Raw genomic sequence first — 57,671 nt, 5'->3', positions numbered from 1 at the left:
CCGCCTCCAGGAACTTCGCACTCGGCGCCCGCCGCCCCCGCTCCACCGAGGACACCTGCTCCTCGCTGTACCCGATGGCCACCCCCAACTCGGCCTGCGTGAGCCCCTTGCGCTCACGGCACGCCTTGAGAATCTTGCCCACCGTCCGCAGTACCGCCGCCGACTCCTCGTCATCAGCGCCGTACGGCTCCATCCCGTCACCGCTCTGCTGTGACCCCTGCCCCGTCACGCTCACTCCCGGACACCTCCACATGCGGCCCGTACCCAACTCGCCGTCGGCGCCCCGCGTAACGCCACACGGCCCGGACAGAGCCGGACGGCACCCGGACAGTGACGCTGCGTACCGACGTCGTTACTGGTCAGCGTAGAGTCGGCCGACCACGCTGAGTGACATGAACGCCGATATTGCCCCCACGACGGCACCGCACCCCGAGCCCACCCAACCCACCACCCCCACCCGCCACTTCACCATCCGCCTCTCCGCCACCCCGAGAGGCGCCCGCCTCGCCCGTCACCTGGCAGCCGAGCAACTCCACACCTGGGGCTGGCCGTACGACACCGAGGCCAACCACATCGCCACCCTCCTCGTCTCGGAACTCGCCACGAACGCCGCCCTGCACGGCCGCGTCAGAGGGCCGAGACTTCCGCCTCCGCCTCACCCTCTACCCCGAGGACGCCACGCTCCGTATCGAACTCACCGACGCACGCCCTGCCCACCGTCCGCCCGCCCCCGGCACTCTCCCGTCGCCTTCTCCGGACCAGGACTCCGGCCGAGGCCTCCTCCTCGTCGAAGCCCTGTCCACGCATTGGGGAACGACCTCTGGAGACCCGTATACGAAGACCGTCTGGTGCGAAGTCGCCCTGGAGTGACTGTCAGTGGCGTCTGCAAGCCTGATGGTCATGACGCGCACCGTATTCGAGAACCTCACGTTCTTCTGGGCCTACTGGACCCTCTTCGAGACGGCGATGATCGCCCTGCTGTGGCTGACCCGCTCCCGTGTGCTGGGCGATCGGCTCTACCGGATTCCGGTTGTGCGACGGATCGGGCGCGGCGCCTGTGAGCGTCGCGTAGAGGCGCTGTTGGCTGAGCTGGAGCGGAGAGAGGTGCCGGCGGAAGCATGGCCAGGGAAGGACGCACTCGTCGCGCGGTGGCACCGTATCGTCATCGGCCGGTGCGTCTCCGTACTCCTCCAGGCCGTGCCCCTGCTGATCGTCGTGCTCCCCTTCTGGTGGGCGACATCGTGGGCTCGTACGTCTGCCACGCCGTTCTGGATGTTCGCCGCCATCACCGGCTTCGGCGTCGTCTCCATCGCGCTCATGGCCGCCGACGAACGGGCCGCCGTGGTCTCCGACGCGGCCGGGGCCCTCACGGTGGAAGCCGTCCGCTTCCTGGAGACGCTGCTCATCACGGATGACCGCCGCCCACAGGACTCGGCGCTCGACACCCACGGGAAAGCGTTCGGCCGCCTGTGCCAAGCCCTGCGCGCCCAGGCGCGGCATACCACCCGCCGTATGCCGCCTGCCGCCCGCACGCGTGTGCGTGAGACCGCGGAGCGACTGATCGCGGCCCTCGCCGAAGCCAACCAGCGCTACCTCTTCGGCGAGGGCCCGGATCGCGACACCGCCGTACGCGACCTGTCCCGGCTGGCTGCCGGCGCCCTTCGCCACAGCTGCCTTCCGCGCGCACAGCGCGACAGCCTGGTGGTCATCGACGCCGCGCTCCTCGCCGACGCACCGGAACCGGACGCGGCGGCCACCGCGGCCGAGCCACTCCGGAGCCGCCTGCTGGCGGGCGCGGGCAAGGTAGCGGTGGCTGTGGGCCTGCTCGCCGGGGCGGTTCTCTTTCCCGGTGGGGGAGTGGGCTCGGTTCTGCTGTTGCTCGCGGGCCTGGCGGTCTTTCCGTCGCTCAGGGAGGCCCTCTACCGAGCCAGGGACTTCTCCGCCTTCGTCGGCGGCTCCGAGTTCCCGGTCGCGGACACGGAGCCGAACCGCTCGGCGCCCGCCTCGCCCACGCCTTGCCCGCACTGCGCCGAGCACTCATCCGTCACCGCGGGATCACGGCCGGTAGGGTGAGAGACGACCAGGACCGAGCGATGACCGGGCACGACACGAGGGCGAGGGCGACGAGACGACATGGCCGGGCTGGAGGACAGCAGCCAGGGGCGTACACGGGACCGGCGGTCGGTGTACGAGCGGTACCAAGAGCGGCAGGGGGAGCAGAGCGTCATCGGTCTGGACGACCTCTTCCCTGTGGAGATCGGCTCCGACGGTCAGCCGACCGACGTTGAGCGCGAGGACACCGACGAGGGTGTCGACCAGATCACCTCGCCCTTCGACCCCGAGCACATCGACATCGAGACCCGTACGACCACGGTTGACCTGCTGCTCTCCCGGCTCCGTAACGAGATGATCGACCTCGCTCCCGACTTCCAACGCCGGGCAGGCATCTGGACGGACGAGAAGCAGAGCCGCCTGATCGAGTCGCTGCTCCTGCGCATCCCCATTCCGTCCTTCTACGCGGCCGAGCAGAAGGACGGTAGCTGGGCCATCGTGGACGGCATCCAGAGGCTGACGTCGATCGCGCGCTTCCTGGATGCCGGCACGGTCAAGGCTCCGCCGCTGAAGCTGAAGGGGCTGGAGTACCTCCGCAACTTCGCGGGGGCGGGCTTCGGCGATCTCTCCGGCAAGCTCCAGATCCGGCTGAGGGAGACCGAGGTCGTCGTCCATGTCATCCGGCGTGGCACTCCCGAGCCGGTCATGTTCAACGTCTTCGCCCGCATCAACACCGGGGGCGAGCCGCTGACCCGGCAGGAGATCCGGCACGCACTGATCCCGGGGCGGGCGAGGACCTTCCTCACCGAGCTGGCCGAGTCTCAGGAGTTCCGCGACGCCACCGGCGGCAGCGTGGTCGGGGACCGGATGGCCGACCGCGAGATGGCCCTGCGGTTCCTGGCCTTCCGGCTGACCCCTCCGGACGGGTACCGCACCGGTGACTTCGACTCGTTCCTGGCCGAGGCGATGCACCGCATCAATCGCTTCGACGCCACGGACGAGGAGCGTCTTCGGTACGAGTTCCGCAGCGCCATGCTCGCGGCTCAGGCGGCCTTCCACGGCCACGCCTTCCGCAAGTACCGCTCTGGCCAGCAGCGCAAGTCGCCCATCAACAAAGCCCTGTTCGAGACGATCGCGGTGAACCTGGCCGCCCTCGACCCGGACCAGCGCTACGGGCTCGCGCAACTGGACGTCCTGGAAGCCTTCGCGGACCTCATGGAGGACGCGGAGTTCGAGCGGTCCATCTCGGTGGCCACCGGCGACCCCAAGAAGGTACGGAAACGCTTCGAGGCCGTACAGGAACTCTTCGAAGACCTCCTCGAACCCGGAGACACGCGCCCGTGATCACCCGCCTCACCCTGGTCAACTTCAAGGCGTTCCGCCGCCTCGAACTCCCGCTGGGTCCGCTGACCCTCCTCACCGGCCTGAACTCGTCCGGCAAGAGCAGCGTTCTGCAGGCCCTCGCACTGCTCCGTCAGTCGAACGACAACGGAAGGCAGGGACTGCTGCTCAACGGTGAGCTGGTGGAACTGGGCAGTGCGCGAGACGTCCTGCACGACGACTTCGGCCCCGCGGTCGACCTCCTGGGTACCAGCGCTCCCCGGGTCGGGTTCGTGGTCGAGGCAGGCGAGCAGTTCCAGTTCGCCGGCTCCTACGACCCGGAGGAGCCCGACGAGGACGTAATGGAGCTGATGTTGGCACCGGCGGAAGACCGGCCGTTCCTCGCCGCTCCGTTCCAGTACCTGCACGCCGACCGCATCACGCCCGCCGTCACCTATCCACGCTCCCGTCAGATCGCCATCGACCGCGGATTCCTCGGCGTACGCGGCGAACACACCGTCAACTACCTTCGCCACTATGGCGAGAGAGAGGTTCCTGACGGTCCGCTACGCCACCCCGACGCCTCCTCACCTCAGCTCCGCGACCAGACAGTCGCCTGGATGCAGGAGCTCTGCCCCGGCCTCAACCTCCAGGCCGACGCCGTCGAGGGCACCGACTTCGTCCGCCTCTCCTACGGCTTCGGCGGCACCGCCGGTATCAACGCCACGCGCCGCCGCCGTCCCACCAACGTCGGCTTCGGACTCACATACGCTCTGCCGATCGTGGTCGCCTGTCTCACCGCCACCCCCGACAGCTTGATCCTCCTGGAGAACCCGGAGGCCCACCTGCACCCCAAGGGCCAGAGCAGGATGGCGGCCCTGATCTCCGCCGCTGCCGCCACCGGGGCCCAGATGGTCGTCGAGACCCACAGCGACCACGTCCTGAACGGTGTGCGCATCGCCGTCAAACAGGGCGCCCTTCAGCCGGAGGATGCCGTCGTCCACTTCTTCCGCGGCAACGGTTCAGACACCGAGGTCATCAGCCCCACCATCGACAAGGACGGCATGCTCGCCCAGTGGCCCCAGGGGTTCTTCGACGAGTGGGAGAACTCGCTCGACCAGCTGCTGGACTGACGACGCACCGACGGGGAGGGGGAAAGGGCATGCCGTTGCTGTTCCTGAACGAGAAGTCGTGGGCCACGACCTGTGACCACACACGCGCCGACGCGGCCATGGTCGACTTCGTCGACGTGGTGCGCGCCGTCGCCAAGGAGGACCCGGCCGAGACCTCGCTGGTCAGTGAGGACGGCCTCACATCGCTGGAGATCGCCAAGGACTATCCGATCGGCAAATGGATAGGCGCCGGCCCGAAGAACCACGCCCGCTGGCTGCGGCTACGGGCTCTCCAGAACAGATCCCCGGTCAGCAGCGTCTACTCGACCCCGGATGCCGACGGCCATCTCGATTACCGTCACGACGGCGAGAAGGCCCGGGGACTGGGCGCCGCACACTTCATGGACGGCATCGCCGTCAGCCTTCCGGTGGCGCCCGAGTGGGAGACGTCCTCGGTCAGCCTCGACCGCAGCGAACTCGTCGAACTCGACGACGGTTTACTGGAGTTCGAGCACGAGACGGTCGACGTCCGGCACGTCTCCGCCCTGCCGCACGTCGACGAATACCGGGCTTGGATCCGCGAGTCGAGCCTGGCCAGAGCGGCCACCGGCCGTCAGATCTGGGAGCGCAGGGCCGACCTCTACCCGCACCTCCAGTTCCTGCCCCGTACCGAAGGCCACCTCACCGACCTGGACCCTCGCTGGGTCGTGCCCGCACGGGGCTGCCTGGAACGGCTGGAGGCGGCGGTGGCCCTCTGGGACCCGGCGACGCGGCACGAACCGGAGTGGCAGACCAAGGTCACTCCGGAGAGCCAGACGCGCCGAGAGGTATGCCGCTTCAGCGACCTCGACCGCGAGCGGCGCCTCTTCGAACTGCACGCTCGTTTCACCCCGGGCATGGGCCGCATCTACTTCCGCCTGGTCCCGGAGGAGGGGGCGATCCGGCTTGCGCACATCGGCAGCAAGATCCGCCCGGACCTCTGACCCGTCAGAACAGCGTCCCCTGCCCTTCCGGTATCTGCGGCTTCTTGACTCGGGGCGTCGGTCGAGGGGCCTTTTCGACCGGTGCGGATGCGGGCGGAGGCGCCTCCTGTACAGGCGGCTTGCGCTTGCGCCCCCGCTTTCCCCGAGGCGCCGGCACCCCACCCGCCAGTACCTCCTTCAGCCGGTCACGGGCCCGGGTCTCCAGCTGCCGGATCCGCTCGCGCGTGACGCCGTACTCCTCGCCGATCTCCTCCAGCGTCTGACGCTCGCCGCCCACCAGCCCACAGCGCCGCCGCATCACATCGGCCTCGCGCTCGCTGAGACAGGCCCGGGTCAGCAGCTCCTCCACCCGCTCCCGGGAGTACTTCGGAGCGAGCACCTCCTCCGGAGTGGGCGCCAGATGCAGCGTCGCCACCAGTTCGCCAAGATGCGTCCCGTCACCGATCTCGCGGTCCAAGGAGTCCGTGGGCCGGCTGATCCGGCGTACCGCGTCGACCTCGGCCACGGTGAGGTTGGCCGCCACGGCCACCGCGCCGGTGGTGAGGGACTGCCCCTGGGAGGCGAGCCGTGCCTCGACCATCGCGACCTTGCGCACCTTCTCGTGCAGGTGAATCGGGATGCGGATCAGCCGGCTCTCGTTGCCGAGCGCCCGCTCCAGTGCCTGCCGGGCCCACCAGGTCGCGTACGTCGAGAACTTGAACCCCTTGCTCGGGTCGAACAGACAGGCCGCGTGCATCACTCCGGTTACGCCGTGCTGCACCAGGTCCTCGTAGTCGAGGCCCTGGCCCCCCAGCCGCTGGGTCAGCTTGTGCACCAACCGGACGTTGTGCATGACCAGCGTCTCGTAGGCGCGGCGGCGGACGTCGGTGACAGGGAGGGCCGCAAGCTCGGTCTCCTCCGGTTTGTGGTCCATGTGCTCCGGCCCGCCCTTGAGCAGGACACTCAGCCCGACCTCCTCTTCCGCAGTCAGCAGCGTCTTCCACGCGGTGTGCCGGAACCGGTCCTCGTTCATCCGGGCCCGCGCGGCGGCCATCGCGGCGTCCAGGTCCGTGAGTACCTCCCCCTTGCCGCCGAGTTCGTCCGCCTGCGGCTCTTCGGCGGTCTCGGCTTCGTCCGGAGCCTCCTCGGCCTCCGCCCGGCGGGGAGTCGGGATCGCGCCGATCACCACTCCCTCTCCTCGTAGGGCCGTCGTCAGCAACTCCCGTTCCGCGGCGTCCAGTCCGCACAACGACACCAGTCCGGCGAACGCCGGCGCCGGGACCATACCCGCCGCGACGTACTTGCGTGCGAGCCCCAACACCCGGACGACGCGCACGCTTGCCTGGGTGAGCGCGGCGGCCCGCTCCACGATCAACCCCTGCTGGGCCAGAGCCGCTTCCAGCCTTTTCAGGCCCTCTGAATCCAACCCCAGGGGAGCTGTCATTGCTCTGAACTCGTCCTCCGCCACCCGGCCGCCGCGTGCGCGGCCGTGCAGGTCGGCCAGCAATGTCGTCATCGCGCCGCGCAGTTCACGCACCCTGTTCCCCCGGGTGCCCGGTGCGTCCGCCGTCATGAGGAGACTGTGGCACAGGCCACTGACAATCGGTCCCGTGATGCAGGAACGCTGTGTCCATCACCTGTGGCTGGATGTGAGCGATTTGGCGATCCGGTGGGCGCCATCCGGCATATGCCGGATACGATCTTGCGGACCGGTACGTTCGGTCATCAGGGGGCGGCATGGGGTACACGGGGGCCATGGGGCCCAGGGAAGAACTCGTTGCGTTCGTACGCACTCAGCTCGTCGGGCCCGCCCAGGGCGAGCACGAGACGGTGACCACCCCGCCCGACCGGCTGTACCTGATGGGCACCCTGTATCCCCAGGACGCAGACCTGCACCGGCAGTTGACGCTCTCTGCCGAGGTACTCGACGCACCGGGCGCGGAGGAACAGCGGGAGGACACCGCCCAACGGGACGACCCCGTGCCGGAAGCGAACTCCTGGCTTCCCTCATCGCTCGGACTGACCCTGTTCACCACGGCCGCAGAACTCCGCGTCTCGGTCGACGGCGCCCGCTATCTCACCGAGCGCGACGAGCAGGGTCGGCGTCGCTGGCAGCGCATCCCGCTGCCCGCCGAGCCGCGCTCCTTCAAGCCGGGGGAGCCGGGCGCCCTCGTCTTCGGCGGGCGCGGTGAGGTCCGGGTGACCTGGCGGACGTTCGGACACGGACGACTGGTCACGGTGGCCCTCGTCAACACGGCCCGCGCGCCCCGCCAGTCCCTCAGCGCCGCCGAGCGCGAACGGCAGTGGGACAGCATGCTGTTCCAGGTGGGGCTCGGCGTCGAGCCCGTCGACGGGGAGGTTCTTCCGTACCCCGGTGTCCGGCTCGCCAGCCGCGACGAGGAGGAGCAGGAACTTCGCCTTCAGTACCGGCATGTCGAGACCTACGCGGTCGGCCATGGCTGCGCCGTGCGGGAGGAGCGCACGGGCGACGGGCGCGTGACTCGTGTTCACGCCGAGGTGATGCCGCAGACCGAGGTACCCACGGTGCGGGCGGCGGGGCCGAGGGCGCCCGTGCTGCTGCTGGAGCGGCTCGCCGACGAGACCCTCCCCGTCGGTCAACTGCGGCGAGAACTGGACGAGTTCGTGCGCGGCTACCGCGACTGGTGCGACAGCCAGTGGGCCACGGACGTACCCTCCTCGGCCCGGCCCGCCGCCCGCCGCATCCTGGAGCGGATCAGCACCGCCGTACAGCGCATGGAAAGCGGCGTACAGGCCCTGTGCGCCGACGAGAACGAGGACCTGCGGCGGGCCTTCCGTACCGCGAACGCCGCCATGGCGCTCCAGATGCGGCACAGCGAACCCGACCAGGCCGGACAACGGCACGCCCGCGGTGCCGCCGTACAGCTGGACCCGGCGCCTGACCCGGGAGCCTCCTGGCGGCCCTTCCAGCTCGCCTTCTTCCTCATGGCGGTGGAAGGCGCGGCCGACCCGTCCCATCCCGACCGGGAGACGGTCGACCTGATCTGGTTCCCGACCGGTGGCGGCAAGACGGAGGCGTATCTGCTGCTCGCCGCCGTCGTGATGGTCCTGCGCAGGCTCCGGCCGCGCGGCACCCCGGGCGGCGGGACCGCCGTACTGAGCCGGTACACGCTGTCGCTGCTGACCACACAGCAGTTCCAGCGTGCCGCGACCACCGTGTGCGCCCTGGAACGCCTCAGGCGGGCCGATCCGGTGGCGCTCGGGCGCGAGCCCTTCTCCATCGGGCTGTGGGTCGGCGAGGCGACGACCCCGAACTCGTACCAGTCGGCCGTGGAAGCCTTCGACGAGGTGCGTGCCGCCGCCACCCCGGACGACCGCTTCATCCTCGACCGCTGCCCCTGGTGCGGCACCCGCATCGTGCCCGAACGCAAGTCCCCGGACCGCTCCGACTACGGCATCGACGCGCGCGCCTCGTCCTTCCGCTTCTTCTGCCCCCGCGACGACTGCGCTTTCCACGACGAACTCCCCGTCGCTGTCGTCGACGCCCACCTCTACGACAAGCCCCCGACGTTCGTCCTCGGTACGGTCGACAAGTTCGCCCGGCTCGCCTGGGAACGGGACGCCGGACGGCTCTTCGGCCGCGGCGGCGCCCTGCCGCCCGACCTCGTCATCCAGGACGAGCTGCACCTGCTCACCGGCCCCCTCGGTACCACGGTCGGCCTGTACGAGGCGGCCATCCTGCAACTGTGCTCGCCCGCCCAGCAGAGCCCGAAGATCGTCGCCTCCACGGCGACCATCCGCCGCTCCGGTGAACAGGTCCGCAGACTGTACGGGCGGCCCGTACAGCTCTTCCCGCCCGCCGGCCTGGACGCACGCTCCTCCTACTTCGCCGAGCCCGACACCGAACGGCCCGGCCGCCTGTACGTCGGGGTCATGGCACAGGGACACACGGCCGGTCGCGCCACCGTCGCCACCGCCGCCACCCTCCTCCAGGGGCCGTTGCAGCTGCCCGAGGAGCACCGCGACGACTACTGGACCCTCGTCGCCTACCACCACAGCCTCCGCGAGCTGGGCCGCACCGTCACCGCCGCGGCCGACGACATCCCCGCGCAGCTCGGCGGTATCGGCCCGGTCGCCGAACGACGGGTGCTCACCGAGGGGCAGGTGCAGGAACTCACCAGCAGCCTGGACCGCAGCGAACAACCCCTTGTGCTCGACCGGTTGGAGAAGCCCTGGCACGACCCGGCGGCGATTTCCCTGCTGCCCTGCACCAACATGCTGTCCGTGGGCGTGGACGTGAAGCGCCTCGCCCTGATGCTGATGCTCGGCCAGCCCAAGGCAACCGCCGAGTACATCCAGGCCACCAGCCGGGTGGGACGGCACGGGGTGCCCGGACTCGTCGTGACCTTCCTCAACGCCACCAAGCCGCGCGACCGTTCGCACTACGAGACCTTCGGCACGTACCACGCCGCCCTGTACCGGCACGTCGAGCCGACCACCGTCACGCCCTGGTCCGTGCCCTCCCGCAGACGTGCCCTGCACGCGGCCCTCGTGGTACTCGTCCGGCACGGCCTCGGGCTCAGCGCCGAGGACGCGGCCGGTGACGTCCTCGACCGGGTCGCCGACGTCAGCACCCAGGCCGAACGGCTCGTGGAGTGGGTCTGGCGCAGCGACCCGGAGGCTGCGCCCGGGGTCCGCGACGACCTCTTCCGGCTGTTCCAGAACTGGCAGGAGGCGGCGCGGGAGGCGCAGAGCGACGGCAAGCGCCTGCACTACCGCACCCAGGGCAAGGGCCAGCACAACCTGCTGCGCGACTTCGACCGCGGCGGGGGCCTGTGGGAGACCCCGCACTCCATGCGCAACGTCGACCGGGAATGTCAGGTCGTGGTGAAGGGAGCCGACGTATGAGCCGCCGCCGGGTGCGCCAGGCGCAGACCGTGGTGCCGTTCGGTACCGGCGCCGTTCTCGACGTCCAGGGCGAGTCCTTCGTCGCCGCAGGCATCGGCGACTGGCCCCGAGCCCATCAGCCCGTGTCCTCGCCCCGGCTCGCCGCGCGTCTCGGCGTCAGCGGATTCCGGGCGGCGCCGCCCGCCCCGCACGACGCCTGGGACATCCCGGACGCCGCCGGGCCGCCGTACATCCGCTTCCCCGCCTGGCTGTTCTGTCCGGCGTGCCGACGGATGACGCACTGGAGGGTGGCGGACGAACGGCCGGGGCAGCCGCCGCGCTGCCGCAGCTGTTCGCCACAGCGGCAGCTCACCCCGATGCGGTTCGTCCAGATCTGCCCGTCCGGCCATCTCGGTGACGTCGACTGGTGGTACTGGGCGCACTCCGAGCTCACCCCGGAGCAGCGGGAGTCCTGCCCCGACCGGGACCACCTGCGGTTCCGTTTCGAAGAACGGGCGACCGGCCTGGAGGCCCTGTCGGTGGCGTGCACGGCCGACGGTTGCCGTGCCGCGTCCCGGGACCTGCTCGACGTCCTCGGGGCCAAGCGGATGCGGTGCACGGGCCGTAACCCGTGGCAGCGGCGGAGCGAAGCGGCTAAGGACTGCCCGGGGCCCGTACAGATCGTCCAGCGCACCGCCGGAAACCTGTACTACCCCGTCGTCCACTCGGCTCTCGACATCCCCGAAAGTGGTGAGACCGCCACCGACGGGGACATCGCCGAACGGGTACGCCTTCACGACATGTGGCTCGCCCTGTGCAAGGCGCCCGACGGCCCGCGCGCCCCACTCATCCGGTCGATGATCACCGAGGACACGGGAGCCGACGACGCCCTTCTCGACGCCCTGCTCGCGGAGGAGACGGGCGTCCCGGCCGACGGGCCCGGCGAGCGCCCCCACCAGGTGGTGTACCCGGACCTGAGCAGCGACGAATGGGCCGCCTTCATCGCTCCCGCGCCGGAACCCACCCGGGACTTCGTCATCCGGGACGCCGGGCTCGGGCTGGAGGACGAGACCGAGGCGCCCTGGGTGGATTTGCGGGACAAGGTCGCGCGCGTGGTCGTGGCCGACCGGCTCCGTGAGGTGCGCGCCATCCAGGGCTTCAGCCGGGTCACCCCGACCGCCAGGTTCGTCCCGGTGGACACCGGTCGGCGGGCCCGTTGGCTGCCCGCCGTCGAAGTGTTCGGCGAGGGAGTCTTCCTCGCCCTGGACGAGCGCCGACTGACCGATTGGGAGCGTGACAGCGAGGTACGCAACCGGGTGCGCGGGATGCGGGACGACCTCGACAGGGCCTTCCAGAAGGACCGGCTCGAAGCCCTCACCGGGCCCGAACTGCTGCCCCGGTTCGTGCTGTTGCACACCCTCGCCCACCTGCTCGTCCGACAGCTCTCCTTCGAGTCCGGGTACTCCACCGCCTCCCTGCGCGAGCGCGTGTACGCCCGGTCCGGCGGCGGCACACAGGCGGGCGTTCTCGTCTACACCGCCGCAGGGGATGCCGAGGGCACCCTCGGCGGCCTTGTCCGCCAGGGCGAGCCGCCCCGGCTCGCCGAGACCCTGCTGCGGCTGACCGAGGCCGCCGCCTGGTGCTCGGCCGACCCGCTGTGCGCGGAGCACACCGGACAGGGCTACGCGAACCTCAACCGCGCTGCGTGCCACGCCTGTTGTCTGCTGCCCGAGACCAGCTGCGAGACCGGCAACGCGCTGCTCGACCGTGTGCTGCTCGTCGGCGGGGCGGGCGTACCCGGCTACTTCGAGGACGTCATCACGGCGGCCCGGGAGCTCGCCGTCCGGGAGATCGAGGACGACGACCGGTGACGCTGACGTACCTGGACCTCAGTGAGGAACAGCAGGACCTGCTGCGCGACCTGCCGTTCGAGGGGCACCACCTCGTCACCGGGCCGCCGGGCTCCGGCAAGAGCGTGCTCGCCGCCCAGCGCGCCGGCCTGCTGGCCCTCACCGGCGTACGGGTCCACTTGCTGACCCGGTCCAATCTGCTGCGCCAGACACTGGCGGTCCACGGCGACGTCGAGATCTCCACCGTGCACGCGTGGATCCAGGCGTGGCACCGGGCCCGTACCGGCGAAGGAGCCCCGTCGGCGGCCGAGGACTGGTTCGCCTGGTCCGAACTGTTCGCCCTTGCCGCGGTGGAGGAGCCGGCCGAGCCGTTCGCCGTCGTCGTGGACGAAGGCCAGGACCTGCCCCGTTCCTTCTACCGGCTGTGTCATCTGCTCGGTGTTCCCGTCACCGTCTTCGCCGACGAGTGCCAGCGCATCACCGACACCCAGTCCACCCTCGACGAGATCAGTACGGCGTTGCGGGACTGTGCCCGCCACGAGCTTACGACCGGGCACCGCACGACTCGGCCCGTCGCGGCCCTCGCCGCCCGCTTCCACACCGGAGCCACTCCGCCGCCTCTGCCGTCCCGAACCGGACCTGTTCCCCGGTTGTGGCGGTACGCCGACCAGCGCGCCTTGGTGGCCCAGCTCGTCGCCCACGCCGAACGGCATCCGCAGCGCACCATCTGCGTGGTGCTGCGCACGACACGGCAGCAACTCGCCCTGCACGAACACCTGGAGCGCGCCGCGCCCCGGCTGCGCTCCCAGGTGTACGTCGGTGCCGCCGCCGAGGGCCGTCACCGCACGCTCGACCTGGGGCGGCCCGGCATCCGTGTCATCAGCCGGGCCAGCGCCAAGGGCCTGGAGTTCGACAGCGTATTCGTTCCCGACATCCATACCGACAGCAGCGACCCGGGAGCGGCCGCGCTGCGGATGACGTACTACGTGCTTCTCACCCGCGCGCGGGAAGAGGTCCACCTCGGGTACGAGGGTGACAGGGAACCCCCGCCGGTCGCGGGCATCCCGGCCGACCTGCTGGTTCGCGCCGTATGAGATGTCGTAGCCGTGTAGGAGACTTCGTACCAGCCGTCGCTGAAGGACAAGGAGCCACCGGGTGCGCCCCACTCTCGCCGCCGAACAGGTCGGGGACAGCCTCACGCAGTACCTGACCACCACGTTCGCCCTCGCGGACGAGGGTGAACGGCGTGCGCTGGAGGACTTCCTGCGGGACGAGCAGGGCGGCATCTTCCGCGGTCCGTACCTGCGGATCCGCACGCCCTTCAAACCGGCCGGAAACGCCTGGAAGTCGGCGCTGGAATGGGTGCCCGACGGCTTCGAGCCCTACCGGCACCAGGCGCGGGCCTGGCAGCGGTTGTCCACGCTGCGCGGCCCGGCCCGGCCGACCCTGATCACCACCGGCACCGGATCGGGCAAGACCGAGTCCTTCCTGGTGCCCGTGCTCGACCACTGCCGCCGTGCGCGGGCGGCCGGTCAGGATGGGGTCAAGGCGATTCTGCTGTACCCGATGAACGCGCTCGCCACCGACCAGGCGCAACGCCTCAACGAGCAGCTCAAGGACCCGCGCCTGGCCCAGGTGTCAGCCGCCCTCTACATCGGCGACGAGCCCGCCACCGGCTACGCGCGAGTACAGACGGACCGGGCGCGCATCCGCGGTGGGCGGCCCGACATCATCATCACCAACTACAAGATGCTGGACCTGCTACTCCAGCGCGCCGAAGACATCCCGCTGTGGCAGGACCAAGCCCTCGCCCACGTCGTGGTCGACGAGTTCCACACCTACGACGGCGCCCAGGGCACGGACGTCGCCATGCTGATGCGACGGCTCGGTGCCGCCACCGGCAAGGCACGGCCCGGCCGCCCGCTCGGCGACGTGTGCCCCGTCGCCACCTCGGCGACCCTCGGCGAGAGCGCTCCCGTTGTGACGGGGGCCCTGCACCTCCCGGCGGCGGAGGGCGGCGGCACCATCCTCGACGTGGCGGCCCAGGTCTTCGGCACACCGTTCGGCCCGGACTCGGTGGTCGGCGAGGACCGCATGACCGTCCAGCAGTTCGCCGGGAAGTCGGACTTCACCCTGCCCTTCCCGGCCCCGCAGGACGTCATCACCCTCGGCGACCCCCTGCGCGATTCCGACGCCATGGACCGTCTCGTGGACGCCTTCACCCGGCGGCCCGACGAGCACCGCGACCGCCCGCCGACCCCGGTCGAGCTCGGCGAGATCCTGCGCACCCACCGGCTCACCGCGGCCGTCCTCGAAATCCTCGACGGACGGCCCAAGACCCGCACCGAGATCATGGACGCGCTGCCGCGCTACGCCTACCACTGGGGCATGGCCGTCCAGCAGCAGCCCGAGGAAGCCGCGCAGGCCCTGTCCCGGTTCATCGCCCTCATGTCCGTCGCGCAGGGCCCGGACAGCACGGCGGAACGGCCACGACCGCTGCTGACGGTGGAGGTCCACCAGTGGGTGCGGTCGGTCTCACGCGTGCTGCGCGGCATCGGTCCCAGGCCGGAGTTCCGCTGGGACGAGGACCGGCCCCGAGAGGAAGCCGCGGCGTCCACTGGCACGGGCGAGGGCCCCGTGGCCGACGAGCCCGAGGCAGCGGCGGCCCTCGACTCCGCCGTACCGCCGGCGAACGTATTCCTGCCCGCCGTCCACTGCCGACAGTGCGGACGGTCGGGCTGGGCCGCCCTCTCCCGCGAACACGACCGCGCCGAACTGGAGATGAGCCCGGCGAAGATCCGGCAGGCGTCCCTCAGCAGGGACAAGCGGCTGGTGCGCACCCTGATCGCTGCCACGGTCGCCGAGGCCCACCGGTCCGCCTTCGCCCCCGCCGAGGACACGGGACGGCGTGGCTCGGTCTTCGTCCTCGACGGTGAACAGGGCCGCATCCGGCCCATCGACCCCGACAAGGACTTCGAACGGCCCGACGCCTACGGCATCCATGCCGCCAAGGGGCTCCGGGACGCCGCGTTCGTCCGCGTCGACCTGATGAACGACCAGGCCGCCGCCGACGACCGCTGCCCCAACTGCGCCACCGGCAACGCCATTCGCTTCCTCGGCCGCGGACTCGCCCCCCTGGCTGCCGCCTCCATCACCCAGCTGTTCACCGGCGGCGAGCTAGCGCCCGGCCCGGAGCGGCGCACGCTGCTGTTCAACGACTCCGTGCAGGACGCCGCCCACCGCGCGGGGTTCGTCGCCAACCGGGCCTACGACTTCTCGCTGCGTGCCCTGTTGGCGGACCAGCTGGACGAGGACACCGCGCGGCCGCTTAACGACATCGTGGCGGACTGCCTGGCCGAAGTCGTCGACCGTGACGTCCTCGCCGCCGTCGCGCCCCCGGCCCTGCACGACATCCACGGTGTTGACCTACTGCTGTCGGGCCGTAGCAAGGGCAGCCGCGCCACCTGGGAGCTGGTCGGCGAGCGGCTGTCCTTCGCCGCCGTCCTCGAATTCGGCCTGCGCTCCCGCCAGGGCCGCACCCTGGAACTGACCCGCACCGCCGCGGCCGAGGTCGACCTCCCCGACCCCGGGCAGGCCACCGAAATCGTCCGGGACCTGCTCCAGCGGACTCCGGCCCTGGTTGCCCTGCCGGACGGCACCGTGCCGGACGAGGAGCGCTTCCGCGGCTACGTCCGCGGCATCCTGGAGCGGCTGCGCATCCGGGGCGCCGTACGCCACCGCTGGCTCGATCCCTGGCTCGACGAGGCCGGAGTGCGACGGTGGCTGGTATGGGGCGGACGGCCGTCGGGCATGCCCGCCTTCCCGCCCGGCATCTCGGCACCCGCCTTCCTCCTCGACCGGGGCAAGGACAAGACACAGTTCGACACCCTCGGCTCGGCGCAGAACTGGTACCAGGACTGGACCACCCGCTGTCTGGGCCTGCCCCGCGACGCGGCCGCCGAGTTCGTCCGCACCCTGCTGCCCCGCCTGACCGAGGCCGGCATCCTCTGCGTCCACACTGCCAAGGACGGCGCGACCCGTGTCTACGGCCTTCAGCCCGGCCACATCCGGGTCCGTAAACTCGCCGACGACATCGTGGGCGACGCCTATGCGCGCTGCCCCGTCTGCTCCTGGCAGCAGACGGTCCACCCCGACCAGTTGGACGACTGGCACCGCCAGCCCTGCCCGCGTTACCAGTGCTCCGGAGAACTACTCGCAGGCGCCGCCGAGCCTGGCAGCGAGTCGGTGTCGCGTCTGCGTGACTACACCAAGGACTACTACCGGCGCCTGTACCGGGAGACCGGCGCCTACACCGTGGTGACCGCTGAGCACACCGGCGCCCTGACGCGTAAGGAACGGGAGACCGTCGAGGCCGAGTTCCGGCGCGGCACTCACTACACCGACCCCAATGTGCTGTCCTGCACCCCCACACTCGAACTCGGCATCGACATCGGCGTCCTGTCGGCCGTGGTGCTCGCCTCCCTGCCCAAGGGCCCCGCGAACTACGTGCAGCGGGTCGGCCGGGCCGGACGCTCCAGCGGCAACGCCTACCTCCTCACCCTCGTCGACCGCGGCCCGCGCGACCTCTACTACCTCCAGGAGCCGCGGCAGATGATTGCGGGGGAGATCCACCCGCCGGGCTGCTACCTGTCGGCCGCCGAAATCCTGCGCCGCCAGTACGCGGCCCGCCTCGTCGACCTCGCGGCCCGCGGCCTGCTGCGCGGCCCCGACGAGGACGGCGCGCCCGAGGTGCTCCCACTGCCCCGACTCGCTTCCACCCTCTTCGGAGACACCGGCTGGCTGCACGACTTCACGGACGCCGCGCTGGCCAGGGGCGCGCACCTCGTGGAGGAGTTCCTGACCCTCTTCGTGAACGAGGACGACGTGCCCGCCGTGGACGAGGAGACGGCTCACGCCCTGCGCTGCTTCGCCACCGAAGGACTGCGCCCGGCCGTCGAACGAGCCGCCGCCACCTGGGAAGAGCGCCTGGCCGACCTGCGCAGCCGCCTCACCGCCATCGACGAGGCCCGCGCCCAGCTCATCGCCGGCGACCCCGAACACGTCCGGCAGGACCGCGAACTGCGTGCCGAACGGGCCGCCGTCGCCCGCCGGTTCGCCGAGATCGGCAGGGAGAGCGCCCACGGCACCCTGGTCGATCTGGGCCTGCTGCCCAACTACAGCCTGGTGGACGGTGGTACGGAACTGGAGGCAACCCTCACCTGGACCGAGGAGGGCGAGGACGGCACCACCACCTACGACAGCAAGGTCGTCAGCCACGAGCGGGCGGCCCGGCTGGCGCTCACGGACTACGCCCCCGGGAACCTCTTCTACTTCAAGGGGTACAAGCACCGAGTCTCCGGCCTGGACATAGGCAGCGCCGAACGCCCCAAGTGGCTGGTATGGCGGGTGTGTCCCAGCTGCGGCTACGTCCGTACACACCGGGCCGAGGACGACACCACTGCCTGCCCGCGCTGCCACGGCGGCGCCATCGGCGACCGCGGCTGTCTGCACCGGGTGCTCCAGCCCACCCGCGTCACCTCCCGGGACCGGCGCGACGACGCCCGGGTCAGGGACGAGTCCGACGAACGCGAGCGGCTCACGTACACCGTCGTCACGGCCGTGGACATCCCCACCGAGGACATCGAGTCGGCGTGGCGGCACCAACAGGCCACCTTCGGCTGGGACTTCAGCCGACGAGCCGCGGTCCGTGCCTTCAACCTCGGACAGACCCGCTTCGACGTCCCCGCCACTGACTCCTTCGCGGGCGAGGACGTCCGGCTCAATCCCTTCTACGTATGCACCCAGTGCGGTGGCGCCACGGCGAAGGGTCGCCCCGCGCCCGACCAGTCTCCAGACGCCCTGAGCCCGTCCCTCGCCCGCCGCCCGGACCGGTCCCACCATCGCCCCTGGTGCCCACGCTTCCGAGGCCGGGGCCGCCCGGACGGCGACGTCTCCCTGCTGCTCGCCCACGAACTGCACACCGAGGCCCTGCGCATCCTGCTGCCCGCCGCCACGACCCACGTCGAGGAGCGGCTTTCCTCCTTCAAGGCGCTGCTGCGGGCAGGCATCGCCGAGACCTACGGCGGCAACCCCGACCACCTGGAGGCCGTCGTCGCTTCCATGCCCGACCAGTCGGGCGGTGGCGATATCCGACGCCGCTTCCTCGTGGTGTACGACACCCTCCCCGGCGGAACCGGCTATCTGCACCGCCTCGCCCACCCGGCCACCTTCCGGGACGTTCTCGTGGCGGCACGCCACCGCATCGACACCTGCCCCTGCAAGGAGGAAGGGAAGGCAGCCTGCCACCGCTGCCTGCTGCGCCACGTCTCGGGCACCGAGTACGCATACGTCAGCCGGGTCGCGGCGCTCGGCATGCTGCGCGAGGTCCTGGGCGACGCGGTCGAGAGCTGGCAGATCACCCCCGTCGCCGCCACCCATGAGATCCCCCTGGGGCGCCAGGTGGAGAGCGAGCTCGAAGCCCGCTTCCTGGAAGGCCTCGTGGCCTGGGCCCGCCGCAAGGACACCCAGGCGAGCGTACGGCACGCCCAGGACCCGTCCGGCACCATCGCCACGGATCTCAGACTCACCGCACCAGACGGGCAGACCGTCGTCCACTGGCAGATCAAGCCCCAGGAGGATCTCGGCTGGACCCGCCCGGACTTCGTGGTCCGCAGGCTGGATGCCGAACCTCTGCGTGTAGCGATCTATCTTGACGGCTTCCAGTACCACGCATCGGCCGACCACAACCGCATCGCCGAGGACGCGGCCCGCCGGGCCCGCCTCCGTGCCGAAGGCTGGGTCGTGTTCCAGCTGACCTGGACCGACCTGGCCCGCTGGGACGGTGAAGGCGCCGCCTCCGACCGGCCGGCCTGGGAGCCGTACCAGAACAACGCCATGCGGATAGCGGGGCAGGTTCTCCAGGGGCAGTACGGCGGCGATCCCCGCGAGCTGCGCGACACGGTCTGGCAGAACCCGGTGGTCACGCTGCTGAAGTTCCTCGCCGATCCCGATCTGCGGCGATGGCGACTGCGTACTCAGGCAGCCCTGTCCGGTCTGATCGCGCTACCGGAAGCGGTTCGGACGGCCACGACCGTGCAAGACGCGGCTACCCGGATCAACAAGCGCCTTCGCGGGGAGGACGCGCCCGGTGCTCAAGGGCCTGTCCAGGTCGTACGTGTGGCCGACGCGAGCGGATGCCCGCTCGTCCTGGCGGTCGACATGACGCCGGGCCCCGTGGCCGCGGCCTGGACCGCGCTCGCCGTCCTGGACGACAGCCCCGAAGCCGTCACCAAGGACCCGGCGGCCCACCAGCACCGCTGGCAGGCCTGGCTGTACTGGGGCAACCTCATCCAGTTCCTCGCCGAAGGCGAGGGCGACGCTCGGCAATTGGCCGCGAGTGAGCTGCCGCTGTTCGACGCCGCGCAGCTCTCGGTCGCCGCGGGCGTGGGAGGACAGGCAGGCGGGCAGACCCGGGTGACCAGGGATGCTGCCTGGGAGGACGTACTGCTCCTCCTCGACGAAGAGGAACCGGGGCTGCGCGACCTCGCCCGCCGTCTCGCCGACATGGGCGTACCGGCGGCCGAGGCAGGCCACGAGCTGAACGACTCCGGGTGGCAGGCCGAACTGGCCTGGCCCGCCGCGAAAGCAGCCGTCGTCCTGGCCGCGGGTGCGCACGACGGCCCCGACTACGAGGCGGCCGACCGCGACGCGGCATTCGCCACGGCGGGCTGGGACGCCCGGACCGCCCTCCAATGGGACCCCACCGACCTCGCACGACGTATCGCCGGAACGGACCGTACGGGAGCAGACGAACGATGACCACGCCCACCCCCGCCGCACCGACCAAGGTCACGCTGCGCCTGCTGGAGAAGACCGACCGGGAGATCGTCAAGCTCGACCGTGCGATCGTCGGTGCCGTCTACAAGTTCCAGCACGACTTCCGGGCCAACCCCCGCCACCCGGGCCTGAGGCTGAAGCAGCTCGAAGGCCATGACCGCCTGTACTCCGCGCGCGTCAACGCCGACTATCGGGCGCTCCTGCTGCACCTGAGCGAGTCGGAATGGCTGCTGGTCGCGGTCAAGCACCGGGGGCACGTGTACGAGAACCTCGACCGTCTCTCGTACGGGATCAACCAGATCACCGGCAGCATCGACTACGTCGACCTGGAGATCGTCGAGTCCGGTGTGCTGCGCCAGGGACGCCCGCCGGTGTCTCGCTCGGCCCCTGCGACGCCCCAGCCGGTGCAGGAGCGTCCGCTGTTCGCCGACGTTACGCCGGAGCAGCTCGTGGAGCTCGGCGTGGCGGAGTCCCTCATCCCGGTCGTCGCCCGGCTGACCTCCGACGAGGAGCTGCTCGGCCTCGTCGAGTACGCACCGCGGCACACAGGCGAGGTGCTGTTGCGGCTGCGTGACACCCCGTATCAGCAGGTCCTCGAAGAGGTCACCAAACCGGTCGAGGTCAATGACATCGACCCGGAGGACTACCAGGCGGCGGCCGAACGCACCGACACCACGGTCATCACGACCGACAAGGAGCTCGAAAGCATCATCGAGGAGGGCGACTTCGGGCGCTGGAAGGTCTTCCTTCACCCCACCCAGAAGCGGCTCGTGACCCGCCGGTACTCAGGTCCGGCCCGGGTCGGCGGCGGTCCTGGCACTGGCAAGACGATTGTCGCCCTGCATCGGGTGAAGCACCTCGTGGACCGGCTGGGTCCCGGCAACAGTAAGCAGATCCTGCTGACCACCTTCAACAAGAACCTGGCCGCGGACCTGCGCGCGCGGCTGCTGGCGCTCGGTGGCCCAGAGACCGTGGCCCGGGTGGAGATCGCGCATGTCGACCAGCTGGCGACCCGAGTGGTTCGGGAGGCGGACCCAGGCAGCGTCAAGAGCCGTATCGACGACACACGCGCTCTGAACGAGTGGCGGCAGATATTGCTCGAAACTGGTGAGACCAAGTGGGACGCCGAATTCCTGATGGACGAGTGGACCCAGGTCATCCTCGGCCAGGCGGTCAACTCCCGGGCCGGATACTTCAAGGCGCGCCGAGCCGGACGGGGCAGGAGCATCACCCGCGCGGACCGGGCCGACATCTGGCAGCTGACCGAAAGGTTCACCCAGAGGCTCGACGAGAAGAACCTGGAGACCCATCGTCAGGTCGCCGAACGGGCCGCTCGTCTGGAGATAGAACGCACGGCACGGATCGAGGCGGCGGCGCGGGACAAAGAGGAACGCGGTGGTCTCGGTAACGTGCACGCCGAGTCGGCAATAGGCGCCTGGCAGCGGTATCGGTACCGGCATATCGTCGTGGACGAGGCCCAGGACCTGGCCGCCGCCCACTGGAAGATGCTGCGGGCCATGGTTGCCGCCGGGCCGGACGACATCTTCCTGGTCGGCGACACCCACCAGCGCATCTATGACAATCGCGTCACCTTGGGCAGCCTCGGCGTACATATTCGCGGCCGCTCCGCCAAGCTCACCCTGAGCTACCGGACCACCCGCGAAATCCTCAAGTCCGCCCTCGTTGTGCTTGGCGACGAACGCTACGACGATCTGGACGGCGACGAGGAGACCCTGGCCGGCTACCGCTCGGTGCTGTACGGGAGCGAGCCGGTGGTGCGACGCACCGACTCCTCCGAGGATGAGCTGGACGCGATCACCGAGCAGATCAAAGCCTGGCACGACATCCGGCGTGAGGACATCGCGGTGTGCGTCCCGACGAACGACATGGTCACCCAAGTGGCGGCCCGGCTGGCGAAAAACGGCATCGTGTCCACCGAAATCACGGCCGACGGCCCTCGGGGTGACGAGGGTGTGCACATCGGCACGATGTACCGGTTCAAGGGGCTTGAGTACCAGCGGATGGTCATCGCGGGCGTGCAAAGGGGTCTTGTCCCAAGGGCTTCCGTGGAGGCATTGCGCCGCACCGACCCGGCCCGGTACCAGGCGGAGTGCAAGCGGGCCCGGTCATTGCTCTTCGTCGCCGCGACACGGGCCAGGGACGCGCTCACCATCGTCTGGCACGGTGAACCCAGCCCGCTGATGGGAGGCGTGGCAGCCACTGCCGCTACCCGCTGAGGAGAGTGATCTCGTGTGGCTTCTGCGCAACGGGCGCAGCGCGAGGCCCGCTGCCTCGGGGAAACCGCGCCAGGGCAGGGGCATCTCCCTATGTAGCCGTCAAGGTAGCCATGGAAGCAGCCTCGCTGCCTGTTTGCGCTGGCCATAGCGACGTGGCTACTCTCCCCGGCGTACAGCCCGACTCGTCTGCCGTGTCTTCGCTCTTTGTGCCTCTGACCGGCGTGCTGCGCCGTGGCTTTGGACCTGTGGGCCAGTGAGCGGGGCCAGGGTGTGACCTCTGGTCACAGGATCAATGCCTGTCTGGTTGGGGGGCTGTGCATTCGTTGAGCATGGCTGGGCCGGACGGCATCGGGTTCGTCGGGGTCGCTGTACGCGCCGACCGGCCCCGCGACGCCGGGACGCGGCCCCGGATCGGTGCTTGACAAGGTGGTGATCCGCTTGAGCGGCAATTCCGAGGCCCCCGAGGGGTTTCAGTGGCTGCGCTACGCGGGCGTGTTCGCGCTGTTGTTTCTCTTCGGGACCGAGACGTTTCTGGTCTCGCCCCTGCTGCCTACCATTTCCGACGACATCGGGGTAAGTGAGGCCGCCGCGGCCTCCAGCGCCTGCACCAAGGCGCCACCTGCCGAGTGGTACGGATTTCAGTACCAGTCTGGTACGATATTACGTACCGTTTGAGAAAGGTGGTCTGCCATGGGCCTCACCGCCAGCGAGGCGCGCAAGGAACTCTTTCCCCTGATCAAAAAGGTCAATGACGACCACGCGCCGGTACGTATCCACTCCAAGAACGGCGACGCCATACTCATGTCGGCGGAGGACTATGACGCCTGGCAGGAGACCATCTACCTGCTGCGCTCGCCGGCCAACGCCCGCCGCCTCATGGAGGCTGTCGCCCGTGATCGTGCGGGCCGGACAGGGGTCACCAAGACCCTTGAGGACCTCCAGGAACTGGCCGGTGAGGAGTGAGGGACGTCAACTTCGACCCGGCCGCCTGGGACGACCTCCTGCACTGGCTCGAGACCGACCGCAAGATGGTGCGCCGTGTCGTTCGCCTCATCGGCGAGATCCAGCGCGATCCGTTCAACGGCATCGGCAAGCCCGAACCGCTCAAGGGTGACCTGTCCGGCTACTGGTCGCGACGCATCGACGACGAACACCGACTCGTCTACCGGGCCGACGACAAACAGGTCAAGATCCTCAAAGCTCGATACCACTACACCGACTAGGGCCTGTCCGGCGGATCGGGCCGGAGACGCGGGGCCTGGCACGGCGTCCCCCACTGCCCGAAAGACGTGTCGGACCCCCGGCGGAGTTGTCGTCGGTGGCCGAATTCCCCACGCTCGGCTTCGTTCGCGCGGGAGGGGCCCCATCGCGTCGACTCCCTTCTCCGCCCTGCGCCTCGACGCACCAAGCCCCGCTCGCCCGCGTCGACATCGCACCGTCGTTTTCCTCCGGCCTGATCCGCCGGACACGCCCTGGCCGGAGTGTCCTCGACCAGTCGGCCACGGGCGCACGCGCAACTACAGCAACCCGCGCGTCGACGAGCTGCTCGCCTCGGCGGCTGCCTCCACCGACCAGGGCAAGCGTCGGGCGGACTACCGGCAGGCCTTGTCCCTGGTGACCGAGGACGCGCCCCGGCTGTTCGTCGTCAACGACCGCAATCCCCGCGCGCTGTCGCCGAAGGTGGGCGGGCTCGTACGCGCTGGTGACCCGGCTCAAGCGTCCGGAACTCGCGTACCGCCGGGGCTGGTAGCGGCTCAAAACCGCAGGTGCGCGGGTACGGCCACCACCCGGACACCCTTTTCCCGGCATATCATCGCCGGATGACTCGACGAGCACTGGTCCTCGGCGGTGGCGGAGTGGCGGGAGTCGCCTGGCAGACAGGGCTGTTGGCCGGTCTGGTCGAAGGCGGAGCCGGTGTGCTGGAGGCGGATCTGGTCGTGGGGACGTCCGCCGGGGCGGCGGTCGCCGCGCAGATCACCAGCGGGACCCCCCTCGCGGAACTCCTGGGGCGGCAGGTCAATCCGGCCCTTCAGACAACCGAGTTGACGTCCACCGTCGACCCGGACGACCTGATGATGCTGATGCTCGACGCCTACGACGGAGCCGCGGACGCCCTCGACGTGCGCCGCAGGCTGGGGGCCATGGCGCTGGCCGCGCCGACCGTGCCGGAGGCCGAGCGGCGCGCGGTGATCGCGGCGCGGCTGCCCTCGCACCGGTGGCCGTCGGCGCCGGAGCTGAGGATCGTCGCCGTCGACGCGGAGACCGGCGAGGAGCGGGTGTTCGGCCCCGGCCAGGACGTCGGCCTGGTGGACGCCGTGGCGGCCAGCTGCGCGGTGCCGGGGGTCTTCCCGCCGGTCAGCATCGGAGGGCGCCGCTACATCGACGGCGGCGTGCGCACCACGGAGAACGCCGACCTCGCCGCCGGCTGCGACCGGGTCCTGGTGCTCCAGGTCATCGTCGCCGCGGGCAGCGCCGACCTCGACGGCCAGCTCGCCGGGCTGCGCGAGCGGGGGGCGCGGGTCACGGTGATCCGTCCGGACGAGGCCGCCGTGGCGGCGATCGGGCCGGATCTGCTCGACCCCGCCGTGCGCGCGGCGGCGGCCCTCGCAGGCCACGCCCAGGGGCTGGCCGCCGCGCGGCCGACGGCCGAGTTCTGGCGTTAGTACGCCGGTGCCTCCGGGGGCGTGTTCGGGGGCGCACATCGCCGTGGCGCGCTGTTCCACGCGGTTCGGTGGCTCCCCGCGCCGACCCGCGCATTGCTTCGAACAGTGACCGGAATCGTTCGCACTGAATTTTCTCGGCCGTATTCAAACCTGTCCTGAATTCGCCGATCGGATTCGCGGAAGTTTTTCCGTGCCGGAATCCGGTCTTGACAAGTTCGTGCTAGGGCCAAGAATGTAATGGGTGTTCTGCTGATGTGCGCCTGACCGCTGCCCCCACCGTGTTTACGGCAGAAGGAGGAACGCCGATGGAAACGCGGCTCGACATGGCGCGCGCCGTGCCGGCCGGGTGGCCCCGCACCTACTGCTTCGCGCATGCGGGTGGCCGGGCTCAGGCGTTCGTCGACTGGCAGGAGGCACTGGCCGGAGTGACCGCCCTGGTCGCCGTCACACCCGCCGGACGCACCGGCATCGACGCGGTCTGCGAGCAGGCCGCCGAGGCGATCGCGGCCGACGGAGCCGGCCCGATCCTGCTGTTCGGCCACAGTCTGGGCGCGCTGATCGCGTTCGAGGTGGCCCGCAGACTCGGCGACCGGACCGCCCATCTGATCGCCTCCGGGTGTGTGGCGCCGAGCCTGCATCCGACCCCGCTCATGGTCGAGGTGGCGGCACTCGAAGGACAGCGCCTCACGGACGCCCTGGCCGTCTACGGCGGTCTGCGGCCGGAGATCCTGGCCGATCCGGAGTTGCAGGAGTTCATACTTCCCGACGTCCGGGCCGATTTCAGAATGGTGGCCGAATACCGGTATCGGCCCGCCGCCGCACTGTCCTGCGGCGTATCCCTGATCAATGGAGTGGACGATCCGCTGGTCCGTCCCGCCGACCTGGAGGACTGGACCGGTGAAAGCAGGGACGAGCCGGAGGAATTCTGGTCGGAGGGCGGTCACTTCTACTTCGAGAATTCTCCCGAAGCCGTGATCGATGTAATACGCCGTGCGGCCGAGGCGTTGCCGGTCGAGCTCATCTAGGCCGCTCCGCGGAGCGAGAAAGGAAAGCATGGCTGACCAGGTCCCGCTCAGCAAGGCCGTCGCATCCACCGGACTCCACCGGCCGGCCATGACCTCCGTCCACCTCGCCTCCCCCCGCTATCTGCTCGGCGAGATCGAGCAGGAGCACCACGAGATCCCCGGATTCGCCGAGCGGGTACGGGAGTACGGCATGCCGCCCGACCCCCGGCTGTGGGGCTGGGGCAAGGTCCGCCGCACCGAGAAGCCCCTGGAGCAGCTGGTCGTCGAGACCGGCAAGACGATCGTCGACTCGGCGGACGTGGACCTGCTGGTGCTGTGCTCGACCCGGTTCCCCGGCGACGCGCACACCCATGGCGGGTTCATGGAGACCGTGCTCAACGGCCTCGGCCTCGACTGTCCGTTCCTCGGCCTGACCCTCAACCGGTGCACCAACCTGGTGACCGGACTCGGCGTGGCCGAGGCGCTGGTCCGGGCGGGCCGGCACCACAACGTGCTGGTGATCACCGCGGACCGGATGGCCACGGAGAGCGCCCGCGTTGAGAACTTCGCCCTCTTCAGCGACGGCGCCGCGGGTTGTCTGGTCACCACGAGACCGGGCGACTACGAGATCCTCGGCTCCGCCACCGCGCAGGACCCCCGCGCCCTGGACTGGGGCAACGAGATCAGCGCCGACCTGTCCAGGCAGGTCAACGACGCCCTGCTGACCCCGCACGGCCTCACCCCCGGCGACCTGGCCGGCGTCCTGCACAACAACCTCTTCCTGCCGATCGTCGTGATGAAGGAACGCCTCGCCGGGTTCACACCCGCCCAGCTCGACACCACCAACACCGCGCGGACCGGCCACTGTTTCGCCGCCGACCCGCTGATCAACCTCGTCGACCGCCGCACCGCACCGGACGGGTACTACCTGCTGGCCACGAGCGTGCCGGGTTCCCGCGCGGCGATGCTGCTCCGCAGAACCTGACCCCGACCCGGTCCCCTTTCGACCCGCCCCCTCCCGACCCGGCTTCCCTCGACCCGGGCCCCACCGATCCGGGCCCCACCGACCTGGCCCCCGCCGACCCGGCCTCCCCGCGGCCCCCCGCCCGCCCCCCACGGCCCCGCCCTCCCGTGGCCCCGTCCCCCCACGGTCCCTGTCCGCGCCCACCACGGTCCTGACCCGCACTGCCCCAGGACCGTGCCCGGAGGTTCCGATGTCTGTCTTCACGCTGCCCGACCCGTTCGTCGTATCGCCCCTGTCCACCGCCGAGTTCGCCCCGGCCACCGTCACGGCCGTCGACGAGCTGATCGCCGCCGGGCCGCACGCCGTCTACCAACGGCTCGTCGCCGACCAGGAGTCCGAGCCGGTGTACCTCCTGGCCCGGCACGTACTGAACGGCTTCCTCGGTGGAGCGGGGGACACGACCGCGCGGGACGCCGACTCCGTCGCCGGGCGGACAGCGGACGTACGCCGGCGCATCACCGACCTCCTGCGCCCCCTGCGCGACGCCGAACCCCGGGTGCACACCCCCGTGCTGGCCCAGCGGGCCCCGCTCGCCCTGATCGGCGGCTGCTGGCTGGACTCCGTGTCGCAGCCCGCCACCCAGCCCTCGACCGTGGTGAACCGGCTGGTGGGCCAGCAGTTCGTGTGGCGCGGCGAGGGCAACCCCCGGCGCGGACTCCACCATGTGCGTGGCCATGCGCTGGAGGAGCAGGGGGTGTTCCTGCCGGACGTCATGGCACCGGACTTCCTGCGCCGGGCGGAGGCCCGACCGCTCACCGCGTGGCACGGCGCCTACCGCCTCGCCCTCGCCCGGCTGCCCGCCACGTTCCTGCCCGAGGTGCTGGGCACGCACTACGCGGTGACCGCGCTCGGCGTCGACGAACTCCTCCTCGGCACCCGCCCGATGCTCGCCGAGGCCGACCTGAGGGCCACCCTTGCCGACTACCTCGCCCTCGCCCCCGCACCGGTCAGGAGCCGGCTGCACACCGCAGTCACCCGCGCACTGGCGATGGAGTGGGAGCACGCCCGCCTGCTCGCCGAGGTCGGCGCGTGGCACGCGGGCCTCTCGCTGGACGCGCAGGTCGCGCACATCGTCGCCCGGCACGCCCCCTTCGCGGGAAAACAGCACCGCGAGGTCCGTGTCGCCCGCCGGCCACTGACCGAGTGGTTCGAGGACCCCGGGTTCGACCTGGCCGCGTTCGTCACCGCGTTCCGGGCGTCACCGCAGGTGAAACAGCGTGACGGCGCCTGCCGGTTCATGCGGGCCATCAAGTTCGGCGGCCCCATGTTCGGCATCTTCGACGAGCGGGAGGCGGCCACCTTCCAGCGGTGGGTGGACGCCATCGCCGCGGGACACCCGCCCGACACCGACCTCACCCCGAACACGGCCGGCGACGAAGCGGCACACACCCTCGCGCGCACGATCGCCCCCCGCCCGCCCGGGACAACACTGCGGCCCGCCACCCCCGCCGACGACCGGGACTTCCTCCACCGGCTCGTCAACATCGAGAACTTCCCCAACACCCTTGCCCGCGCCCGCGCCCACGCCGAGGACGGACTCGCCCGCGCCGAGATCCTCTTCGAGTACGGCGGTGACGGCGTCCTCACCGACGCCAGCTGGTTCGACTACTCGCCCGAGGCGCTGAACGACCGCGTCGACCGTATCTACTGGGACAAACTGGTCAACCCGTACCGGCCGTTGACCGAGATACCGGACCGCGACGAGGTGGTCTTCGGACAGAAGACCTTCGCGCTCGGCAGCATGATCGACGGCGCGTGGGCCCACCGTATCGGCGCGACCGGCCGCTACAGCCGGCGCAGCGACGGCATGCTCTACTCGATCTACGCCGACGAGATGGGCCGCGGCGATGTCACCAAGAACCACATCACCCTGATCTACCAGGTGCTGGCCAGCATGGACATCGAGGTGCCGCACCTGCGCGACCCCGACTTCCTCGACCAGGACGAACTGCCCGACCACCTCTACGGGTTCTCGCTGTTCCAGCTCAGCCTCGCCCTGTTCCCGGACTCGCTCTACGACGAGATCCTCGGCTACAACCTGGGCATCGAGATGTTCGGGCTCGGCACCCAGCGTATGCAGGAGATGGAGAAGCTCCGCCACCACGGCTTCGACATCGCCTACGAGGAGGCCCATCTCTCCATCGACAACCTCTCCGCCGGTCACGCCCGGCAGTCGGCCGAGATCGTCATCGCCTATCTGCACGACGTGGCGAAGGTGTCGGGAACGGACGCGGTGGCGGCGCACTGGGAGCGGATCTGGCGCGGCTACGCCTCCTTCGCCTACTTCGTCGAGCACACGCTGGTCGACGGCCTCGCGGAGTCCGAGGCCTTACGCGACTCCGAGCCCGAGCCCGAGCCCGAGACGGCGGATGTGATCATCTGATGGCGACGGCCACATCCCGCAGCACCTTCGACACGGGCATCCTCGCGCTGCCCCTCTACGAGGACCACCACCGCGAACTCGCCGCGCGCCTGGTGACCTGGTGCGATCGGCACCGGGACGTCCTCGTCGGCACCGGACCACCGGAAGCCACCTGCCTGCGGGTGCTGCGCGCGCTCGGAGCCGCGGGCTGGCTGGCGTTCCTCGACCGCCGCCCCGACGACTACCGCGCCCTGTGCCTGGTGCGCGAGGCGCTGGCCCACGTCGACGACCTCGCCGACCACGCGTTCGCCATCCAGGCCCTGGCGGCCACCCCGATCCGCCGGTTCGGCACCGACGAGCAGCGCCGCCGCCTGCTGCCGGGAATGGCCGAGGGCACCCTGTGCGGCGCCTTCGCGGTGTCGGAGGAGGCGGCGGGTTCGGACGTCGCCGCCCTGACCCTCGACGCGCGCGAGACCACGGACGGCTGGGTGCTCAACGGCGGCAAGGCGTGGATCGCCAACGCGGGCATCGCCGACGTCTACACGGTGATCGCGCGCACCGGCCCGGGGCCCGGCGCGTTCGGACTCACCGCGTTCCTGGTCCCGGCGGACACGCCCGGTCTGCACGTCGAGCCGGTGCCGATGATCGCGCCGCGGGCGCTCGGTCATCTGGCGTTCGACGACTGCGTGCTGCCGGCCGAGGCGCTGCTGGGCCGGCGCGGTGGCGGGTTCCCGATCGCGATGGAGGTGCTGGACCGGTTCCGGATGACCGTCGGCGCCGCCGCGCTCGGCTTCGCCCGCAGGGCCTTCGACGCGGCGCTGGCCAGGGCACGGGAGCGGCCCATGCTCGGCGGGAAGCTGTTCGATCTGCCCACCGTGCGGGCCACCTTCGCCGACATGGACGTCAGGCTCGACACGTCCGCGCTGCTGGTGGCCCGCTCCGCCTGGGAGATCGACCACGGCAGCCCGCACTACGCCCGGCACTCGGCGGTGGCCAAACTGCACGCCACCGAGGCCGCGCAGCAGATCGTCGACAGCGCGGTGCAGGTCTTCGGAGCGGCCGGGCTGGTGCGCGACAGCCTGATGGAGCGGCTGTACCGGCAGATCCGGTCCCTGCGGATCTACGAGGGCTCGTCGGAAGTACAGCAGGCGGTCATCGCGGCGGCGATCCCCGCGGACCGGACCCACCGAGAGGCATCATGACCCAGCCACGTCCCGTCACCCCCGGCATGGCCCCCGCCCACCCCGACCCCTATCCGTTCTACGCACGGCTGGTGGCCGAGCGGCCCTTCGGCCACGACGCCGACAGCGGACTGTGGGTGGCGGCCGGCGCGGCGGCGGTCTCCGAGGTGCTCGCCGATCCGGCCTGCCGGGTCCGGCCGCCCGCCGAGCCGGTGCCGCGCGGCATCCTCGGCACGCCGGCCGGCGAGGTGTTCGGCTCGCTGGTCCGGATGACCGACGGCGCCGCGCAGGCCCGGCGTAAGCGGATCCTCGGTACGGCCCTCGGCGCGGTCACCGAGGAGCGGGTGGTCGCGCTGGCCGTGGAGCACACCGGCCGGGCGACGGACTGGGCGGACCTCCAGTTCGAGGTGCCCGTGCGGGTGATGGCCTCCTTGCTCGGCCTCGACGGGGAGGTGTCCGCCGAGGCGGGGCGGCTCATCGGTGACTTCGTCCGGTGTGTTCCCGCGTCCGCGACCGCTGAGGACCAGGCCGCCGCGGCGGTCGCCGCGGCACGGCTGCTCGACCTGCTCGGCCCCCATCTGCACGCCGGGGGCGGTGGCCTGATCGGCGAACTGGTCCGCCTGACCGCCGACGCGGGCGAGGCCGAGACCGCGCCGCTGCTGGCCAACGTGATCGGCCTGCTGTCCCAGACCTACGACGCGACGGCGGCCCTGGTCGGCAACACCCTGCTGGCCCTGGCCCAGCACGGCCGCCCGGAGGAGCCGGTGGGGGAGCGGGACACCCCGGCCGCGCCGCCAGGCACCGCGCTCACCGACTTCGTCGCCGAGGTCGTCCGCCATGACGCGCCCATCCAGAACACCCGCCGGTTCGTGGCGGAGGCGACCACCGTCGCCGGGCAGCCGGTGCCGGCCGGCTCGGCGATCCTGCTGCTGCTCGCCGCGGCCAACCGCGATCCGCTGGCCAACCCCGACCCGCACACGTTCCGCCCCGGCCGGGCGGACCCGCGGGTGTTCACGTTCAGCCGGGGCGCCCACCGGTGTCCCGGCCACGCCATCGCCACCGCGATCGCCGTGGGCGTGGCCGCCACGGCGACCGGAACGCCCTCCCACGAGGGCCATCTGCCCTCACCCAACGCCCGCATCCCCGTCCTGAAAGGGCAGTTCCGATGACCCGATTACGGCTCAGGCACAAGGTGCGAGGCACCCGGCGTGTGGAGTCCCCGGACGAGAGCGGGGGCGGCCGCGCATGACCGACAAGCACTTCGGCGTGCTCGGCATAGGGGTGGGCCCGGCCAATCTCAGCCTCGCCGCGCAGCTGTACCCGTACCGGGACCTGCCCAGTGTGTTCCTGGACCGCAAGGAGACCTTCGGCTGGCACGACGGCCAGCAGATACCCGGCACCTCGCTCCAGGTGTCGATGGTGAAGGACCTGGTCAGCCTGGCCGACCCGACCAGCCAGTTCTCGTTCCTGAACTACCTGCACGACCAGGGGCGGATCTACCACTTCGTCAACGCCCAGTTCGACGCCGTACCGCGCCAGGAGTTCCGCAACTACCTGGAGTGGGCCAGCCGGCACATGAAGAACATCGTGTTCGGCGAGGACGTCAGATCCGTCGACTTCGACGGGGTCTTCCACGTACGCACCGACGAACGGGTGCTGACCGCCGACAACATCGCCGTCGGCATCGGCAGGAAACCCTGGATCCCGCCGGCCGGCCAGGGGCGGCACACACCCAGCCAGTTCCATGTGGGCGAGTTCGTCGACAAGGCCGTGGGCCTCGGCGGCAAGCGCGTGGTCGTGGTGGGCGGCGGACAGTCCGGCGCCGAGGCGTTCCTCGACCTGATCTCCCGGGAGGGCGCCGAACTCCCCAGCCGCGTCTCCTGGTTCTCCCGGCGCCGCAACTTCCTGCCCATCGACGACTCACCGTTCACCAACGACTTCTACATGCCGTGCTACTCCGAGTACTTCTACGGCCTGGAGCGGGAGACCCGCGAGCGGATCAACCAGGACAACCTCCTGTCCAGCGACGGCATCTCCGAGTCCACCCTGCGCGCGATCTACCAGCGGACCTACCACCACCGGTTCATCGCCCGCTCGCCCGGACTGATCAGGCTGTACCCGAACCGGGAGATCACCGGCGTGACCGAGGCCGGCCCGGCGTGGGAGCTGACCGTGGTCAACAAGGACCGGCCCGCGGAACCCCAGCACGTCCAGACCGACGTGATCATCTGGTCGACCGGCTTCCACACCGGCCCGCTGGAACTGCTCGCCCCCCTCGCGGACCGGCTCGAACACGACGGCGCCGAGTACCGGGTGGACCAGGACTACGCGGTGCGCTGGGACGGCCCCGGCGACCGCAACATCTTCATCCAGAACGGCACCTCGGCCCAGCGCGGCCTCGCCGACAAGAACCTCAGCCTGCTCGCCTGGCGCAGCCAGCGCATCGTCGACCGGCTGCGCGGAGTGCAGCGGGAGCAGCAGCTCTCCTCCTTCGTCGCGTGGGCCGACGACGCGAGCGAGCCGGACGAACTGCGAAGGAGCGTCTGACATGGCGTCCGACATGGCCCCGGACACGAATGTGAGGAAGGGTTCGCGATGAGGATCGACACCTACGACCCCGCGGCGCTCGGTGACGCCTTCGGCATCGACATGAGCACCATCGACCTCCCCGGAGTCGAGGGACTGGGAGCGGGCTGGGGACGGGTGACACCCGGCAACCGCTCCGACCCCCACCAGCACGACGAGATCGAGATGTTCGTCATCGTCTCCGGCAGCGGCGAGATCGCCGTGGACGGCGCCCGGCATCCGGTGGCGCCCGGCACGGTCGTCAAGTTCGACCCGTTCGAGACCCATGTCATCGACAACACCGGTGACACCGACATCGTCTTCGTGACCTGCTACTGGCGCGAGCCCCGGCACGCCGGGACCGTGGCCGCGCGCCCCGGCCGGCGGCGCTTCGGTGAGCGCCCGGTGTTCGTCTTCTCCACCCCGCCGACCCCCAACGGCGACCTGCACCTCGGGCATCTGTCCGGACCATACCTGGGCGCGGACGCGTTCGTCCGGTTCCAGCGGATGAGGGGCGTACGGGCCTGGCACCTGACCGGCAGCGACGACTACCAGAGCTACGTCGTCGCCAAGGCGGCCCAGGAGGACCGCACCCCGCAGGAGGTCGCCGCGCACTACGGCGCCGAGATCGCCACCACGCTGGAGCTGATGGACATCCGGCCGGACCGCTTCACGGTGACCAGCACCGACCCCGGATACCAGGAGGGCCTGCGCGACTTCTTCGCCGCGCTGGAGAGTTCGGGACGGGTCGCCCGGCGGGAACTGCCCGCCCTGTTCGACGAGGAGAGCGGCCGCTACCTCTACGAGGTCGACGTGGCCGGCACCTGCCCGTCCTGCGCGGCCGCCACCAACGGCAACATCTGCGAGGAGTGCGGCGAACCCAACACGGCCGCCGACCTCGTCGAGGCACGCAGCAACCTGTCGGGGCGGGTCCGTACGGGCAGCCTGGCGCGGCACACACTCGCGCTGCACGAGTTCCGCGAGGTCGTCGCCGACCACCACCGGCTCGGCCGGGTCCCCGCCCGGCTGCGGGAACTCGCCGAGCGGGTCTTCGCCCGCGACTCCTTCGAACTGCCGCTCAGCCACCCCGCCCAGTGGGGTGTGTCACCCCGCGGCGCCGACGACCAGGTGATCTGGGTGTGGCCGGAGATGTCGTACGGCTTCCTGCACGGCATCGCCGGACTCGGCGAGCGGATCGGCGAGCCGTGGCACGCCGACAAGCCGGACCAGGACTGGAAGATCGTCCACTTCTTCGGCTACGACAACAGCTTCTACCACGCGATCCTCTACCCGGTGCTGTACCGGCTGGCGTTCCCGGGCTGGGAGCCGGACATCGACTACCACGTCAACGAGTTCTACCTCCTCGACGACCAGAAGTTCTCCACCAGCCGGCGCCACGCGGTGTGGGGCAAGGAGATCCTCACGCCGGAGACGGTGGACGCGGTCCGGTTCTACCTGTCCCGCACCCGCTCCGAGGGCGCGCGCACCAGCTTCGAGCGCGACGCCTACACCGCCACCGTGCGCGAGGTGCTGATCGACGGCTGGCAGGGCTGGCTCGACGACCTCGGCCACCGGCTGAACACGCGGTACGGCGGTGTGGTCCCGGACGCCGGGATCTGGACCCCCGAACACACCGCGTTCTACGCCCGGTTGGGCGGGCGCCGCACGGCCCTGACCGGACATCTCGGCCAGGACGGGTTCTCCCTGCGGGCCGCCGCCGCCGAACTGGAGGGGCTGGTCGCCGACGCGCGGGCGTTCGCCGAGCGCGAGGAGATCCTCGCCGGCGCGGCCGGGTGGCAGTCCGAGAACCGTACGGCGATCGCCCTCGAACTCGCCGCGGCCCGGCTGCTGTCGAGGGCCGCCACGCCGGTCGTGCCGCGTTTCGCGGGCCGGCTCGCGGCCCTGCTGGGCGACGAGGGCGAGGCGGTGTGGCCGGACACGGTGGAACTGGTGCCGGCCGGGACCGAGGTGGACCTGACGGGCCAGGTGTTCTTCGTCGCCGAGCCGCCCACCACCGTTTCCCAGGACACGACTCAGGCCCTGTCTCAGGACCCCCCACCCGACCAACTCCCCTGGTTCACCGACCTGATCCGCACCACGCTCGGTCTGCCGGCGGACGCGGTCGTCGGGGACAGGACGCTGCACGAACTCGGAGCGTCCTCGTTGCAGCTGGTCGCGGTGCAGTACCAGATCCTCGAACGGCTCGACGTCGACGTTCCCATGGAGGAACTGCACTCCGAGCGGAACGTCACCGAACTGGGCCGCCGGCTTGCGGCGACCGAGGCGATGGGCGAGGCCGACTCCGAGGTGGTGGACCGGTGAGCGACTACCTGGCGGTACTGGAAGAGATCGGCGCCCGCGGCCTGAGCATCGTCGCCGCCGGGCCGGACCTGCGGCTTCAGGGGCCGCGCGAGCGGGTGGACGCCGACCTCGTCGGCCGGATCAAGGCCGTCAAGTCCGAGCTGATCGCCCATCTCACCCCCGATCCCGGGATCGCCCTGACCCCGTTGCAGCAGGGCTATCTGGCGGGCCGGGACGAGGTGTTCGAACTGGGCAACGTGGCCAGTTACGTCTACCACGAGATCGAGGGCCACTGGGATCTCGACCGGCTCCAGGACGCGCTCAACACCGTGGTCGCACGGCACGACTGTCTGCGCACCCGGTTCACCCAGGCGCAGACCCAGGCCCGGCAGCCGCAGGTCGAGATACGGATCGGCCGGGTCGATCTGCGGGACGACGACGGCACCGGCCTCGCGGCCCAACGCGCCCGCTGGACACACCGGATGCTGCCGACCGCCCAGGCACCGCTCGTCGCGGCCGAGGTGTCGCTGCTCGCCGGGGACCGGATGGCCCTGCACGTCGGGCACGACGGCCTGGTGATGGACGGGATCAGTATGTTCCTGTTCTTCCGTGCCTGGTGGGCGAGTTACACGGGCTCGGGCGAGGAGCCGCCGGCCGGCGAGGAGGCCTCGTTCGAGACCTACATCGCCGGTCTGGAGACCGCCCGCACCCGCAAGACCTACGGCAGGGCGAAGGCGTACTGGCTGGAGCGGCTCGACAGCGGCAGCCTGTGGGGACATCCCGAACTGCCCCTCGCGAAAAGCCCGTCCGCGATCACCGCACCACGCTTCTCCCAGCGTGTCGTGCGGGTGCCGGCGGAGCGCTGGGCCCGGCTGAAGGAGCACGCCGCCGCGGCCGGTGTCACCCCGTCCGGCCTGCTGTTCGCCGCCTACGCCGAAACCCTCGCCTGCTGGGGCGCGGGCCCCCGCTTCACCCTGACCACCACGGTCGCCAACCGGCCGCCGGTCCACCCGCGGATCCTGGAGTCGATCGGGCAGTACAGCGACCCGATGCTCGTCGCCGTCGAACTCGACCGGGGTGTGCCCTTCGCCGAGCGGGCCAAGGCGGTGCAGGAGCGGCTGCGCACCGACCTCGACAACCGGCACTTCTCCGGCATCGAGGTACTGCGTGAACTCGGCCTGCGCGCCGGCGGCCAGCCGCGGATGCCGTTCACCTTCAACAGCGCCATCGGCTATCCGCTCGCGGACGTCGACGGCTCCGCCCTCGAACTCTTCGGACCCGAGGTGCACACGGTCAGCCAGACCCCGCAGACCTGGCTGAACGTCTTCGCCATGGAGCAGCACGGCAACGTCGTCGTCCAGCTCGACGGCGTCGACGAACTGTTCCCGCCGGGACTGCTCGACGATCTGGCGCAGGGCTACCAGCGGCTGCTCGACCTGCTCACCGACGAGAGCGAGTGGCACCACCACCACTTCGACCTGCTCCCCGCCGAGCAGCGCGAGCGCAGGCGCGCCGCCAACGACACCGACCGGCCACGGCCGCAGGAACTGCTCCAGGAACCGTTCGTGGCGCACGCGCTGCGCAGCCCGCAGGCACCGGCGGTGATCACCTCCACCGGTGGGCTGAGCTACGGCGAGCTGTACCGGCGGGCCCGTGCCACGGCGGCCCGGCTGCGCGCCGAGGGCGTCGGGCGCGACGAACTCGTCGGCCTGGTCATGACCCGGGGGCCCGAGCAGATCGTCGGCATCATGGCCACGCTTCTCGCGGGCGCGGCCTATCTGCCGGTCGACGCGGACCTGCCCGCACGCAGGCTGCGGGACCTCCTGGACCACGGCGAGGTGCGCCGTGTGCTCACCAACTCCGGCTGGAGCGACCCGTCCGGCCGGCGCACGGTGATCGCCCTGGACTGCGCCACCGACCTGGACGCCACCGACCTGGACGGCACAGAGCCGGACGCCACGGAGCCGGACGCCACGGAGCCGGAAGGCACTGGACCGCACGCCACCGAACCGCACGCCACCGAACCCGACGCCACCGGCCCGGTAACCGGCGCCCACCCCGACGACCTCGCCTACGTCCTGCCCACCTCCGGCACCACCGGCACGCCGAAGGGTGTGATGGTCAGCCATCGCAGTGTGGCCAACGTCGTCGCCGACTGCACCCGGCGCTTCCAGGTCGGCCCGCACGACCGGCTGTTCGCGATCAGCGCCTTCAGCTTCGACCTGTCCGTCTACGACGTGTTCGGCGCCCTGTCCACCGGCGCCGCGCTGGTGCTGCCCGACCACAGCAGGGCCGCCGACCCCGCGCACTGGCTGGAGATGTGCGAGCGCGCCGGTGTCACCGTGTGGAACTCGGTGCCGCAGATCGTCGCCCTGCTGCACGACCAGGCCCTCGCGGACGGCAGCTCCGCGCTCGCCGGCCTGCGTCTGGTGATGATGAGCGGCGACCGCGTCCCGCCGGAGCTCCCGGGCGCGCTGCGGGCGAGCCTGCCCGGCGCCGACGTGGTCTGCCTCGGCGGCCCGACCGAGACCACGGTCTGGAACGTCGTACACCCGACCGGTCCGGACGAGGACACCTCCCGGAACATCCCGTACGGGCGGCCCAACGACAACAACAGGGCGTATGTCCTCGACGCCGACGGACTGGACCTGCCGGACTGGGTGACCGGCGAGATCTTCGCCTCCGGGACCGGCCTGGCCCGCGGGTACTGGAAGGACGAGCGGGCCACCGACGAGCGGTTCTCCTTCGACCGCCGGCGCGGTGTACGGCTCTACCGGACCGGTGACCTCGGGCGCTATCTGCCCTCCGGGGAACTGGACATCGTCGGCCGGGCGGACTTCCAGCTCAAGGTCAACGGCTACCGGATCGAGGCCGGCGAGGTGGAGACACGGCTCGTCGCGCTGCCCGGCGTACGGCAGGCCGTGGTGGTGCGCGGGCCGGGCGGCCGGGGTGACCGGCTGGTCGCGCACCTGGTGCCGAGCGACCCCGGCCGGCAGGTGCCCGACGGTGAGCGGCGGGGCGTGGCGGACGAGCTGCGGGCCGCACTGCGCGACCGACTGCCCGAGTACATGGTGCCGTCCGCCGTGGTGTGGCACGACAGCCTGCCGCTCACCGGCAACGGCAAGGTCGACCGGGCGCGGCTGGCCGACGGCGACGTGCCCGAGGCGGCGCCCGTCGTCTCCGGCGACACGGCCCCCGCGGAGGGCGTCGAACGCGAACTCGCCGAGCTGTGGGCGAGTGTGCTCAAGGTGCCCGAGGTGGACGCCCTGACCCCGCTGACCGACATCGGCGCCGACTCGCTCGCCGCGGCCCGCATCCTGGCCGGGGTCCGCAAGCGGTACAAGGTCACCATCCCGCTGTCGGAGCTGGTGCGGGTCAACACCGTACGGGCGATGGCCGGCCGGATCCGGGGTGCGCGATGAGTGTGCTCGACCGGCTGGTCGCGGGTCCGCCGCGGCCGGGCAACCGGCTGTCGGTGGCCCGCCTGGGCGCCACCGAGTCCTGGGACCTCACCGAGGTGTGGGACATGTCGGGCCGGGTCGCCCGTCATCTGCTCGGCCTCGGGGTCCGCCCCGGCGACCGGATCGGCGTCCTCGCGGCCAACTCCCTGGAGTGGGTGCTGCTCGACCTCGCCGCACTGCGGATCAAGGCGGTCACGGCCGGCCTCGACCCCGGCAAGTTCGACACGACCGGCACCGAACTCGTCACCCGCTACGGCCTCACACTGCTCTTCACCGACCAGGACAAGGACACCGACCGGGACGAGCACACCGACCGGGACGAGCACACTGACCGGGACGAGCACACCGACCGGGACGAGCACACCGGCCACGACGAGCACACCGGCCGCGTCCTCTCCACCGCCACCCTGCGCGGCCTCCCGCCCACCGGCGCCCCCCTACCCGCCGTGACGTGGGAGCCGCACGAGGCGCCCGCGCTGAAGTTCACCTCCGGCAGCAGCGGCCCCGCCAAGTCGCTGCTGGCGAGCGCGGGAAGCATCGACGACTCGCTCGCCGCCGTGCAGGACATGTTCGCGCACGGCCCCGGCGACGACCTGTTCGTGTTCCTGCCGCTCTCCCTGCTCCAGCAGCGGTACTGGGTGTACTCGGCGTTCGTGCACGGCCACGACGTCACGATCAGCACCTACGAGGCCGCCTTCGCCACCCTGCGCCGGGCACGGCCGACGGTGGTCATGGGCGTGCCCGGCTTCTACGAGACGGCACGCGCCCACCTCGAAGCCCGCACCGCCCGCACCGGAGCCGCCCCCGCCGAAGTCGCCGCCGAGCTCTTCGGCGACCGGATCCGCTATCTGTGGACGGGCTCCGCACCGGCCGACCCGGACACCCTCCGCCGTCTGACCGAGGCCGGCCTGCCCGTCTTCGAGGGCTACGGCCTCAACGAGACCTGCATCGTCACGAAGAACCACCCCGGCGCCCACCGGCCCGGCAGCGTCGGCCAGGTCCTGCCCGGCAAGGAGGTCTTCATCGACGCGGACGGGGTCGTCAACGTCCGCGCCGACCACCCGGTGGCCACCCGCTACGAACACGCCCGGCCCGGCGATTCGGCGGCGATGTTCCGGCCCGGCGGAATCGTGCGCACCGGCGACCTGGGCCGCCTCGACGCGGACGGCTATCTGTTCGTGCACGGCCGCGCGGACGACGTGATCGTGCTCGACAACGGCAAGAAGATCGTCGTACGGCCGATCGAGGAACGCCTCAGGGCCAGCCCGCTGATCGAGAACTGTGTGGTGACCAACGCCTCCCAGCGGCAGCTCGTCGCCATCGTGTCGCCCACCGAACAGCCGGTGGACGCCGAGCTGATCGCGGCGGCGCTGCGGCAGGCCAACGCCGGGCTCGACCACGACGAGCAGATCGCCAAGGCCGTACTGGCCGACCGGTTCACCGTCGACAACGGGCTGCTCGGCTCCCAGTTCAAGCCCCGACGCCGGCAGATCGAGGCACGCTACCGCGCCCTCGTCATCGACCCCGAGGAGGGAATCCGTGCCTGACACCAGGGAATCCGAGCCCCACACCATCGAGGCGGCGGCGCGCACCGCGCTCGCCGACGCCCTGCCGCACCACCCGCCGCCGGAGACCATCGACCGGGACACCCCGCTCGACCACCTCGGCCTCACCTCGCTCAACAAGGTGCTGTTCCTGACGTCGGTGTGCGACGACACCAACGTCGGGCTGCACCACTTCACCGAACACGACCTCGCCGCGATGCGCACCCTCGGACAGGTCGTCGAGGCGCTCTCCCGGCATGCCGGGCCGGCCTGAGATGCCCACACCCCCCGAGGTGGCGCACATCGTCGCCCGAGGCGAGCCGTACGACCTCGGGCTCGCGCACGGCGCCGCCCTGAAGGAGCGGCTGCGCGCCTTCCTCGACGACGGTGTGGCCCGCCTCAACCACCTGCTGCCCGACCCCGTTTCGGTGGCCGGCCTCTCCGGCACGCTCGCCGCCCACCGCGCGCACATCACCCGCTCGACACCCCGTCTCGCCGAGGAGATCGCCGGACTCGCGGCCGGCGCCGGCCTGACCCCGGACGAGGCCACGCTGCTGCAACTGCGCCGCGAGATCATGGGATACCGGCGGATCCCCACCCGCGGCGACTGCACCACGTACGCCCGGCCCGGGTTGCTCGCGCAGACCGTGGACCTCAACGGCGATCTGGACGACCAGATCGCCGTCCTCGACGTCGGTCAACGCGGCCGCAGGGCCCTGGTGCTGAGCTTCGCCGGGCTGCTCGGCTATCTCGGTGTCAACGACCGGGGTCTCGCCGTCGGACTGAACCTGGTCCTCGGCGGGCGGTGGGGGCCGGGTGTGCCGCCGTATCTGATTATCCGTCAACTCCTTGACACCGCCGACTCGGTGGAGTCGGCCGTCGCTGTGCTGCGCTCGCTGCCTTTCGCCAGTTCCCGCACGATCGTGCTCGCCGACGCCGTCACCACCGCCTGCGTGGAGGTCGTCGGCGACGAGTACCGGGTGCTCGGGGCGCGCGAGTCGGTGCACACCAACCACTTCCTCGACCCGGACTTCGTCCCGCGCGACGAGCTGAACGTCTTCGCCCGCAACTCCTCGCTGCGCCGCTTGCGCACGGCCGAGTCCGCGCTGCGGGACCTGCCCGCGGACGCGGACCCCGAGCAGCACTTCGCGCTGCTGTCCCAGCCCCCGATCCGTGTCCCCGACGACGGTGACATCCGCCGCGAACGCACGGTCGCCGCCGTCGTCCTCGACCCGGTGAACGGGGCACTGCACCTGCGGCCGGGCGACCCCCTGCTCGCCGGCACGCTGACCCACACCCTCTGACGCCCCGTGACGTTCTCCGACCCGAACTGGAGGCCGAGCCCGTGAAAGACCTGCCCATCCGTGCGATGCCGGACGACCTGGACGCCGTGAACCTGGGAGACCCGCAGACCTTCGCGGACCACGACCTGAGCGAGTACTGGCGCACCCTCCGCGCCACCCGCCCGCTCTACCGGCACCCGGCGGTCGGGGACGCCCCCGGCTTCTGGGTGCTCAGCCGCTACGACGACATCGTCGCCCTCTACCGGGACAACGTCACCTTCACCTCGGAGCGCGGCAACGTCCTGATCACCCTGCTCGGCGAGGGCGACTCGGCGGCCGGGCAGATGGTCCCGGTGACCGACGGCCACCGCCACAAGGAGCTGCGCAACGTCCTGCTGAAGGCGTTCTCGCCCCGGGTGCTGAGCCGGATCGGCGACCATGTCCGCCGGACCACCCGGACCCTGCTGGCCGAGGCGGTGGACCGCGGCTCCGGCGACTTCGCGCTGGACGTCGCGAGCAAGATCCCGATGGCGACGATCTGCGACCTGCTCGGGGTGCCCAGCCAGGACCGGGACTACCTGCTCACCCTCACCAAGTCCGCGATCAGTTCGGACGACTCGGGGGAGTACTCCGACGCGGCCGACGCCGCCCGCAACAACATCCTCCAGTACTTCCTCGGCATGGTCGACGAGCGCCGGGCCGAGCCGACGGACGACGTGGTCAGCGTGCTGGCCGGCAGCACCATCGACGGCGAGCCGCTCAGCGACGACGAGATCGTCCTCAACTGCTACAGCCTGGTACTCGGCGGCGACGCGACCAGCCGGCTGGCGATGATCGAAGCCGTGCACAGCTTCAGCGCCAACCCGGACCAGTGGGCCGCGTTCAAGCGGGGTGACGTGCCGGTCAAGCAGGCCACCGAGGAGGTGCTGCGCTGGTCCACACCGACCATGCACTTCGGCCGCACCGCGACCCGGGACACGGAGATCCACGGCACCCCGATCAAGGAGGGCGAGGTCGTCACGGTGTGGAACGTCTCCGCCAACCGCGACGAGCGCGTCTTCGACCACCCGGACCGCTTCCTCGTCGACCGGTCGCCGAACAAGCACATCGCGTTCGGACACGGCCCGCACTACTGCATCGGCGCGTACCTGGCACGGCTGGAGATCTCCGAAGTACTGCTCGCGCTGAGGGACTTCACCGACGGGTTCGAGCTCGCCGGGCCGGTCCGCCGGATCTACTCCAACCTTCTCACCGGGATCAGCAGCCTGCCGGTGCGCTTCGACCCGGTCTCCGCCGAGGTGGAGGAGCTGGTGCTCTGAGGCGCCGGGGCGCCCACCGGCTCCGCGTCACGCTCCGGGTCGCTCTGCACCAGCAGGAGCACCACGCCGGCGACCGCGAAGACAGCCGCCGGCACACTCGCGCCGACAAGACCGGCGAGCGCCGCGAGGACCAGGGCGCGCACCGCGAGCACACGCAGCAGCCGTGCCGAGTCGGATGACGAGGTGTCCACTTTTGCCGAGGTGTCCACTGTGCCGCTCCTTCGTTTCCGGGTCAGGAGTGTTTCTCGCTACGTCGTCGCGGTTCCCGGCGGACCAGGCCGCCGGAGACCGGTGCACTGCCGAGGCCGCTCTCGCCGTCCTCGTGCCGCAGCACCCAGTCGTCGAGGTCGAGGGCCGTCTCCAGCGGCTCCCTGACCATGTGCGCCCACAGCCGGTCCGTCCCCGCGCCGGCCCCGTGCGGGGGGCCGCCGTCGGGACCTCCGCCGAGGGTGAGGTCGGGGGCGGAGTCAGGGGCGGAGGCGGGGGCGGAGTCGGGGGCGGCGGAGACCCCGGGCCGGCCTGGGTACCGGAGTTCTTCCCGGAAGGCGGCCTCGGCCATCGCGAAACGCACCCGTGCGCTGTGCGGGGACACGTTCAGGACCCGCCCCACGAGCTGCCAGTCGGCGCCGCCCATCCGCTCGAACACCACGGCGGCCTCCAGGAACCGCTGTGCGGCCGCGAGCACCCGGGCGGCGTCGGCCAGCATCGCGCCGGGCTCACGCGCGGTGCCGTCGGGATCCAGCTCCCGCTCGCCGATCGGGACGGCGGCCCGTGCGAGGTCCGCCAGTTCGCAGGCCTCGTAGGCCATCACCAGCCTCGCCCGCGAGGCCTCTGTGTAGGGTGCGGTGGCTTCCGCGTCGCTGTCGGTCATGTCGGTCAGCCTCAGCTCCCTGCGACGGACGGTGATCACTGGGACCGCGTGGCTCAGCCACGCAGGAAGTACAGAACGGTCACGATCACGGCGGTGACCAGGATGACGCCCCGCAGCAGCCAGGCGGGCAGCCGCCGGGCGACATGGGCGCCGGCGTAACCCCCGACCACGGCGCCGATCAGCATCGCCGTCAGCAGCGCCGGGGCACCCAGCGCGTCCGAGGCGACGAGGAACAGCGCGGTCGCGCTGATGTAGATCGCCGCGAGCTGGAAGATCCGCATCGGATTGCCCTCGGCGGCGTCGAGCCCGAGGCCGATGCTCCACAGGGCCATCATCATGATGCCTACGGCACCGCCGAAGTATCCGCCGTACACGGCCAGGAAGAACTGGCCGATCAGGACGGCCCGCGAACTCATGCTCACCGAGCGGCCCAGCGCACTGCTCAGCGCCTTCGACAACTGTCTGCCGAAGGCGAGTATCAGCGTGGCGAAGGCGAGCAGCCAGGGCACCGCGGTGTCGAACGACGACGCAGGCAGCACCAGCAGCAGCCCGGCGCCCACCCCGCCACCCGCCACACTGACCACGGTCATGGCCTTGGTCGACGTGGGCCCGACCGGCGTGAGGTCGTGCCGGTAGACCCAGGCGCTGGCCACGGCACCAGGGACGAGCGCGACCCGCGACACCGCGTTCGCCGTCACCGGGGACAGTCCGAACGCGACGAGGGCGGGCAGCGCCACAAAAGTGCCGCCGCCACCCATGGCGTTCAGGACACCGGCGGCGACACCGGCCAGCAGAGCAAGCAGGAACTCGAGCACATCCCGAGCATCGCGCTGTGACCACCTCGTGCACAATGCGTAATCGGTGTACCCAGCCTAAGGCTGAGGCTTAGCCTGGGCCGTACGCTGGGGGAGTGCGTTATGACCTGGACGATCTGCGGCTCTTCCTCCACATCGTCACGGAGGGGTCGATCACGGCCGGTGCGCGCCGGATGCATCTGAGCCTGCCCTCGGCCAGCGCCCGGGTGCGTTCGCTGGAGCACCACGCCGGGGTGGCCCTGCTGATCCGCGGCCGGCGGGGGGTGCGGCCCACTCCGGCGGGGACGACCCTGGCCCGGCACGCGCGCGACGTACTCGCCGGGACCAGACGGCTGGAGAGCGCCGTCGCCAGCTACACCCGGTCCGCGACCGCCTCGCTGACCCTGCTGGGCGGTGGCTCCGCGATGCACCGCCTGGTGCCGCAGGCCCTGATCTCGTTCCTGCGCGACCATCCGGACGTCGATGTGACGGTGTCCGAGATGCGCACCCCGGAGACGCTGCGGATGCTCACCGAGGGCGAGGCGGATCTCGGGGTCGTCCTCGACGACGAGGCCCGCGACTGCGGCCTGCGGCTCGAACCCCTCGGCGACGACTCCCTCGTGGTGATCGGCCAGGCCGGGGGAGTCCTCGCCGGACGGACCGCGCTGACCTACCGCGAGGTGGCCGAGCATCCGCTGGTCGGGCTGGACGCCGACTCCTCGCTGCGCCGGTGGATCGAGACGCATGTGGGGCCGCACGCGCCGGTGGTGCGGCACCGCACGACCGTCGCCAACCTGAGTGTGCTGGTCGCCCTCGCCGCCGCGGGCGTGGGACTCGCCGTGGTGCCGCGCCGGGGCATCGACCCCCAACTGCCGCTCGACGTCTGCGAGTTGCAGGACTCCTGGGCGGCTCGCCACCATCTCCTGGCGTGGGGGGTGAAGGAGGAGGCCACGTCGACGGCGACGCCCGCGCTCGCCGAGCATCTGCGCCGTGCGGCCCAGTCCGACGCCCCCTCCCGCACCACCGCGGACCACGACGCCTTTCACGACGAACGCCCGTCCCTCTCCTAGAGGGGGGCCGGACGGATCAGCGCGGCCGGACGGATCAGCGGAGCCGGACGGATCAGCGGGGCCGGGCCGACGGGTCCGTGTCGCCGAAGACGCGCTGCTCCCGGGGCACGCCCGTGTCGTCGTAGAGCCGTTCCAGGCTCTCGCGGGAGAAGATCTCGTGGTGCTCGACCCCGCCGGCGAAGAGCCCGAGCAGCTTGGTGGTCCAGTGCCGGCTGGTGCTCATCGCGCCGAGTGCCGTCCGGAACAGCGGGGGCAGCTCGGTGAGTTCGCTCAGCGTGGTCGTCAGGTTGAAGGTGTGGATGCTCTCCTCGTCGCGCACCTTGCCGTACTCGGCGAGCGCCTCGTCCAGCGGACGCTCCCCCGACAGCGCCTGATGCAGCCGCTCGGCGAGGAACTCCCCGTGCACAAAGGCATCGGTGATGCCCTTACCGGAAAAGGGATCCTTGTGATAGCCGGCGTCCCCGACGAGCGCCCACCCCGGCCCGTGTGAACGCCGGTAGTAGTTGTCGGCGTAACGCATGGGTCTGAAGGCCTCCTCGCGTTTTCCCCGCTCGCGCAACTCCGCCCCCATCCCGGGTGCGACATCGTCGAAGACCGCCTGGAATCCGGCCTCCGTGTCGGTGCGGAATTCCCTGAGCTGACCGCGGGTGCAGAGCACGGCCAGCAGCGTGAGGCCGTCGTTGGTCGGCCAGGCCCCGAACCATTTCCCGTGGAACCCCGTCCGGTGGTGCAGACCCCAGTCCAGGCCGCTGTAGTACGAGTAGTAGTTGAACCCGGCGGCCGGCCGCACGAGATACATCTCCGCCCCGACCTGCCGCGCGACCGTGGACCGGAACCCGTCCGCGCCGACCACCACGGTCGCCCGGAACTCCCGTACCGCCCCCGCGGCGTCCCGCCCGCGGATCCCCGCGACCCGTCCCCCGGCGAAGAGCAGCCCGGTGACGGTGAACCCCTCCAGCACCTCGGCGCCGGCCCGGCGGGCGGCGTTCACGAGTATCTCGTCGAGCACGGTACGGCGTGGACAGTAGACGGCGTCGATTCCGTCGACGGGATCGGCGAATCCCCTCAACTCCGTCCCCCGGTAGGAGAAGTGGGAGGAGCGGATCGCCGGGGTGTTCGCCGCGATGATCTCGTCGAGAAGCCCCCATGCGTGAAGGCGGGAAAGCCCCGACTGGTGAATGTAGTGCGTCGAAACCACGTCGCTCGGAAAATTCGAGCGATCGACCACGAGAACACGATGGCCCTGCCGGGCGAGAAGCATCGCCAAAGGCGATCCAGCACACCGGGCGCCGACAACTATGACGTCGTACATGCGGAAACGGTAAAAAGTATTCGGGCACCGACCAAGGGATGTGCCCGGCAAGGCACAGGGAAGGCACCTCCACGGGCATGTGACCCACATCACGCCCGTCGGGTGCAGCGCTTCCCCCACTCCAGGGCCTTTCCCAAGATGTACAGGACCGGCGACAGGCGAGGGTGGGTGGATGGAGCGGGCTCAGGCCGGGGAGTTCGACGAGTTCGTGGCGGCCCGATGGTCCGGGCTGTTCCATCTCGCGCGGCTGCTCACCGGAGGTGACGGACATCGGGCCGAGGACCTGTTGCAGGAGTCCCTGGTCAAGCTCTGGTTCGTCTGGGCGAAGGTCGGCGAGGAGGCGCCCGAAGCGTATGTGCGCAAGGTGATGGCCCGTGCCGCCGCCCGGTCGGCGCGCCGGCGGTGGTGGGGTGAGCGGCCCGTCGAGCAGGTGCCCGAGGTCGCCGTCACCGGTGACGTGTCGGCCCAGGTCGCCGAACGGTCCCGGCTGGAGGCCGCGCTCTCCCAGCTCACCTCGCGGCAGCGGGCCGCCGTGGTGCTCCGCTACTACCAGGACCTGCCCGACCGGCAGGTCGCCGAGGTGCTGGGGTGCCCGGTGGGCACCGCCCGCTCGCACGCCGCCCGTGGAGTCGCGCGGTTGCGGCAGATCCTGGCCGACGTCATCGAGACGGTGGGGTGAAAGGAGACGCCATGGATCACTTCGAGGACCAGCTCGCCCGCATGATGCGCTCCTCCCAGGAGTACACCCCCTTCGAGGCCCACCAGCACGAACGGATCCACGAAGGCGTACGGGCCCGGCGCCGTCTGCGCGCCGCCCGCAACGCGGCCGGCTCCCTGCTCGCCGTGGCCGCCGTCGCCCTTGTGCTGATGTTCCGGCCCGGCGGCGCCGAACACGTCGAGCCCAGCGCGCCCCGCCCCGCGCCCTCCACCAGTCCCACCGGCCCGCCCCCCAGCACCTCGCCCACCCCGACCTCGACGCCCACTCCCACCTCCACCCCGACCTCGTCCTCCGCCACGGACGGCGGCAGTGCCACGGTCACCACGTCTCCGCCGCCCGAGACCAACACCCCCACGGCCGGATCGGACTCGTCTCCGCCGCCGTCCACCGCCGAGGCGCCGCCGTCCAGCACCGACGACGTCACCTCCCCGCCGGCCACCGCCACCAGCGAGCCCGCCTCGCCGCCGGAGACCTCCGTCAGCCCCTGACCCACCCGCCGCGCCGCCGGTAACCCGCACACCCCCGCCCACCGGTGACTTCGGCATGCCCTCATCCACAGCACAGACAAGGACGAACCATGACGAATCCACGGGCGGTTGTGATGCCGGAACAGGATCGCGACAAGGAATCCGGGCCCGGGGAGGACGACGGTCCCGCGCACCGGGAATCCGTCCTTCCCCGTCGCGCCCCCATCCCGCTGCCGCTCCCCGGCTCCCCGCCCGTGCTCGACCTCGTGGTCCCCGTCCTCAACGAGGAGGCCGGCCTCGAACGCGGTGTCCGGCGGCTCCACGCCCATCTGCGCGCCCACTTCCCGTACCCCTTCCGGATCACCGTCGCCGACAACGCCAGCAGCGACGCCACCCCGCGGATCGCCGTACGGCTCGCCGAGGAACTGCCGGAGGTCGGCTGGCTGCGGCTGGAGGAGAAGGGCCGGGGCAGGGCCCTGCGCGCCGCCTGGGCCCGCTCGTCCGCGCCCGTACTGGCCTACGTCGACGTGGATCTCTCCACCGGGCTCGACGCGTTGCTCCCGCTCGTCGCGCCGCTGATGTCGGGCCACTCCGACCTCGCCATCGGCACCCGCCTCGCGCCCGGCGCACGGGTGGTCCGGGGCCCGAAGCGGGAGTTCATCTCCCGCGGCTACAACACGCTCCTGCGCTCCACACTCGCCGTGGGGTTCACCGACGCGCAGTGCGGGTTCAAGGCCGTACGGCGTGATGTCGCCGAGCGGCTTGTGCCGCTGGTACGGGACGAAGGCTGGTTCTTCGACACGGAGTTGCTCGTCATCGCCGAACGCGCCGGGCTGCGGATCCACGAGGTGCCGGTCGACTGGGTCGACGATCCCGACAGCCGTGTCGATCTGCTCTCCACCGCCCTCGCCGACCTGCGCGGGATCGTCCGGATCGGCAGCGATCTCGCGCGGGGCATGCTGCCCCTGGCCTCACTGCGGCGCGGCGGCCCGGAGCAGCACCCGGACCGGCACGCGCCCCAACTCCGGTCGCAGCTCATACGGTTCGCCGCCATCGGCGCCCTCAGCACCCTCGCCCACCTCGGGCTCTACGCCGCCCTGCGCCCCGCCGCCGGAGCGCAGACCGCCAACGCCCTCGCCCTGTTCCTGTGCGCCCTCGCCAACACCGCGGCCAACCGGCGGCTCACCTTCGGCGTACGCGGCCGGGGCGGCGCCCTGCGCCACCAGGCCCGGGGCCTCGCCGTCCTCGCCGTCGGCCTCGCGCTGACCAGCGGCTCGCTCGCCCTGCTGCACCACACCGCCCCCGACGCCGGCGCCCGCGTCGAACTCGTGGTCCTCGTCGCCGCCAACCTCGCGGCCACCCTGCTGCGGTTCCTGCTCTTCCGGGCCTGGGTGTTCGGCACCGGGGCCCACCGCCGCCGTACGACGGGACCCACCGGCCGATGAGGACCACGGCCCCCCAGGACCCGGCGATGAGCCTCGGCCCCCTCTGGAACGCGCACCCCGCCCCACCGCCCGCCGAGCCCCCGCCGGCCCCCACATCCCGCCAACGGCTCCGCCTTCTCGTCCGCAGTCACGGACCCGTACTCGCCCTCTACGGCACCCTGAAGCTCGTCGGCTTCGGCGTTTTTATGTTCCTGCTCGAATCCACGGGGTCCTTCCGTGAGAAGAACCCGCGGTTCGGCGGCGGCGCCCACGCCTGGGACGTGCTCGCCACCTGGGACGGCTGGTGGTACCGGCAGGTCGCCGAGCACGGCTACGATCCCGCCCTCGTCCCCGTGCCGGGTGCCCGCGGGCCGATCACGCTGGAGGGGAACTCGGCCGCGTTCTTCCCGCTCTATCCGGCGGCGATGCGGCTGGTCTCCGAGGTGACCGGGCTGGGTTCGTTCGGCGCCGGGCTCACCGTCTCCGTCCTGGCCTCGTTCGCCGCCGCGCTCGGCATCCACGCCGTCGCGGCCCAACTGGGCGGCAGACGGGCCGGGTTGGCGGCGGCGGGGCTGTGGGCCGTGTGGCCCGGTTCGGGTGTCGAGTGGGCGGTCTACTCCGACTCCCTCTACGTCGCCCTCGCCGCCTGGGCCTGCCACGCCGTGATGAACCGGCGCTGGCTCACCGCCGGGGTGCTCACCTGTCTCGCCGGGCTCAACCGGCCCACCGCGGGAGCGCTGATCGCCGCGCTCGGTGTCGCCGTGCTGCTCGCCCTGCACCGCCACCGGCGGGAGGAGGGCGTCGCTCGGCCGCTCGCGGCCCTCGCGATCGCGCCGCTCGGCCTGATCGGCTACCTCGCCTGGGTCGGACACGAGATGGGCGACTACGGCGGCTACTTCAAGCTCCAGGACGGTGCCTGGGCCCACACCTTCGACGGCGGGAAGCAGACCCTCGACATCCTCACCTCGGTGCCGGTCGGGCGGTTCGGCTATCTCGCCGCGTTCCCCGTGGCGGACATCGTCGGCGTCGGGGTCGTGCTGCTCGCCCTGATGCTGCTTCCGCTGCTGATCCGGCGACGGCCGCCGACCGTACTCGTCGTCTACACGGTACTGACGCTGGCGCTCATCCTCGGCAGCCAGCAGATCTTCGCCAACGTCTCCCGCTATCTCCTCCCGGCCTTCCCCCTGTTCCTCCCGATCGCCTTCGCCCTGCGCCGCCTCAGCCCCCTGATGATGTGCTGGCCCCTGGGCATAGCGGCGGTGGCCTCCGGCTCATACGCGGGCTTCGTCCTCTTCGAACTCGGCGTGCCGTAAGCCTGCCCGGCGGACCACCCCAACCGAACCCGGCCCGAACCCGGAGCGCCACCCCGCTCCCGAGCCCGCCGCCCCGCTCCCGAGCCCGCCGCCCCGCCCCCGAGTCGGGCGCGCCACCCCCGAGTCGGGCGCGCCACCCCCGAGTCGGGCGCGCCACCCCGCTCCCGAGTCAGGCGCGCCGTCCCGCTCCCGAGCCCGGCGCGCCGTCCCGGTCCAACGCGCGGGCCCCTGGCTTCGACTCCGGCGTCTGTTCCGGCCGGAACCCGGGGCTGTCCTGTGCTGGAGCCTGGTGTGCCGTCGCGGCGGGACCTGGCGGATCGCCCTGCGTCCGAAGCCGGGTGCCGTTGCCGCCGGGACCCGGGGGCCGCCCCGCTTCCCGCCCAGGCGGGCCGAAGCCCGCGGGCCGCCCCGGATTCGCATCCGGGGCGGCCCGCGAGTTACCCGTCCCTGGGTCAGGCCGACTCCGCCGGCTCGCGGTCCGGCTCCGCCTGCTCGGCCCGCTCCTCGCGCTTGCCGCCCGCCGGGCGGCGGCCCGGCAGGACTGCCAGGACGATCATCGTGCCCGCTGCCATGATGATTCCGCCGACCAGGCTGGTCTGCGCGACGCTGTGGGCGAAGGACTCGTGGACGGCGTCCACCAGGGCCTGGGCCTGCTGCGGTCCGCCCGCCGGGTCCCTGGCGATCTGCTCGGCGACCGCGAGGCCACCGCCCACCGAGTCCTTGGCGGTGTCCAGCGCCGCGGCCGGGAGCCGGGTGCCGACCAGGTCGGTCAGTTCGTCGCGGTAGCCGGTGCCGAGCAGCGAGCCCAGCACGGCGATACCGAGCGAGCCGCCGAGTTCCATCGAGGTGTCGTTGGCGCCGCCGCCGACGCCCAGCTCCGACTCGGGGAAGGAGCCCATCACGGTGTCGGTGGCCGGCGACACACTCAGCCCGATCGCGAAGCCCAGCAGCATCATCGGCGCGAGGAAGTCGGTGTACGTGGAGCCCTTGTCGACCATGGTGAGCAGGAAGACACCGACCGTACCGAGGGTCATGCCGGTCACGATCATCGTCCTGACACCCAGCTTCGGCGTGAGCCGCCCGGTCACCGCGGCACCGGCGAACACCGCCCCGGCGAGCGGCAGCAGCCGGATGCCGGTGTCCAGCGGACCGTAGCCCAGGACGAACTGGAGGAACTGCGTCGAGTAGTAGATCGCCCCGAACGTGCCGAAGAAGAAGAACAGCACCGCGATCATCGAGCCGCTGAAGGGACGCATCCGGAACCTGCGGACGTCCAGCATCGGGTGCGGGTGGCGCAGCTCCCAGGCCACGAAGGCCACCAGCCCGATACCCGCGACCACCGCCGCGACGATCGCCCCGGTGCCCCAGCCGAAGTGCGGGCCCTCGATGGTCGCGTACACCAGGGAGCCGATCGAGACGATCGAGAGCAGTCCGCCGACGTAGTCGATACGGCCCATGCCGTCGGCCTTCGACGGCGGGACCAGGGTCAGCGCGCCGACGACGGCGACGGCCGCGATCGGCACGTTGATCAGGAACGTCGAACCCCAGGCGTGGTCTTCGAGCAGCCAGCCGGCGATCAGCGGGCCGACGGCGATCGCGAGCCCCGAGGTGGCGCTCCAGGCGGTGATGGCCTTGGCGCGCTCGCCCCGCGGGAAGGTCGCGACCAGCAGGGACAGGGTGGCCGGCATCACGACGGCCGCGCCGATGCCCATGGCCGCGCGGGCCGTGATCACCAGCGCGGTCTCGTCGACGAGGCTGCCCATCACGGCGCCGCCCGCGAAGATCAGCAGACCGGTGACGAGGGCGCCGCGTCGGCTGTACTTGTCGCCGATCGCGCCCAGGACCAGCATCAGCGCGGCATACGGCACGGTGTAGCCGTCGATGACCCATTGCAGGTCGCTGCTGCTCAGGCCCAGGTCCCGGGTCATGTCGGGCGCGGCCACGATCAGTGACGTGTTGGCCATGACGACGATCAGCAGGCTCAGACAGAGCACCAGCAGTGCCCACCAGCGCCGTGGGTACGGGCCGGACATCTTCTCTACGGGGGTGGTGGCGAGGAAGGGCACGGGGGGCTCCCAGGGTACGGGTTACTTGCACATCCGTGAGTAGGATAGTTTCTTGCACATGAATGTGCAAATAAGCTCTGCGGGCCGTTGGCGCCCCTTTGTGGTGGCGGCCGCCGTGCCCCTCGCCCTGGTCCTGGCCTTCCTCCTCACCGACCGTTTTGTCGCCGCGCGCGTGGAGTCGCGTACGGCCCGCGCGTTCCAGGAGGGGATGGACACCCCGCTGCCGCCGGACGTCCATGTGCGCGGTTTTCCCGTGCTGACCCAGGTGGCCGCCGGCACCCTTCGGGAGGTGGACCTGACCGCCCGCGACGTGCCCGCCCGTGACACCGCCCGTCCGCTGCCCGTCACCGAACTGACCGTCAGGCTCCAGGACGTGACCGAGTCCGACGACGAGCGCGCGGCCCGCGCCCGCACCGCGGAGGCGACCGCGTTCCTGTCGTACCGGGACGTGTCCGACGCCCTCGGCCTGGAGATCTCCCGGGGTGACCGCCCGGACCGGGTCAGCGCCCGGGTCGTGCTGCCCTTCGGGCAGGACGCCACTGTGACGACGAGCGTCTCCGCCGTCTCCGGCAACCGCATCGCCTTCCGGGACTTCGAGGTCACCGGCGGCGCCCTGCCCGCCGCGGGGAGCGCCCTGCTCGACCGGGTCTTCGAGGAGCCGGTCCCCCTGGAGAACATCCCGGACGGCCTGCACCTGCGCTCGGTCACCGCCCAGGCCAACGGCCTCAACGCCCGCTTCACGGGCCGCGAGGTCACCTTCCGAACGGGCGAGGACCCGACGACGGAGAACGGTGACACCTGAGCGTGCGCGGGCAAGGCCCGCTCAGGGGACCGCCCCGACGACCGGGCGACCCGGCGTCCGGACCCGGCGCCAAGGCGCCCCGGCGGCTGGATCCGGCGACCAGGTGCCCCGGCGACCGGGCGATCCGGCGTCCGGGCCCGGCGATCCGCGACCGGGCCCGGCGTTCCGGCGATCGGACTCGGCTCCAGGGTGATCCAGCGACGGGACCCAGCGGTCCGACAACCGGACCCGGTGATCCGGCGGCCGGACCCGGCGCCAGGGCGCCTCGGCGATCCGGCCCGGCGTCAAGGTGTTCCGGTGTCTACACCCCGCTGAACGTCTCCGCCTCGTCGAACAGGGACTCCTGGCCGTTCTCCTCCTCGTGCCGCACCCGTCGGGCGCGCAGGCCCACCACCATGGCGGTCACCGTCGCCGTCACGCCGAGTGCCGTCGGGACCATCCAGCCGCGGTCGAGGCGGTGGCCGAGCGCGTGGTCGAGGGAGAGCCGGCCGGGTCCGGTGACCGCGATACCGGTGGCGGCCAGGGCCAGCGTCGCCGCGTACTCGTAGCCGCCGCCCTGGTTGAAGAAGCCGTTCGGGGTGTGCACGGCGGCCGCGCCGGTCATCGCGCCGGCCGCCGCCGCGCCCGCGGCCGGGGTCGCGAGGCCCAGCGCCAGCAGCGTCCCGCCGCCCGTCTCCGCCAGACCCGCGGCGGTCGCGCTCACCCGGCCGGGCCGGTAGCCGACGGACTCCATGAACTGGCCCGTGCCCTCGATGCCATGGCCACCGAACCAGCCGAACAGCTTCTGCGTGCCGTGCGCGGCCAGCACCCCGCCCGCCGCGAGGCGGAGCAGCAGCAGGCCCAGATCACGTCGCTGGCAGCAGGTCACGGCAACTCCCCGGGGAGACGGTGCGGTGTGGTGGGGCGGAGCCCTCCGCCGTCTCCACCGTCGCACCGCCGACCCCGGTCCGGCCCATTCGGGAGGCCGTTCGGGTGGCGTCGCCCCACGGCCGGTGTTTGGCTGTCAGGCATGACGATTCAGACAGCCAAGCTCACGGATCCGGCCGTCCGCGCGTTCGTCACCGCCCTGAACGCCCATGACCGGGATGCCTTTATGGCGCTGCTCACCACCGACGCGACGATGGCCGACGACGGTTCCGACCGTGACCTCGACGAGTGGACCGACCGGGAGATCTTCTCCTCCAACGGCCACATGGAGGTCGAGTCGGACAACGGCCGCTCCCTCGTGGCCCGCTACCGCAACGACACATGGGGCGAGATGCGCACCCGCTGGAGCTTCGTCGTCGAACCCGACGGCCACATCTCCCACTTCGAGACGGGCCAGGCCTGACCCGGCGGATCCCCGTTTGTGGCGGCCGTTCCCACCCCGGTGCGTACCCCGCGGTCCCACGCGAGGTCCACCCCCTTCCGGGGTGCGGAACGACCGCCGTCACCCCCTCGGAGTGGCCTGCGGAAGACCGGTCTCCAACTGTGAAGCTCCGGTGGAGACGAGTTGAGCATAAGCCTCCTACCGGCCGCAATACCGTGGAATGCACAACTCCGTTTGTGCATCTTGTGAAAGTGGGGTGTGTGGGTCCGCTCAGCCGCGCCCGATGAACGGCATGGCCGTCGCCAGCACCGTCGCGAACTGCACGTTCGCCGCCAACGGCAGCTCCGCCAGGTGCCGCACGGTCCGCGCCACGTCCGCCACGTCCATCACCGGCTCGGGCCGGACCGATCCGTCGGCCTGGAGCGCCCCCGTCTGCATCCGCGCCGTCATGTCCGTCGCCGCGTTGCCGATGTCGATCTGGCCGACGGCGATGTCGTACGGACGGCCGTCCAGGGACAGCGACTTGGTCAGCCCGGTCAGCGCGTGCTTGGTGGCCGTGTAGGCGACGGAGTGCGGGCGGGGCGTGTGCGCCGAGATGGAACCGTTGTTGAGGATCCGGCCGCCCCGCGGGTCCTGCTCCTTCATCTGCCGGTACGCCGCCTGCGCGCACAGGAACGCCCCGTTGAGGTTGGTGTCCACCACGTGCCGCCAGGCCTCGTAGGGCAGTTCCTCCACCGGCACCCCGCCGGGTCCGAACGTGCCCGCGTTGTTGAAGAGGAAGTCCACCCGCCCGAACCGTCCGACGGTGGCCGCGAAGAGCCCGGCCACGTCCTCGGGCCGCGCCACGTCGGTGCGTACGACGAGGGAGGCGCCCTCCGGCGCGAGGGCGGCCGTCGCCTCCAGGGTCTCGGGGCGACGGCCCGCGAGCGCCACGGACCAGCCGGCGCGCAGCAGTTCCACGGCGACCGCGCGCCCGATCCCGGAGCCCGCGCCGGTCACCACCGCGATCCGTGAACCGTCCGGATGTCTGTCGGTCTGCATGCCATTCATGGCCCCGCAGCCTACGGGCGGTCCACGGTCTCACCGGGGTAGCGGACGCCGACCCGGTCCCGGATCGCGTCGAGCGTCCGCAGCACGGCGAGTGTGCCGTCGAGCGGGACCAGCGGCGACTCCGTCTCACCGGCCCGCAGCGCCCGCATCACCTCACGGGCCTCGTGCCGGAGCGTGTTGCGCGGCCCGTCCGCCGGGTCCAGGGCGAACTCCTCCGGGTCGCGGCCCGCGCGGTGCAGCACAAAACGCTCGGGGTTGAAGAAGCCGTCCGGGATGTCGATCCGCCCCCGCGAGCCGGTGACCGACGCGGTGGTGCCGGTCCCGCCGACGAGGGAGCAGTGCAGCGAGGCCAGCGCACCGGTGTCCCAGGACAGCAGCGCGCCCGTCTGGAGATCGACGCCCTCGTCGGAGAGGACCGCGCTCGCCGAGATCCGGTCCGGCTCCCCGAGCAGCAGCTGCGCGAACGACACCGGATACACCCCGAGATCCAGCAGCGCGCCCCCGCCCTGCGCCGGATCGCGCAGCCGGTGGGTGGGCGGGAAGGGCCCCTCCAGCCCGAAGTCCGCCCGGACGGTACGCACCTCGCCGATCGCCCCGTCCGCCACCAGCCCGGTCAACCGCCGGATCAGCGGGTTGCAGTACATCCACATGGCCTCCATCAGGAAGCTCCCGCGCTCCCGCGCCAGCGCGACGAGCTCCCGTGCCTCGCGCGCGTTCAGCGTGAACGCCTTCTCGCACAGCACGTTCCGCCCGGCCTCCAGGCAGAGCCCGGCCGCCACCCGGTGCGCCGAGTGCGGGGTGGCGACGTACACCACATCCACGTCCTCGTCCCGCGCGAGCGCGTCCCAGTCGCCGTACGCCCGGGGGATCCCGAACCGTTCGGCGAACGCCTTCGCCGACTCCGCGGAGCGGGACGCGACGGCCACCACCTCCGCGTCCGGGAGATCCACCAGGTCGGCGGTGAACGCGGCGGCGATACCGCCCGTCGCCAGAATCCCCCACCGCACGCCGTCAGCCGTCATCGCCGCCCGCCCTCACTCCGGCCGCCCCGGGAGATCACTCCCGGCACTCCGGTCGCCGTCAGAACCATGTTCGAGCTAAACACTGTGTTCGAGCTGAGAGCATAGGGACCGGACTTCAGACCCAGGGAGGGGACACATGCCCGACAGGGGGGCACGCATACCGGAACTCGCACGGGCGGCCGCGCCACACACGCGGCCGCCCGCCCGTGCGGCACGCACCACCGGCCTGCTCGTCACGCTCATCCTCGGCGGCCTCACCGCCGTTCCCCCGCTGGCGATGGACACGTACCTCCCCGCGCTGCCGGACGTCACCGACGCCCTGCACGCGCCCGCCGCGACCGTCCAGCTCACCCTCACCACCTGCCTCGCGGGCATGGCCCTCGGCCAGCTGGTGGTCGGCCCGATGAGCGACCGCTGGGGCCGCCGCAGACCCCTGCTCATCGGCCTGGCCGTCTACGTCGTCGCCACCGTCCTGTGCGCCCTCGCCCCCACCATCGAGGCGCTCATCGCC

General features: G+C 71.3%; 43 protein-coding genes and 1 pseudogene (2 of these 44 only partly in view). 34 read left to right on the top strand and 10 right to left on the bottom strand.

Annotated features, from left to right (window positions below; translation table 11 throughout):
• Positions 1-193: the beginning of a helix-turn-helix transcriptional regulator gene (locus ACIQAC_RS02875; RefSeq protein WP_402186941.1), read on the bottom strand. The gene continues 632 nt to the left of window position 1, outside the view; 193 of the gene's 825 nt are visible here — the first part of the coding sequence; its start codon is at positions 191-193; its stop codon lies off the left edge, out of view.
• 199 nt (positions 194-392) lie between these two features.
• Here ACIQAC_RS02875 and ACIQAC_RS02870 point away from each other — a divergent pair.
• The 5 genes and pseudogenes from ACIQAC_RS02870 to ACIQAC_RS02850 all read left to right on the top strand — a co-directional run bounded on the left by ACIQAC_RS02870 (position 393) and on the right by ACIQAC_RS02850 (position 5,467).
• Positions 393-870: pseudogene (locus ACIQAC_RS02870) on the top strand (ATP-binding protein).
• Between the two features lie 30 nt (positions 871-900).
• Complete coding sequence (locus ACIQAC_RS02865; protein WP_402186356.1) at positions 901-2,073, top strand: hypothetical protein; 1,173 nt, start codon at positions 901-903, stop codon at positions 2,071-2,073.
• A gap of 60 nt (positions 2,074-2,133) precedes the next feature.
• Complete coding sequence (locus tag ACIQAC_RS02860) at positions 2,134-3,396, top strand: DUF262 domain-containing protein (protein WP_402186355.1); 1,263 nt, start codon at positions 2,134-2,136, stop codon at positions 3,394-3,396.
• Positions 3,393-4,505, top strand: coding sequence for a DUF3696 domain-containing protein (locus ACIQAC_RS02855; RefSeq protein WP_402186354.1), 1,113 nt, complete (start codon positions 3,393-3,395; stop codon positions 4,503-4,505). The genes ACIQAC_RS02860 and ACIQAC_RS02855 overlap by 4 nt, the downstream gene beginning before the upstream one ends.
• A 29-nt stretch (positions 4,506-4,534) precedes the next feature.
• On the top strand, positions 4,535-5,467 hold the full coding sequence (locus tag ACIQAC_RS02850) for a hypothetical protein (RefSeq protein WP_402186353.1): 933 nt from the start codon (positions 4,535-4,537) through the stop codon (positions 5,465-5,467).
• Positions 5,468-5,471: 4 nt separating this feature from the next.
• Here the strand turns inward: ACIQAC_RS02850 and ACIQAC_RS02845 are convergent, their stop codons facing one another.
• Positions 5,472-7,019, bottom strand: a complete 1,548-nt coding sequence (locus ACIQAC_RS02845; RefSeq protein WP_402186352.1) for an RNA polymerase sigma factor RpoD/SigA — start codon at positions 7,017-7,019, stop codon at positions 5,472-5,474.
• A 182-nt stretch (positions 7,020-7,201) separates the two neighbouring features.
• Here ACIQAC_RS02845 and ACIQAC_RS02840 point away from each other — a divergent pair, with 182 nt between their 5' ends.
• From ACIQAC_RS02840 to ACIQAC_RS02740, 21 genes are all read left to right on the top strand, one after another.
• Positions 7,202-10,333 (top strand): helicase-related protein, encoded by a 3,132-nt coding sequence (locus tag ACIQAC_RS02840; RefSeq protein WP_402186351.1) that lies wholly within the window; start codon positions 7,202-7,204, stop codon positions 10,331-10,333.
• Positions 10,330-12,183 carry a DrmB family protein gene (gene drmB / locus ACIQAC_RS02835; RefSeq protein ID WP_402186350.1) on the top strand — a complete coding sequence of 618 codons (1,854 nt, stop codon included), beginning with the start codon at positions 10,330-10,332 and terminating at the stop codon, positions 12,181-12,183. Before ACIQAC_RS02840 ends, drmB begins: the two co-directional genes overlap by 4 nt.
• Complete coding sequence (locus tag ACIQAC_RS02830) at positions 12,180-13,256, top strand: AAA family ATPase (RefSeq protein WP_402186348.1); 1,077 nt, start codon at positions 12,180-12,182, stop codon at positions 13,254-13,256. The genes drmB and ACIQAC_RS02830 overlap by 4 nt, the downstream gene beginning before the upstream one ends.
• Positions 13,257-13,317: 61 nt before the next feature.
• A complete protein-coding gene (locus ACIQAC_RS02825; protein ID WP_402186346.1) occupies positions 13,318-19,980 on the top strand; it encodes a DEAD/DEAH box helicase in 6,663 nt (2,220 codons plus the stop codon).
• Complete coding sequence (locus tag ACIQAC_RS02820; protein WP_402186344.1) at positions 19,977-22,235, top strand: UvrD-helicase domain-containing protein; 2,259 nt, start codon at positions 19,977-19,979, stop codon at positions 22,233-22,235. The genes ACIQAC_RS02825 and ACIQAC_RS02820 overlap by 4 nt, the downstream gene beginning before the upstream one ends.
• A gap of 414 nt (positions 22,236-22,649) precedes the next feature.
• Positions 22,650-22,910: a hypothetical protein gene (locus ACIQAC_RS02815; protein WP_402186342.1), complete on the top strand. Its 261-nt coding sequence runs from the start codon at positions 22,650-22,652 to the stop codon at positions 22,908-22,910.
• A gap of 15 nt (positions 22,911-22,925) precedes the next feature.
• Positions 22,926-23,198 (top strand): type II toxin-antitoxin system Phd/YefM family antitoxin, encoded by a 273-nt coding sequence (locus ACIQAC_RS02810; protein WP_402186340.1) that lies wholly within the window; start codon positions 22,926-22,928, stop codon positions 23,196-23,198.
• Entirely contained in the window at positions 23,195-23,458 is a 264-nt protein-coding gene (locus ACIQAC_RS02805; protein ID WP_402186338.1) for a Txe/YoeB family addiction module toxin, read from the top strand. Before ACIQAC_RS02810 ends, ACIQAC_RS02805 begins: the two co-directional genes overlap by 4 nt.
• A gap of 597 nt (positions 23,459-24,055) precedes the next feature.
• On the top strand, positions 24,056-24,898 hold the full coding sequence (locus ACIQAC_RS02800) for a patatin-like phospholipase family protein (RefSeq protein WP_402186336.1): 843 nt from the start codon (positions 24,056-24,058) through the stop codon (positions 24,896-24,898).
• Positions 24,899-25,203: 305 nt separating this feature from the next.
• The gene (locus tag ACIQAC_RS02795; RefSeq protein WP_402186334.1) at positions 25,204-25,923 is read left to right on the top strand and encodes a thioesterase II family protein; all 720 of its coding nucleotides are present in this window, start codon (positions 25,204-25,206) and stop codon (positions 25,921-25,923) included.
• Positions 25,924-25,951: 28 nt separating this feature from the next.
• The gene (locus ACIQAC_RS02790) at positions 25,952-26,887 is read left to right on the top strand and encodes a 3-oxoacyl-ACP synthase (protein ID WP_402186332.1); all 936 of its coding nucleotides are present in this window, start codon (positions 25,952-25,954) and stop codon (positions 26,885-26,887) included.
• 229 nt (positions 26,888-27,116) lie between these two features.
• Positions 27,117-29,309 carry an iron-containing redox enzyme family protein gene (locus ACIQAC_RS02785; protein WP_402186331.1) on the top strand — a complete coding sequence of 731 codons (2,193 nt, stop codon included), beginning with the start codon at positions 27,117-27,119 and terminating at the stop codon, positions 29,307-29,309.
• Positions 29,309-30,490 (top strand): acyl-CoA dehydrogenase family protein, encoded by a 1,182-nt coding sequence (locus ACIQAC_RS02780; RefSeq protein WP_402186329.1) that lies wholly within the window; start codon positions 29,309-29,311, stop codon positions 30,488-30,490. Before ACIQAC_RS02785 ends, ACIQAC_RS02780 begins: the two co-directional genes overlap by 1 nt.
• Complete coding sequence (locus ACIQAC_RS02775; RefSeq protein WP_402186327.1) at positions 30,487-31,638, top strand: cytochrome P450; 1,152 nt, start codon at positions 30,487-30,489, stop codon at positions 31,636-31,638. The genes ACIQAC_RS02780 and ACIQAC_RS02775 overlap by 4 nt, the downstream gene beginning before the upstream one ends.
• Before the next feature lie 76 nt (positions 31,639-31,714).
• The gene (locus ACIQAC_RS02770; RefSeq protein WP_402186326.1) at positions 31,715-33,016 is read left to right on the top strand and encodes a lysine N(6)-hydroxylase/L-ornithine N(5)-oxygenase family protein; all 1,302 of its coding nucleotides are present in this window, start codon (positions 31,715-31,717) and stop codon (positions 33,014-33,016) included.
• 48 nt (positions 33,017-33,064) lie between these two features.
• A complete protein-coding gene (locus ACIQAC_RS02765) occupies positions 33,065-35,356 on the top strand; it encodes a class I tRNA ligase family protein (RefSeq protein WP_402186324.1) in 2,292 nt (763 codons plus the stop codon).
• Positions 35,353-38,757, top strand: coding sequence for an amino acid adenylation domain-containing protein (locus ACIQAC_RS02760; protein ID WP_402186323.1), 3,405 nt, complete (start codon positions 35,353-35,355; stop codon positions 38,755-38,757). Before ACIQAC_RS02765 ends, ACIQAC_RS02760 begins: the two co-directional genes overlap by 4 nt.
• Positions 38,754-40,343, top strand: a complete 1,590-nt coding sequence (locus tag ACIQAC_RS02755; RefSeq protein ID WP_402186321.1) for an AMP-binding protein — start codon at positions 38,754-38,756, stop codon at positions 40,341-40,343. The genes ACIQAC_RS02760 and ACIQAC_RS02755 overlap by 4 nt, the downstream gene beginning before the upstream one ends.
• The gene (locus ACIQAC_RS02750; protein ID WP_402186319.1) at positions 40,336-40,614 is read left to right on the top strand and encodes a phosphopantetheine-binding protein; all 279 of its coding nucleotides are present in this window, start codon (positions 40,336-40,338) and stop codon (positions 40,612-40,614) included. The genes ACIQAC_RS02755 and ACIQAC_RS02750 overlap by 8 nt, the downstream gene beginning before the upstream one ends.
• The gene (locus tag ACIQAC_RS02745; RefSeq protein WP_402186318.1) at positions 40,598-41,644 is read left to right on the top strand and encodes a C45 family autoproteolytic acyltransferase/hydolase; all 1,047 of its coding nucleotides are present in this window, start codon (positions 40,598-40,600) and stop codon (positions 41,642-41,644) included. Before ACIQAC_RS02750 ends, ACIQAC_RS02745 begins: the two co-directional genes overlap by 17 nt.
• Before the next feature lie 41 nt (positions 41,645-41,685).
• A complete protein-coding gene (locus tag ACIQAC_RS02740; RefSeq protein ID WP_402186316.1) occupies positions 41,686-42,942 on the top strand; it encodes a cytochrome P450 in 1,257 nt (418 codons plus the stop codon).
• On the opposite strand, the gene ACIQAC_RS02735 is transcribed toward ACIQAC_RS02740, so the two are convergent.
• From ACIQAC_RS02735 to ACIQAC_RS02725, 3 genes are read right to left on the bottom strand one after another with little or no spacing between them, the layout of a single operon-like run.
• Positions 42,858-43,151, bottom strand: a complete 294-nt coding sequence (locus ACIQAC_RS02735) for a hypothetical protein (protein WP_402186314.1) — start codon at positions 43,149-43,151, stop codon at positions 42,858-42,860. The genes ACIQAC_RS02740 and ACIQAC_RS02735 overlap by 85 nt on opposite strands.
• Positions 43,152-43,174: 23 nt before the next feature.
• Positions 43,175-43,813, bottom strand: coding sequence for a hypothetical protein (locus ACIQAC_RS02730; protein ID WP_402186312.1), 639 nt, complete (start codon positions 43,811-43,813; stop codon positions 43,175-43,177).
• A 53-nt stretch (positions 43,814-43,866) separates the two neighbouring features.
• A complete protein-coding gene (locus ACIQAC_RS02725) occupies positions 43,867-44,628 on the bottom strand; it encodes a sulfite exporter TauE/SafE family protein (RefSeq protein WP_402186311.1) in 762 nt (253 codons plus the stop codon).
• A gap of 95 nt (positions 44,629-44,723) precedes the next feature.
• Between ACIQAC_RS02725 and ACIQAC_RS02720 the strand changes: the two genes are divergently transcribed.
• A complete protein-coding gene (locus ACIQAC_RS02720; RefSeq protein ID WP_402186310.1) occupies positions 44,724-45,677 on the top strand; it encodes a LysR substrate-binding domain-containing protein in 954 nt (317 codons plus the stop codon).
• A gap of 52 nt (positions 45,678-45,729) precedes the next feature.
• Here ACIQAC_RS02720 and ACIQAC_RS02715 read toward each other — a convergent pair whose 3' ends face one another.
• The gene (locus tag ACIQAC_RS02715) at positions 45,730-46,989 is read right to left on the bottom strand and encodes an NAD(P)/FAD-dependent oxidoreductase (RefSeq protein ID WP_402186309.1); all 1,260 of its coding nucleotides are present in this window, start codon (positions 46,987-46,989) and stop codon (positions 45,730-45,732) included.
• 172 nt (positions 46,990-47,161) lie between these two features.
• Here ACIQAC_RS02715 and ACIQAC_RS02710 point away from each other — a divergent pair, with 172 nt between their 5' ends.
• The 4 genes from ACIQAC_RS02710 to ACIQAC_RS02695 all read left to right on the top strand — a co-directional run bounded on the left by ACIQAC_RS02710 (position 47,162) and on the right by ACIQAC_RS02695 (position 50,911).
• Complete coding sequence (locus ACIQAC_RS02710; RefSeq protein ID WP_402186307.1) at positions 47,162-47,668, top strand: SigE family RNA polymerase sigma factor; 507 nt, start codon at positions 47,162-47,164, stop codon at positions 47,666-47,668.
• 11 nt (positions 47,669-47,679) lie between these two features.
• Positions 47,680-48,195: a hypothetical protein gene (locus ACIQAC_RS02705; RefSeq protein ID WP_402186306.1), complete on the top strand. Its 516-nt coding sequence runs from the start codon at positions 47,680-47,682 to the stop codon at positions 48,193-48,195.
• A gap of 89 nt (positions 48,196-48,284) precedes the next feature.
• Positions 48,285-49,619: a glycosyltransferase gene (locus ACIQAC_RS02700; protein WP_402186304.1), complete on the top strand. Its 1,335-nt coding sequence runs from the start codon at positions 48,285-48,287 to the stop codon at positions 49,617-49,619.
• 26 nt (positions 49,620-49,645) lie between these two features.
• Positions 49,646-50,911 carry a hypothetical protein gene (locus tag ACIQAC_RS02695; protein ID WP_402186939.1) on the top strand — a complete coding sequence of 422 codons (1,266 nt, stop codon included), beginning with the start codon at positions 49,646-49,648 and terminating at the stop codon, positions 50,909-50,911.
• 452 nt (positions 50,912-51,363) lie between these two features.
• Here the strand turns inward: ACIQAC_RS02695 and ACIQAC_RS02690 are convergent, their stop codons facing one another.
• Positions 51,364-52,977, bottom strand: coding sequence for an MFS transporter (locus tag ACIQAC_RS02690; RefSeq protein ID WP_402186303.1), 1,614 nt, complete (start codon positions 52,975-52,977; stop codon positions 51,364-51,366).
• Positions 52,978-53,035: 58 nt separating this feature from the next.
• Here ACIQAC_RS02690 and ACIQAC_RS02685 point away from each other — a divergent pair, with 58 nt between their 5' ends.
• Positions 53,036-53,779 carry a DUF2993 domain-containing protein gene (locus ACIQAC_RS02685; protein WP_402186302.1) on the top strand — a complete coding sequence of 248 codons (744 nt, stop codon included), beginning with the start codon at positions 53,036-53,038 and terminating at the stop codon, positions 53,777-53,779.
• 301 nt (positions 53,780-54,080) lie between these two features.
• Here ACIQAC_RS02685 and ACIQAC_RS02680 read toward each other — a convergent pair whose 3' ends face one another.
• Positions 54,081-54,647, bottom strand: a complete 567-nt coding sequence (locus ACIQAC_RS02680) for a DoxX family protein (RefSeq protein WP_402186300.1) — start codon at positions 54,645-54,647, stop codon at positions 54,081-54,083.
• A gap of 141 nt (positions 54,648-54,788) precedes the next feature.
• Between ACIQAC_RS02680 and ACIQAC_RS02675 the strand changes: the two genes are divergently transcribed.
• The gene (locus ACIQAC_RS02675; protein ID WP_402186298.1) at positions 54,789-55,109 is read left to right on the top strand and encodes a nuclear transport factor 2 family protein; all 321 of its coding nucleotides are present in this window, start codon (positions 54,789-54,791) and stop codon (positions 55,107-55,109) included.
• Between the two features lie 249 nt (positions 55,110-55,358).
• Here ACIQAC_RS02675 and ACIQAC_RS02670 read toward each other — a convergent pair whose 3' ends face one another.
• Both ACIQAC_RS02670 and ACIQAC_RS02665 read right to left on the bottom strand, forming a co-directional pair.
• A complete protein-coding gene (locus tag ACIQAC_RS02670) occupies positions 55,359-56,129 on the bottom strand; it encodes an SDR family oxidoreductase (RefSeq protein ID WP_402186296.1) in 771 nt (256 codons plus the stop codon).
• Positions 56,130-56,149: 20 nt separating this feature from the next.
• Entirely contained in the window at positions 56,150-57,160 is a 1,011-nt protein-coding gene (locus tag ACIQAC_RS02665) for a Gfo/Idh/MocA family protein (protein ID WP_402186295.1), read from the bottom strand.
• A gap of 136 nt (positions 57,161-57,296) precedes the next feature.
• Between ACIQAC_RS02665 and ACIQAC_RS02660 the strand changes: the two genes are divergently transcribed.
• Positions 57,297-57,671, top strand: the 5' end (the start) of a protein-coding gene (locus tag ACIQAC_RS02660; protein ID WP_402186293.1) for a multidrug effflux MFS transporter. It continues 915 nt past the right edge of the window; the window shows 375 of its 1,290 coding nt (coding positions 1-375); the start codon lies at positions 57,297-57,299; its stop codon lies off the right edge, out of view.

This window comes from Streptomyces sp. NPDC088387 (genome assembly GCF_044753385.1).
Classification (GTDB): domain Bacteria; phylum Actinomycetota; class Actinomycetes; order Streptomycetales; family Streptomycetaceae; genus Streptomyces.
Note: the sequence above shows the minus strand (reverse complement) of the source record. Positions and strands in the feature narration are given on the sequence as shown.

What these genes read in the sequence shown, in the direction of transcription:
- ACIQAC_RS02865 (WP_402186356.1), top strand. Translation starts at nt 901, where the DNA reads ATGACGCGCACCGTATTCGAGAACCTCACGTTCTTCTGGGCCTACTGG.
- ACIQAC_RS02860 (WP_402186355.1), top strand. Translation starts at nt 2,134, where the DNA reads ATGGCCGGGCTGGAGGACAGCAGCCAGGGGCGTACACGGGACCGGCGG.
- ACIQAC_RS02850 (WP_402186353.1), top strand. Translation starts at nt 4,535, where the DNA reads ATGCCGTTGCTGTTCCTGAACGAGAAGTCGTGGGCCACGACCTGTGAC.
- ACIQAC_RS02845 (WP_402186352.1), bottom strand. Translation starts at nt 7,019, where the DNA reads ATGACGGCGGACGCACCGGGCACCCGGGGGAACAGGGTGCGTGAACTG.
- ACIQAC_RS02840 (WP_402186351.1), top strand. Translation starts at nt 7,202, where the DNA reads ATGGGGCCCAGGGAAGAACTCGTTGCGTTCGTACGCACTCAGCTCGTC.
- drmB (WP_402186350.1), top strand. Translation starts at nt 10,330, where the DNA reads ATGAGCCGCCGCCGGGTGCGCCAGGCGCAGACCGTGGTGCCGTTCGGT.
- ACIQAC_RS02820 (WP_402186344.1), top strand. Translation starts at nt 19,977, where the DNA reads ATGACCACGCCCACCCCCGCCGCACCGACCAAGGTCACGCTGCGCCTG.
- ACIQAC_RS02810 (WP_402186340.1), top strand. Translation starts at nt 22,926, where the DNA reads ATGGGCCTCACCGCCAGCGAGGCGCGCAAGGAACTCTTTCCCCTGATC.
- ACIQAC_RS02800 (WP_402186336.1), top strand. Translation starts at nt 24,056, where the DNA reads ATGACTCGACGAGCACTGGTCCTCGGCGGTGGCGGAGTGGCGGGAGTC.
- ACIQAC_RS02795 (WP_402186334.1), top strand. Translation starts at nt 25,204, where the DNA reads ATGGAAACGCGGCTCGACATGGCGCGCGCCGTGCCGGCCGGGTGGCCC.
- ACIQAC_RS02790 (WP_402186332.1), top strand. Translation starts at nt 25,952, where the DNA reads ATGGCTGACCAGGTCCCGCTCAGCAAGGCCGTCGCATCCACCGGACTC.
- ACIQAC_RS02785 (WP_402186331.1), top strand. Translation starts at nt 27,117, where the DNA reads ATGTCTGTCTTCACGCTGCCCGACCCGTTCGTCGTATCGCCCCTGTCC.
- ACIQAC_RS02780 (WP_402186329.1), top strand. Translation starts at nt 29,309, where the DNA reads ATGGCGACGGCCACATCCCGCAGCACCTTCGACACGGGCATCCTCGCG.
- ACIQAC_RS02775 (WP_402186327.1), top strand. Translation starts at nt 30,487, where the DNA reads ATGACCCAGCCACGTCCCGTCACCCCCGGCATGGCCCCCGCCCACCCC.
- ACIQAC_RS02770 (WP_402186326.1), top strand. Translation starts at nt 31,715, where the DNA reads ATGACCGACAAGCACTTCGGCGTGCTCGGCATAGGGGTGGGCCCGGCC.
- ACIQAC_RS02765 (WP_402186324.1), top strand. Translation starts at nt 33,065, where the DNA reads ATGAGGATCGACACCTACGACCCCGCGGCGCTCGGTGACGCCTTCGGC.
- ACIQAC_RS02755 (WP_402186321.1), top strand. Translation starts at nt 38,754, where the DNA reads ATGAGTGTGCTCGACCGGCTGGTCGCGGGTCCGCCGCGGCCGGGCAAC.
- ACIQAC_RS02745 (WP_402186318.1), top strand. Translation starts at nt 40,598, where the DNA reads ATGCCGGGCCGGCCTGAGATGCCCACACCCCCCGAGGTGGCGCACATC.
- ACIQAC_RS02730 (WP_402186312.1), bottom strand. Translation starts at nt 43,813, where the DNA reads ATGACCGACAGCGACGCGGAAGCCACCGCACCCTACACAGAGGCCTCG.
- ACIQAC_RS02715 (WP_402186309.1), bottom strand. Translation starts at nt 46,989, where the DNA reads ATGTACGACGTCATAGTTGTCGGCGCCCGGTGTGCTGGATCGCCTTTG.
- ACIQAC_RS02710 (WP_402186307.1), top strand. Translation starts at nt 47,162, where the DNA reads ATGGAGCGGGCTCAGGCCGGGGAGTTCGACGAGTTCGTGGCGGCCCGA.
- ACIQAC_RS02705 (WP_402186306.1), top strand. Translation starts at nt 47,680, where the DNA reads ATGGATCACTTCGAGGACCAGCTCGCCCGCATGATGCGCTCCTCCCAG.
- ACIQAC_RS02700 (WP_402186304.1), top strand. Translation starts at nt 48,285, where the DNA reads ATGACGAATCCACGGGCGGTTGTGATGCCGGAACAGGATCGCGACAAG.
- ACIQAC_RS02695 (WP_402186939.1), top strand. Translation starts at nt 49,646, where the DNA reads ATGAGCCTCGGCCCCCTCTGGAACGCGCACCCCGCCCCACCGCCCGCC.
- ACIQAC_RS02685 (WP_402186302.1), top strand. Translation starts at nt 53,036, where the DNA reads ATGAATGTGCAAATAAGCTCTGCGGGCCGTTGGCGCCCCTTTGTGGTG.
- ACIQAC_RS02675 (WP_402186298.1), top strand. Translation starts at nt 54,789, where the DNA reads ATGACGATTCAGACAGCCAAGCTCACGGATCCGGCCGTCCGCGCGTTC.
- ACIQAC_RS02670 (WP_402186296.1), bottom strand. Translation starts at nt 56,129, where the DNA reads ATGCAGACCGACAGACATCCGGACGGTTCACGGATCGCGGTGGTGACC.
- ACIQAC_RS02665 (WP_402186295.1), bottom strand. Translation starts at nt 57,160, where the DNA reads ATGACGGCTGACGGCGTGCGGTGGGGGATTCTGGCGACGGGCGGTATC.